A 56667-nucleotide genomic window follows, 5' to 3' on the forward strand; every position below is an offset into this window, starting at 1 on the left:
ACGAACTCGATGTCGCTCACGTGGTAGTCGCCGAACTGGACGTGCATCAGACCGGGGACCTTGGCCGCCGGGTCGGCGTCCTTGTAGTACTCGACGCCCTGCACCAGCGAGGCGGCGCAGTTGCCTACGCCGACGATGGCTACGCGAACCGAACCCATTCCGGTTGCTCCCTGTTTGTTCTCGGACGAGGCCTGCGAGATGCAGACCTCACTTTGCAGTTTCGTCGGACGGACCGGGTCGTCTCTGATCCCGTCCCGCCCGCTCACTCTCGATGAGCTCGTTCAGCCAGCGCACTTCGCGCTCCACGGATTCCATGCCGTGGCGTTGCAGCTCGAGCGTGTAGTCGTCGAGCCGCTCGCGTGTGCGGGCGAGCGATGCGCTCATCTTCTCCAGGCGCTCCTCAAGGCGGCTGCGACGGCCCTCCAGTACCCGCATGCGTACGTCTCGTTCGGTTTGGCCGAAAAAGGCGAAGCGGGCGGCGAAGGACTCGTCCTCCCAGGCATCGGGGCCCGTGTGGGAGAGGAGCTCCTCGAAGTGCTCCTTACCTGCTGCCGTCAACCGGTAGACGATCTTGGCGCGGCGCCCTGCGAGTGAAGCGGCGAGAGCGTCTTCCGGGGCGTTGCCCGGTTCTTCGATCAACCATCCGTTGATGACGAGCGTCTTGAGGCAGGGGTAGAGCGTCCCGTAGCTGAACGCTCTGAACACCCCCAGTGAGGTGTTGAGCCGCTTGCGCAGCTCGTAACCGTGCATCGGGGATTCGCGCAGCAGGCCGAGAACAGCGAACTCGAGGATGCCTGAGCGCCTGCTCATCCGCTTGCCCTTCCCCTGCCTCGGAGTCTTTATACCGAGCTGATGTATCGGCTCGATACATCCAGACGATAGAACGGGCAGCCATCCACTACAAGTGGCAACGCGGTGACCGGCGTCACATCACTGATTTGCAGGAGGCGAGTTGCCTGTTTTGGGGTGAACTTCGACACTGGTTGGGTTTTGGGCCTGCGTAGTCTGTGCGGCATGACACCGGGGGGACCGTCACTCACCTGCCGCTTCCAGGCCACTCGCCTGCCCGAGGAGTAGTCGTTCGATGAGCGAGCACCGCCGCAAACCGCAACAGCCCCAGGGCGGCGGCCGCGCCGCCGCCCGCAAGGCTGCCCAGCAGCGCCCTTCCAGGGCCGCCGGCCCCGGGCGTAACGTCCCCACGTCGTCCCCCAGCGGGCCGTATTCGGAGCAGCCGGTGCACGGCAGCCGGTCGGACGCCCGGAGATCCGCCGGCCGCGCCCCGGCGGGACGGGCCCGCGGCGCCGGCGGAGCCGGCCGGGGTACGGGCCGCCCGAAGAAGCGGTTCATCGACTATCCCCGTGCGGAGAAGGACGGCTGGAAGCGTTTCGTCCCGTCCTGGAGGCTCGTCAGCGGCACGGCCCTGGGCTTCTTCGCGATCCTCACGGCGGGCGCCGGCATCGGTATTGCCTCGGTGAACACGCCCAACGCGAACCTCGCGGCCAAGGCGCAGAACAACGTCTTCTACTGGTCCGACAACTCCCAGATGGTCGCTACCGGCGGTTCCGTGAACCGCCAGATCGTCACTATCGGGCAGATCCCCCGGTCGATGCAGAACGCCGTGATCGCGGCGGAGAACGAGTCCTTCGAGTCGGACAAGGGCGTCGACCCGATGGGCGTCGCCCGTGCGGTGTGGAACATGGCCAAGGGCGGATCCACGCAGGGCGGCTCGACGATCACCCAGCAGTATGTGAAGAACACCTACCTGGACTCCGACCAGACGCTGAAGCGAAAGGTCACCGAGCTCTTCATCTCGATAAAACTGGGTGTGAACGAGGAGAAGAACGAAATCCTCGCCGGCTACCTGAACACCGCTTACTACGGACGGGACGCCTACGGGATCCAGGCAGCCGCACGCGCCTACTTCGGCAAGGACTGCGACAAGCTGAACCCCTCCGAGAGCGCCTTCCTCGCCGCCGTGCTCAAGGGCCCGAACCTGTACAACCCCGACGGCGGCATCGGCTCCGCGGCCACGGCCGACGAGAACAAGATTCGGGCCGAGGCGCGCTGGGCCTGGGTGCTGGACCGCGAGGTCAAGGTCGGGCGCATGGAGCAGTCCGAGCGGGACAAGTTCAAGGACTTCCCGCAATTGATCGAATCCGCTCAGTCCGCCGGTATGTCGGGGCAGATCGGCTACATGGTCGAGACGGCCAAGCTGTACCTGACCAAGACCAAGGGCATCTCGATCGACGATCTGGCCAAGGGCGGCTACCAGATCCACACCACCTTCGACAAGAAGAGGGTGGACTCGCTGGTCAAGGCCGTCGAGGAGACCCGCGACGGGCTGATCGACGAGAAGAAGCGGCCCGACACCGACACCTTCGTCCAGTTCGGCGCGGCCTCGGTCGATGTGAAGACCGGAGCCCTCGTCGCCCTGTACGGCGGCCCCGGCATCGACAAGAAGCACTTCAACAACAACGCGAACACCTCGGGCGTCCAGGTCGGCTCGACCTGGAAGCCGTTCGTCCTGGCGGCGGCCATGGAGTACGGCACCCAGAACTCGGACGGTGAGGGGATCTCGGCCGCGAGCAAGTACCAGGCGAACGACCTCACAGTGATCAACAACCGTGCGGGCGAGCCGCTGCGGGACGGCTCCGGCAAGCCGTTCCGGCAGAAGAACGAGAGCCCCACCGCCTTCGGCTACGTGACCCTGAACGAGGCGATGGAGAAGTCCATCAACGTCCCCTTCGCGCAGCTCATCTTCGACGTCGGCCACGACAAGGTGAAGAAGGTCGCGGAGGCGACCGGCATTCTGCCGGAGTCCTTCGACCCGAACGACAACGCCTCCTTCGCGCTGGGCACCTCGACCCCCAGCGCCATCCGGATGGCCGACTCGTACGCCACCTTCGCCGCCTCCGGCATGCACCACGATCCGTTCTCGGTGACCAGAGTCGAGAAGGACGGCAACCTCGTGCCCGGTTTCGAGAAGCCCAAGGGGGTGCGGGCGATGGACAATTCCATCGCTGACAACATCACCAAGGTCCTGCGCAACGTCGTCGAGAACGGCACCGGCACGAAGGCCAAGAAGCTCGGCCGGCCCGCGGCGGGCAAGACCGGAACCACCGACAAGAACATGTCGGCCTGGTTCGTCGGCTACACGCCCGAGCTTTCCACCTCCGTGGCCCTGTTCCGCTCGGACCCGAACGCGAAGAAGAAGGAACTGATCTCGATGAGGGGCGTGGCGGATATCCCGTCCCTCCACGGTGGTGACATCCCGGCCGAGATCTGGACCAAGTACATGAAGGCCGCGCTGAAGGACGCCCCCGAGACGGACTTCCCGGAGGCCGACAAGATCGGTGTCGTAGCGCACGCTTCCGGCGCTCCCTCGCCCACACCCACTCCTTCCCCCTCCCCCTCGCCGTCTCCGTCGATCAAGCCTTCCCCGACGCCGTCGCCCACTCCGAGCCCTTCACGCAGTGCCAAGCCGTCCTGCCGGCCGTGGGCCATCTGTGACCCGGACGCCAGCCCCAGCCCGACCCGGTCGCCCTCGCCCTCGCCCAGCAAATCGACCGGAAGGCCCGGCGGCGCGAGCGGTGGCGGCAGTGGAGGCTTCCCCATAGGGGGCTCGACGGGGGGCTGACAGGCCGCCCCACGACACGGCAGGAGAGGGCCGTCGCACCGAGTGCGGCGGCCCTCTCCCATGTCCCGTGCCGTACGGCAGGATGTGCCCATGACGAAGGTGCACGAGGAAAGCCCCGTACTGCCCACCCAGCAGGACGAGGTGGCCGCCGCGGGGAGCGAGTTCATCGGCGGCCCGCTGGGCCGCTACGCCCGGCTGGGCGGCCACTGGCTGACCCCGGTGCGGGTGGTCGTGCTCGTCGCCCTGGGGATGTTCGCGCTCGGCATGGTCCAGAAGCTGCCCTGCTACGACTGGGCGTGGTTCCGCGGGGCCGGCTCCCAGTACACCCATGCCTGCTACTCGGACATTCCGCACCTCTACGCCCTGCGCGGCTTCGCCGACGGCCTCACCCCGTACTTCGACCGGATCCCCGGCGACATGCAGTTCCTGGAATACCCGGTGCTCACCGGGGTCTTCATGGAGATCGCCTCGTGGCTGACCCCCGGCAGCGGCTCCATGCAGCACCGGGAGCAGATGTACTGGATGGTCAACGCGGGCATGCTGATGATCTGCGCCGCCGTGATCGCGGTGTGCGTGGCCCGCACCCACCGCCGACGGCCGTGGGACGCACTGCTCTTCGCCCTCGCGCCCGCGTTCGCGCTCACCGCGACCATCAACTGGGACCTGCTGGCCATCGCCCTGACCGCCGCCGCGATGCTCATGTGGTCGCGCGGCCGGGCGCTGTCCTTCGGTGTCCTGATCGGCCTGGCCACCGCGGCCAAGCTCTACCCCGTACTGCTGCTGGGAGCCGTGTTCGTGCTCTGCTGGCGGGCCGGGAAGTGGCGCGCCTTCGGCGCGGCGGTCGGCGGCGCCGCGGCCTCCTGGCTCGTGGTGAACCTGCCCGTCATGCTCTTCGCCTGGGAGGGCTGGCAGAAGTTCTACACCTTCAGCCAGGAGCGGCCCATCGACTTCGGATCCGTGTGGCTGCTGATCTCCCAGCGCTCCGGGAACCCGCTGGAAGGCGCCAACACCTACGCGACGGGCCTGACGCTGCTGCTCTGCGCGGGCATCGGGCTCCTCACGCTCACCGCGCCCCGACGGCCCCGCTTCGCACAGCTGGCCTTCCTGCTGGTGGCCGCCTTCATCCTGGTCAACAAGGTCTACTCGCCCCAGTACGTGCTGTGGCTCATCCCGCTCGCCGCGCTGGCCCGGCCGCGCTGGCGGGACTTCCTGATCTGGCAGGCCGGCGAGGTCGCCTACTTCCTGGGGATCTGGTTCTACCTCGCCTACACGACCAGCGGGGACAAGCACCAGGGCCTGCCACTGGAGGGCTACCAGCTGGCGATCGCGGCCCACCTGCTGTGCACGCTCTACCTGTGCGCCGTGGTCGTACGCGACATCCTGCTGCCCGACCGGGACGTGGTGCGGCGCGACGGTTCGGACGACCCCTCCGGAGGCGTCCTGGACGGCGCCGAGGACGTCTTCACGTTCCCCGGAACGGCGAAGGCGCCGCAGGAAGCGGCGCCTTCGGAGGGTCAGCGGGTGGACTGGGGCGTACGCCCCGGGGAGTGACTCAGGCGTCCAGCACCCGGTCGAACTGCGTGGTGGTGTGGCGCAGGTGCGCGACCAGCTCCTCGCCGACCGTCGGTTCGGGAGAGTCCGACGGCACGAACAGGATGGACACCTGCATGTGCGGCGGCTCGGCGAACCAGCGCTGCTTGCCCGCCCACACGAACGGCGACAGGTTCCGGTTGACGGTGGCGAGTCCGGCCCGGGCGACGCCCTTGGCGCGCGGCATCACCCCGTGCAGGGCCTTGGGGGCCTCGAGGCCGACTCCGTGGGAGGTGCCGCCGGCGACGACGACCAGCCAGCCGTCGGAGGCGGCCTTCTGCTGCCGGTAGCCGAACCGGTCGCCCTTGGCGACGCGGGTGACATCGAGTACCGCGCCGCGGTACTCGGTCGACTCGTGGTCGCCCAGCCACAGCCGGGTGCCGATGCGGGCCCGGAAGCGCGTCTGCGGGAACTGCTGCTGCAGCCGCGCCAGCTCCTGGGCCTTCAGGTGGCTGACGAACATCGTGTGCAGCGGCAGCCGGGCCGCGCGCAGCCGGTCCATCCAGCCGATGACCTCCTCGACGGCGTCAGAGCCGTCCGGGCGGTCCAGCGGCAGGTGCAGGGCGAAGCCCTCCAGCCGGACGTCCTCGATCGCCGAGTGCAGCTGGCCGAGGTCCTGTTCGGAGATCCCGTGCCGGCGCATCGAGCTCATGCACTCGATGACCACACGGGCGCCGACCAGGCCGTGGACCCCGTCCAGCGAGGAAACCGAGCGGATGACCCGGTCCGGCAGCGGCACCGGCTCCTCACCACGCCGGAACGGGGTGAGGACGAGCAGATCACCGCCGAACCAGTCCTTGATGCTGGCGGCCTCGTACGTCGTGCCGACGGCGAGGACGTCGGCGCCCATCCGGGTCGCCTCCTCGCAGAGCCGCTCGTGACCGAATCCGTAGCCGTTGCCCTTGCAGACGGGGACCATTCCGGGGAACTGGTCCTGGATCTGCTTCTGGTGCGCACGCCAGCGCGCGGTGTCGACGTAGAGCGTGAGCGCCATGCCCGTCCGGAGCCTCTCTCGAAAAGCTGCGTGGTGTGCAGCGGTGCGGTGTCTGTGGATGGGGCGGGGTCAGCGACGCGACATGTAGATGTCGAGCGCCTTGTGCAGCAGCTTGTTGAGCGGGAAGTCCCACTCGCCGACGTACTCGACGGCCTCGCCGCCCGTGCCGACCTTGAACTGGATCAGACCGAACAGGTGGTCGTTCTCGTCCAGGGTGTCACTGATGCCGCGCAGGTCGTAGACGCTTGCGCCGAGCGCGTAGGAGTCGCGCAGCATGCGCCACTGCATCGCGTTCGAGGGGCGGACCTCGCGCTTGTGGTTGGCGGACGCGCCGTACGAGTACCAGACGTGCTGGCCGACGGTGAGCATCGTGGCGGCGGCCAGCGGCTCTCCCTCGTGCGTGGCGATGTACAGCCGCATCCGGTTGGGGTCCTCGGAGTTGAGGGCCGTCCACTGGCGCTGGAAGTAGCTGAGCGGGCGCGGACGGAACTTGTCGCGCTCGGCCGTGACCTCGTACAGCTTCTGCCAGGTCGGCAGGTCCTCGTAACCGCCCTGGACGACCTCGACGCCGGCCTTCTCGGCCTTCTTGATGTTGCGGCGCCACAGCTGGTTGAAGCCCTTGAGGACGTCGTCCAGCGAGCGGTTGGCCAGCGGTACCTGGAAGACGTACCGGGGCTGGACGTCGCCGAAGCCGGCGCCGCCGTCCTCGGCCTGCTGCCAGCCCATCCGGCGCAGCTTGTCGGAGACCTCGAAGGCGCGGGGCTCGATGACGGAGGCCTCCACGTCGCGCAGGCGCTTGACCTCCGGGTCCTGGATCCCGGCCTTGATGGCGGTCGAGTTCCAGCGGCGGATGACGACGGGCGGGCCCATCTTCACGGTGAAGGCGCCCTGCTGCTTGAGGTGCGCCAGCATCGGCTGGAGCCACTCGTCGAGGTTGGGGGCGTACCAGTTGATGACCGGGCCCTCGGGAAGGTACGCGAGGTATCGCTTCACCTTGGGCAGCTGTCGGTACAACACGAGTGCGGCGCCGACGAGTTCGCCGGACTGGTCGAACCATCCGAGGTTCTCGGAGCGCCACTCGTTCTTCACGTCGGCCCACGCCGGGACCTGGCAGTGGCTAGCCGAGGGCAGGCTCTGGAGGTAGCCCAGGTGCTGCTCTCGGCTGATGGTCCTCAGGGACAGGCTCATGCGGGGCGTCTCCTCGGCGGCTTCGCTGGCTATGGCGCGAAGCCTACTGCGACAGGGGCGCCACCCATCTGGGGGACAGGCCGTGCCTGGGCCGGTGGGAGGCCGGCGCCCCGTCGCGGAAGCACCCGGTCAGCCCAGCCAGCCGCCGAAGAGACCGCCGTGTGCCATGCCGAGGAAGAAGCCGAAGGCCGAGGCGCCCAGGCCGACGATCAGTGCTGAGCGCTCGCGTGTCGTGACGGAGACGAACTGGCCGTAGAGCCCGGTGACGATCCCGATCAGCCCCGTCCACGAGCTGATCAGGTGCAGATTGTCGAAGAAGGCCGTGACGAACGCCACGGCGCCGAGGATCAGGGTGACCGCCACCAGGGTGTCCTGGAGCGGATGGGACTTGCCGTCGGTCGCGAAGAGCGAGATGGAGGACTGGCGTCGCATTGCCTGTGCCATCGGAAGGCACCTCCTGGCTGCAGCAGAGCGGTGCTGCGGGCTTCCCACGGCAGGAGCCGAAGGCATAGCACCGAGCACACCCGATGCATACAGATTGTGGCCTCCTGGCGCCGGATTTCAACCGGAAGGAGTCGACGAGGTAGTCTGTACAGCTGCGCGGTGTCTGCTCTGCAGATGCCGTGCGCACGCATCACGACCCTCCTGCCACGGAACGACCGTGGCCGCTGAGTCCAAAGGAGGTGGGTTCCACATGCGTCACTACGAAGTGATGGTCATCCTCGACCCCGATCTCGAGGAGCGCGCTGTCTCCCCGCTGATCGAGAACTTCCTTTCTGTCGTCCGTGAGGGCAATGGAAAGGTCGAGAAGGTCGACACCTGGGGCCGTCGTCGTCTCGCTTACGAGATCAAGAAGAAGCCCGAGGGCATCTACTCGGTCATCGACCTTCAGGCCGAGCCTGCGGTCGTCAAGGAGCTTGACCGACAGCTGAACCTGAACGAGTCGGTTCTCCGGACCAAGGTCCTTCGCCCCGAGACCCACTGAACTTCGGTTCAGCGGTAATCGGGACCGAGTAGCACAGCAGCCCAGCAGCAATCCCCGCCGAGAGGTTCATCCATGGCAGGCGAGACCGTCATCACGGTCGTCGGCAATCTCGTCGACGACCCCGAGCTGCGCTTCACCCCCTCGGGTGCGGCGGTCGCGAAGTTCCGTGTCGCGTCCACTCCCCGCATCTTCGACAAGCAGACCAATGAGTGGAAGGACGGCGAAGGCCTGTTCCTCACCTGCTCGGTCTGGCGTCAAGCGGCGGAGAACGTCGCCGAGTCCCTTCAGCGGGGCATGCGCGTCATCGTGCAGGGCCGGCTGAAGCAGCGGTCGTACGAGGACCGCGAGGGTGTCAAGCGCACGGTCTACGAGCTGGACGTCGAGGAAGTCGGCCCCAGCCTGAAGACCGCCACGGCCAAGGTCGCCAAGACCACCGGTCGCGGTGGCCAGGGTGGATACGGCGGCGGTGGCGGCGGTCAGCAGCAGGGCGGCGGCGGTGGCAACTGGGGCGGAGCCCCCAGTGGCGGCGCTGCTCCCCAGGGTGGCGGAGCTCCCTCCGACGACCCCTGGGCGTCCAGTGCGCCGGCCGGCGGCCAGCAGCAGGGCGGCGGCGGTGGCGGTTGGGGCGGAAGCTCCGGCGGCACCGGCGGCTCCGGCGGTGGCTACTCGGACGAGCCCCCTTTCTAGGGAAGCTCGCACCCCCACTTCTTGATTTCACAGGAGAGACACAATGGCGAAGCCGCCTGTGCGCAAGCCTAAGAAGAAGGTCTGCGCGTTCTGCAAGGACAAGACCGTGTACGTGGACTACAAGGACACGAACATGCTGCGGAAGTTCATTTCCGACCGTGGCAAGATCCGTGCCCGCCGCGTCACCGGCAACTGCACGCAGCACCAGCGTGACGTCGCCACGGCTGTCAAGAACAGCCGTGAGATGGCACTGCTGCCCTACACGTCCACCGCGCGATAAGGAAAGGGTGACCGAATAATGAAGATCATCCTGACCCACGAGGTCTCTGGCCTCGGCACCGCCGGCGATGTCGTAGACGTCAAGGACGGCTACGCTCGCAACTACCTGGTCCCGCGCGGTTTCGCGATCCGCTGGACCAAGGGTGGCGAGAAGGACGTGGCGCAGATTCGCCGCGCCCGCAAGATCCACGAGATCGCGACCATCGAGCAGGCCGCTGAGTTCAAGGCCAAGCTCGAGGCTGTCAAGGTCCGTCTGGCCACCCGCGCGGGTGACGCCGGTCGTCTCTTCGGTTCCGTCACGCCGTCCGACATCGCCACGGCGATCGAGGCGTCCGGTGGCCCGAAGGTCGACAAGCGCCGCGTGGAGCTGGGCTCCCCGATCAAGACCCTCGGTTCGTACCAGGTCTCCGTGCGTCTGCACGCTGACGTGGCCGCGACCGTGGGCATCGAGGTCGTCGCCGCCTAAGGGCTGCGCATGAAGGGCCGCACCCCTGTGGGGGTGCGGCCCTTCTTCGTTGTCGGGAGTTCTGGTTCTGGTCCTGGGCTCCGGGCGGTCGATGCGATGTTTCACGTGAAACAGAGGCCCGGCTCGGCGGCCCTGTTTCACGTGAAACATCGCCTGCAGGCGCTTGGCTCTACCGGGTGGCTCCGGCGACCAGCCAGCGGCCCGAGCGGGCGCGCAGCTGGAGGGTGACCATCCGGACCACCATCATCAGCGTCATGGCGCACCACAGGGCCGTCAGCCCGCCGCCCAGGGCCGGTACGAGCAGTGCGGCCGGGGCGAAGACGGCGAGGGTCAGCAGCATGGCCCAGGCCAGGTAGCGGCCGTCGCCCGCGCCCATCAGGACACCATCGAGGATGAAGACGATGCCCGAGACGGGCTGCGAGAAGGCCACCACGAGCAGGGCCGGCAGCAGGGCGTCCTCGACGACCGGGTCGCTCGTGAAGAGCGGGATGAACACGGGGCGGGCCGCGATCACGAGGAGGCCCAGGACGATGCCGGAGACGATCCCCCACTGCACCATGCGGCGGCAGGCGGCCTTGGCCCCCTCGGTGTCGCCCGCGCCGAGGTAGCGGCCGATGATGGCCTGCCCGGCGATGGCGATCGCGTCGAGGGCGAAGGCGAGCAGGCTCCACAGCGAGAGCAGGATCTGGTGGGCCGCGATGTCGGCGTCCCCGAGGCGTGCGGCCACGGCGGTCGCGATCAGCAGGACGGCCCGCAGGGACAGGGTGCGGACCAGCAGGGGTGCACCGGCCTGTGCGCAGGCCCGGATCCCCTCGATGTCGGGGCGCAGGGAGGCGCCGTGCCGGCGCGCGCCCCGGACGACCACGACCAGGTAGGCGGCGGCCATGGCGCACTGGGCGATCACGGTGCCCCAGGCGGAGCCGGCGATGCCGAGGCCGGCCCCGTAGACGAGGGCGACGTTCAGGCCGCCGTTGAGGGCGAAACCGCCGATCGCCACGTAGAGCGGGGTCCGGGTGTCCTGGAGGCCGCGGATGACACCGGTGGCGGCGAGCACCACGAGCATCGCGGGGATGCCGAAGGCGGAGATCCGCAGGTAGGTGATCGCGTACGGGGCGACGGTGTCGGAGGCTCCGAAGAGGGAGATCAGGGAGGGCGCCGTGGGGAGCACGACGGCGACGACGACCGCGCCGAGCAGCAGGGCGAGCCAGATGCCGTCCATGCCCTGCCGGATGGCAGCCTGGAGGTCGCCGGCGCCGACACGGCGGGCCACGGCCGCGGTGGTGGCATAGGCCAGGAAGACGAAGATGCTCACGGCCGTGGTGAGCAGTGCGGCCGCGATGCCGAGACCGGCCAGCTGGGGTGTGCCGAGGTGGCCCACGATGGCACTGTCGGCCATCACGAAGAGGGGTTCGGCGACGAGGGCACCGAAGGCGGGGACGGCGAGTGCGAGGATCTCGCGGTCGTGCCGTCTCGGGGCAGCCTTCGGTGCTGTGGGGGCCTGTCTCATGTGCTCAATCTAATCTTCCACAGGTAATAGACGCAAGGGGGCTGGACTCCTTACGAATCCACCGATTCGAGCGTTCGCCCCACCTCGTTGGAGGCGATCTCGAGACAGTGGCCAAGAATTTTCTCCCCCACAGCCCGTGGAGGGAGAAACCCCAGGTCAGATAAGGTGCATGGGTGGGCCAGGTGATTTTGTCCACAGCGCCGTCCCCCGGTCCGTGCACAGCTTCCGGGGAGTTACCCACAGCATTGGCGCCGTCATCCACACACCCTGTGGATAACAAGATTGGCTGACGTCGCTCCCGGCCCTACCGTTGGTTCGTTGTCCGACTCGCCGAGAGCCGATTCGGGTGCCCCAAATGTCAGAGCTGTGTCGTAGAAAGAGTGACACGGCAAGGTCCGCGTTGCGGACGGGAGGAGGCGGCCCGGTGAGCATGTCCGAGCCCATGGACGACCCCTGGGCCGACAGCGGTCCAGGTGACCGTCTGCCCGCCCGCCCGCGTCGAGGCGGCGAAGGCCGTGGCCGCGGGGACGAACAGAGCGACAGGGGCCGCGAGGGCGGCTCCTGGGACGGTGGTGGCGGCGGCTTCGAGCGGGTCCCGCCCCAGGACCTCGACGCCGAGCAGTCCGTCCTCGGCGGCATGCTGCTGTCGAAGGACGCCATCGCCGACGTGGTCGAGGTGCTCAAGGGCCACGACTTCTACCGTCCGTCGCACGAGACGATCTACCAGGCCATCCTCGACCTGTACGCCAAGGGAGAGCCGGCCGACCCGATCACCGTCAGCGCGGAGCTGACCCGGCGCGGTGAGATCAGCAAGGTCGGCGGGGCCCCCTACCTGCATACCCTGGTCCAGTCGGTACCCACGGCGGCGAACGCCGAGTACTACGCGGAGATCGTCCACGAGCGGGCGGTCCTGCGTCGGCTGGTCGCCGCCGGTACGAAGATCACGCAGATGGGTTATGCCGCTGACGGCGACGTGGACGAGATCGTCAACAGCGCCCAGGCCGAGATCTACGCCGTCACTGAGCAGCGGACCTCCGAGGACTACCTGCCGCTCGGCGACATCATGGAAGGCGCCCTCGACGAGATCGAGGCGATCGGTTCGCGCAGCGGCCAGATGTCGGGTGTCCCGACCGGCTTCACGGACCTGGACTCGCTGACCAACGGTCTGCACCCGGGCCAGATGATCGTGATCGCGGCCCGTCCCGCCATGGGCAAGTCCACCCTCGCGCTGGACTTCGCCCGTGCCTGCTCCATCAAGGCCAACCTGCCCAGCGTCATCTTCTCCCTCGAAATGGGGCGCAATGAGATCGCGATGCGCCTGCTCTCGGCGGAGGCCCGGGTGGCGCTGCACCACATGCGCTCCGGCACGATGACGGACGACGACTGGACCCGGCTGGCCCGCCGGATGCCGGACGTCTCCGCCGCCCCGCTCTACATCGACGACTCCCCGAACCTGTCGATGATGGAGATCCGGGCCAAGTGCCGTCGGCTCAAGCAGCGCAGCGACCTGTCGCTCGTCGTCATCGACTACCTCCAGCTGATGCAGTCCGGTGGCTCGCGCCGGCCCGAGAGCCGCCAGCAGGAGGTCTCGGACATGTCCCGAAACCTCAAGCTGCTGGCGAAGGAGCTGGAGGTCCCGGTGATCGCGCTGTCCCAGCTGAACCGTGGTCCCGAGCAGCGCACCGACAAGAAGCCGATGGTCTCCGACCTGCGTGAATCCGGATCGATCGAGCAGGACGCCGACATGGTGATCCTGCTGCACCGAGAGGACGCGTACGAGAAGGAGTCCCCCCGCGCGGGCGAGGCGGACCTGATCGTGGCGAAGCACCGTAACGGTCCGACGGCCACCATCACGGTGGCCTTCCAGGGCCATTATTCGCGGTTCGTGGACATGGCCAACACGTAGCATCCGCCCCATGGATGCCGTGATCGAAAACCTTGTCCTCCTTCCCGCGACCCGGCGTGCGCTCGCCCACCGGATCGCGGTCGCGCAGCGCGAAGGCCGGGCGCCGTCCCTGGTGGCGGCCGTGGTGCGGGGCGGAGAGGTGATCTGGGAGGGGTCCCGGACCATGGTGGAGGGGCACGGTCCCGACGGGAACGTGCAGTACCGGATCGGGTCGATCACCAAGACCTTCACCGCCGTGCTCGTGATGCGGCTGCGGGACGAGGGCCTGCTGGAACTCGGGGACCCGATCGAGAAGTTCCTTCCGGGTACGGGAGCCGGCGAGGTGACCGTGGGTCAACTGCTGTCCCATACGGCCGGGCTGGCGGCGGAAACGCCCGGCGAGTGGTGGGAGCGGACGGCGGGCACGCTACGTCCGGAGCTCTCGGACGTCCTGGGCGAGCACCCCTTCCGTTTCGCGCCGGGACAGCGCCACCACTACTCCAACCCGGGCTACACGCTGCTCGGTTCGCTCGTGGAGGCCGTCCGCGCGATGCCGTGGGAGGAGGCACTCCGCACCGAGGTGCTGGAACCGCTGGGGCTGGAGCGTACGACGGCGCAGCCGGTGGCTCCGCACGCCGGAGGCTGGGCGGTGCACCCGTGGGCGGACGTGATGATGCCGGAACCCCTGGAGGACCTCGGGCTCATGGCCCCGGCCGGCCAGCTGTGGTCCACCACCGGCGATCTGGCGAAGTTCGCGGCCTTCCTCGTACGGGGTGACGCGCGGGTACTGAGCGCCGAGACGGTACGGGAGATGCGGACGCCGGCCACTCCCCCGGAGCCGGGCATCGCCGAGCTCGGATACGGGCTCGGGACGCAACTGACGCTGAGCGGCGGGCGCCGTCTCGCGGGCCACAGCGGCTCGCTGCCGGGCTTCCTCGCCGGGCTGTGGCTGAGCGAGGCGGACGACGTGGCCGCCGTGGTGCTGGCCAACTGCACCTCGGGACTTCCGGCTTCGACGCTTGCGGCCGAACTGGTGGGGATCGTCGCGGACGCCGAGCCGCGGATCCCCGAGCCGTGGCGGCCGCTGCGGGAGGCCGATCCCGTCGCACTGGAGCTGTGCGGCCCCTGGCACTGGGGCACGTCGGCCCAGGCCGTACGGCTGACCTACGACGGATTCCTGGAGCTGGGCCCGGTGGGCGGAGGCGGTCGGGCCGCCCGTTTCCGGCCGGAGCCGGACGGCAGTTGGACGGGACTGGGCGGCTACTACGCGGGCGAGACCCTGCGGGCCGTACGGCGGGCGGACGGGTCGGTGAGCCACCTCGACCTCGGCTCGTTCGTGTTCACCCGCGAGGCGTACGACCCGGCATCCCCGGTGCCCGGCGGGGTCGACCCGCAGGGCTGGCGGGGCATCGGCTAGCCGATGCGCCCCAAGGCTCCGCCGCCCCGCGATGCTCCCGCTGGAGTGCGCGCGGACGGGCGACGTGTGCCTCAGCCGGGGCGATGGCGTCCAGGGCCGGCCGGACCGTCGACAGAGGTCCGGCCCACACCTGGCGGATCAGAGCTGGAGCTTGAACCCGACGTGGGAAGCGGTGAAGCCGAGCCGCTCGTAGAAGCGGTGGGCGTCGACGCGGGTCACGTCCGAGGTGAGCTGGACGAGCCGGCAGCTCTCGGCGCGGGATCGCTCGATCGCCCATTCGATGAAGCGGGTGCCCAGTCCGCTGCCGCGTTCGTCGGCGTGGACACGCACGCCCTCGATGATCGAACGGGTACTCCCCATGCGGGAGAGCCCGGGGACGATCGTCAGCTGGAGGGTGCCGACGACGCGCCCCCCGCGGACGGCGACGACCACGTGCTGGTGGGGATCGTCCGTGAGCCGCTTGAGCGCCGCCACGTACGGGGTGAGGTCGTCCGTGGACTCCCGTGCCGCGCCGAGCGGATCATCGGCGAGGAGTGCGACGATCGCGGTCAGATCCCCCTCGTTGGCAGGGCGGATGAGCAGGTCGGAGCTGGTTTCGGTCATGGTCGGATCCTCCTCGCTCAGCCGGCCGCCACGGTGAGCGGGGCCCACCGGCGGGTCCAGTCCCCGGGCAGACCGGGGATGTTCCGGGTCATGACGGTGTTGAAGGCCACGGAGTCGAGACCGCGGGCCTTGAGCCAGCCGAGCAGCTCTTCGTGGCGTACGTCGACATCGGTGCGCAAGGGCCGGTCCGTGGCCGCCGCGAGGGCGGTGACGAGCGCCCGGGCCGCGCCGGTGTCCAGGGCCACCAGGGGCCCGATGACATGGGTCTCCATGTTCGGCCAGATGGCTCCGTAGCCGATCAGGTCACCGGACGGGTCCTCGGCGACGAGCAGCCGGTCGGTGAAGGCGGGCAGCCGGGTGATCAGGTGGGTCCGGTCGGTGCCGAAGACCTCGGCGTCCAGCCCGAGGATCCTCACGATGTCCTCGGCGCCGGCGGGCCGGACGCGGACGGTGTCCTGCGCGGGCGCGGTGGCATCCGGGCTGAAGGTGCCCCGGAGCATCTCGGCGCGGCCGGTGGTGTCGAAGCCGAGCTCTTCGTAGAGCGGGCGCCCGTACGGGGTGGAGTGCAGGGTGAGCGGAACGCCCTTGAGGAGGTCGTCGCAGATGTACGTCATCAGGCGCCGGCCCAGCCCCTGGCGAGCGTAGCGCTCGGCGACGAGGACCATTCCGATGGCGGCGAGTTCGGGATCGTCCTGCACGGCCCCGTACCGGGTGACCACGCAGGCCGCGGCGAGTCCTCGGCCGTCGGGGGCGTCGATGCCGTAGCCGTGTCCGGCTGCGAGCAGCAGCCCCCACTTGTGGTCCTCGCGGGGCCAGCCGCGGTCTTCGGAGAGATCGGCGCAGTGGCGGAGGTCGTCCACGGTCAGTGCGCGGATCGTCAGGGCGGTGAGATGGGGTGGTGTCACGGCCCCAGACTCGTTCATCGACCAGGACCCGGTCCAGGGGATTTGGGGCGGGATCTGCGGCGGATGTTTCACGTGAAACATCCGCCTGCCGGCCGGCTGCGGTCCGTGCGTCCTCTTTGAGCGTCGCCACTGTTTCACGTGAAACGGAGGTACTAGCCTCGGTGGTTATGACTCTCCTCCACCTGTTCGACCTCGATGGCACGCTGATGTACGGCTCGGGTTCGCCGATCGAGATCTCCCGGCAGCTCGGGCTCTCCGACGAGATCGACGCACTGGAGCGGGCCTTTGGCGCGCGGGAGATGCAGCCGCACCAGTTCGCGCTGGCGGCGCAGAAGCTCTGGACGGATCTGACTCCGGCACACGTCCGGGCGGCGTTCGACGGAGCTCCGTGGCTGTTGGGTATCCAGGAGGTCTGGCAGGAGATCCGTGGGCGCGGGGACTACTGCGCGGTGATCTCGCTGTCGCCGTCGTTCTTCGTGGAACTCCTGCTGGAGTGGGGCGCGCACGCCGCACACGGCTCGGTCTTCCCTCAAGTGCCCTTCACCCAGCTGGTGGACGTGGCAGGGATCCTGACGCCGGCAGGCAAGGTGACGGTCGCCGACCGGCTGTGCGAGCAGTTCGGTGTGACCCGGGCCGACTGCATCGCGTACGGGGACTCGAGCACCGACGTGGAGCTCTTCGCGGCGGTGCCGGTCTCGGTCGCGGTGAACGCCCGTCCCTACCTGGTGGAGCGGGCGACGTACGTCTACGAGGGCCGGGACCTGCGCGAGGCATACCAGCTCACAGGGGTGGTACGCACGGGAGTTGAGGCATCCTAAGGGGGAAGTGGGTTCGAAACGCGGAATTCCCGCATTTCCCCGCAAGCCCATGGGCGGACTGGCACGCTGTGAAACCCGGAACCACGGATTCGAAGGCCGTGGCGTGTGCAGACCTACCGAGATGCTCGAAGCGAGGCACCGCATGGACGCTCCGCCCACCAGATCGGCAAGACGGGGGCCGTCCCGGATACCGTCCGGGGACGGTGCGCCTGAGCCCTCCCCCGATGCCGCACTCATCCGCCGGACCCTCGCGGAGATCGAACCCGTCGCCGACAAGGTGACCTCCTACTTCTACGCCCTCGTGTTCACGGGACACCCGGAGCTCCGGGGGATGTTCCCCGCCGCGATGGACGTGCAGCGCGACCGGCTGCTGAAGGCACTGCTGACGGCCGCCGAGCACATCGACAACCCTGAGGTGCTCACCGCCTACCTGCGCCGGCTGGGCAGGGGCCACCGCAAGTACGGCACCCAGCCCGCGCACTATCCGCTGGTGGGAGAGGCCCTCATCGGGGCATTGGCCAGGTACGCGTCGACCTGGGGGCCGGAGGCCGAGGCCGCCTGGGTGCGGGCGTACACCGCGATCTCCCAGATCATGATCGACGCGGCGGCCGAGGACGAGCCCAAGGCGCCGCCGTGGTGGCATGCGGAAGTGGTCTCCCACGATCTGCGCACCTCCGACATCGCGGTGCTCACCGTCCGCCCGGACCAGCCCTACCCCTTCCTCGCGGGCCAGTACACGAGCTTGGAGACCCCGTGGTGGCCGCGAGTGTGGCGGCACTATTCCTTCGCCTCGGCACCGCGCGCGGACGGACTGCTGTCCTTCCACGTCAAGGCCGTTCCGGCGGGATGGGTCTCCAATGCGCTGGTCCGGCACGCCCGGCCCGGTGATGTGCTGCGGCTCGGGCCCCCGGCGGGGTCGATGGTGGTCGACCACAGCACCGACAACGGAATGCTGTGCCTGGGCGGCGGCACGGGCATCGCGCCGATCAGGGCGCTGATCGAGGACGTGGCCGAGCACGGAGAGCGCCGTCCGGTGGAAGTGTTCTTCGGGGCTCGCAGTGACGACGACCTGTACGACAAGGACACGCTGCTGGGGCTGCAGCGCTCGCACCCCTGGCTGTCGGTCCGCCCGGTGGTCTGCGACGAGGGGCTGGCCGGGCAACTGCCGCAGGCCGTCGGCACCCACGGGCCCTGGAGCTCGTACGACGCGTTCGTCTCGGGGCCGGCCGCGATGATCCGCAGCGGGGTGGACGCGCTGAAGAGGATCGGGATCCCCGCTGAGCGGATCCGCCACGACGAGGTGGAGGAACTGGCGGGCGTCGCCGGCTGATCCCGGAGCGGCGCCCGCGTCCGGTGGGTCAGCCCAGGTCCGGGGCGTGCATCGCGCGCACGCCTTCGATGTTGCCGTCAAGGTAGTGGCGCAGGGACAGCGGGACGAGATGTACCGCGGCGATGCCGACGCGGCTGAAGGGCACGCGGACGATCTCGTACTCGCCCGCGGGCTCGTCGATTTCGGGGCCGTGCCGCTGGCTGGGGTCCATGGATTCGAGATGGCAGACGAAGAAGTGCTGCACCTTGACGCCGGTCACTCCCTTGTCGGCGATGTGCTCGATGGTATCGACGAAGCAGGGCACGACATCGGTGATCTTCGCGCCGAGTTCCTCGTGGAGCTCTCGGTGGAGGGCGTCGACGACGGTGAGGTCCGAGGTCTCCACCCCGCCGCCGGGGGTGAGCCAGTACGGGTCGACGCCGGGTTTGGTCCGCTTGATGAGGATCAGGTCGCCACCGTCGAGCAGGATCGCGCGGGCGGTGCGTTTGACCACTGGACGTTCGGTCATGGTGGAAGAGTGGCCCAGACTTCCGCTTCTGAAACGCGTCCCCGGGAAACCCGCCGGGCGGGGGTCCCGGCGGTCCGAGCCGCGGTACGGCGTGCTCGGACCGCCTTCGGACGGCCGGTCAGCTCTCGGCGGCCGCCAGGTCCAGTGCCCGCAGGACGTCCGTGACCAGGTCCTCGGTGTCCTCGGCCCCCGCCGAGAAGCGGATGAACCCCTCCGACACGGCGTCGCCGCCCCACCGTCGGCGACGCTCAGCGGTGGACCGCACCCCGCCGAAACTGGTGGCGTCCTCGACGAGCCGCAGGGCGGCCATGAACCGTTCCGCGTGAGCGCGGTCGGCCAGGGTGAAGGAGACCACGGAGCCGAAGCCCCGCATCTGCCGCACGGCAGTCTTGTGGGACGGGTCCGCAGGCAGGCCCGGGTAGCGCAGCCCGGTGACGTCGGCGCGGCCGGCGAGGGCCTCGGCGACGGCGAGCGCGTTGGCCCACTGGCGCTGGGCGCGCAGTTGGATGGTGGACAGGGACCGGTGGGCGAGCCAGGCCTCCATGGGGCCGGGGATCGCGCCGACCACCTTGCGCCAGCGGCGGATGCCCGCGGCGAGCTCGGCGTTGCGGCAGACGACGTAGCCGAGCAGCAGGTCGCCGTGGCCGGTCAGGCCCTTGGTGCCGCTGGCCACCGAGAAGTCGGCACCCAGTTCGAGGGGGCGTTGGCCGAGCGGGGTCGCGAGGGTGTTGTCGACGGCGACCAGGGTTTCGCCGGCGCGAGCCGCGTCCACGAGGCGTCGTACGTCGCAGACGTCGAGACCCGGGTTGGACGGGGTCTCCAGCCACAGCAGCCGGGCCCCGTCGAGGACCTCGAGCTGGGCGTCCTCGCCGGTGGGGGCGGTGCGCACGTGGATCCCGTACGCCTCCAGCTGCTCCCGTACGAGGGGCAGTACCTGGTAGCCGTCGTCGGGCAGGACGACGGTGTCGCCGGCGCGCGCCTGGGAGAGCAGGACGGCGGACACCGCGGCCATGCCTGAGGCGAAGACGACCGTGTCCACCCCGTCCAGGCCGGGGGCCTCCAGCTCTCCGATGGCCTGCTCCAGCAGGGTCCAGGTGGGGTTGGTGTCGCGGCCGTAGGTGTAGGGACCGTCGACGTCGCCGGGCAGGTGGAAGTGGGCGGCGAAGACGGGGCCGGGCAGCGGTGGCTCGTTCTTGACGGGCTCCGGCAGGCCGGCGCGGACGGCGACGGTGCCGTCGCCGAGCCGGTCCGTCTTCGCAGGCACGGGGTCGGGGGCGCTCATGGGGTGTGCTCCTTCACGGCTTCGCTGACGGCGGCCAGCAGGCCGGGGCTCGCCGCCTCGACCAGGTGCAGGCACTCCTCGAATCCGTCGAGGGGGCCGTAGTAGGGGTCCGGGACGTCGGTCTGCGCGGCGGTGGCCGAAGGGTCGTAGGACCGCAGCACCCGGACCTTGGCGGCGTCCTCCGGGGTGGGCGCGAGCGCCCTCAGGTCACGCAGGTGGCCGGCATCGAGCGCGATGACGAGGTCGAGGCCGGCGAACCAGGAGGCCCGGAAGCGCCGGGCCCGGTGGCCCGGCTCGTACCCGGCGGCCTCCAGGACGGCGATGGTGCGCGGGTCGGCCCCGTCCCCTTCGTGCCAGCCACCCGTGCCGGCGCTGTCGACCTCGACCAGGTCCGCGAGCCCGGCGTCGGCCACGTGGGAGCGGAAGACCGACTCGGCCATGGGCGAGCGGCAGATGTTGCCGGTGCAGACGAAGCACACGCGGTACATGGGCAGCCGGCTTCAGTTCTTGTCGGGCAGGACCATGTTCACGGCCCAGGAGACGATGGAGATGATCAGGGCGCCGACGACCGCGGTCCAGAAACCGTCGACGTGGAAGCTGAGGTCGAACTGGGTCGCCAGCCACGAGGTCAGCAGCAGCATCGCCGCGTTCACGACGAGGGTGAACAGACCGAGGGTGAGGACGAAGAGGGGCAGCGAGAGCAGCTTCACCACGGGCTTGACGATGAAGTTGACCAGGCCGAAGATCAGCGCGACCAGGATCAGGGAGAGCACCCGGCGGCCCATGCTGCTGCCGTCGTCCAGCGTGATGCCCGCGAGGAGCCAGATGGCGACGGCGAGGGCGGCCGCGTTGGCGAGGGTCTTGACTACGAAATTCGTCATGTGTCTGATCGTTGCAGAGATGATCCCGGTGGAACATCAGCTGATCTGCGGATGCTTGCCGTACGTGAGAGGACGAGAGGTGCGAAGAAGATGAAGGCCTTCCGGCTGGACGAGCTAGAGGCCGAGCGGGCCGCGAACAAGGGCGCCTACCTGCAGTTCCTGCGCGAGCGGAACATGTCGGTCGGCCTGTACGCGCTGGACGCCGGGCAGAGCGATCCCCAACAGCCGCACGGCCAGGACGAGGTGTACTACGTAGTGAGCGGCCGGGCCTCGATCACCGTCGGGGAGGAGACGACGATGGTCGCGAACGGGAGCGTGGTCTACGTGCCGGCCGGGGTGCCGCACAAGTTCCACCACATCACCGAGAACCTGAAAGTAATGGTCGTCTTCTCGCCGCCGGAAGGGTGAACGGACCACGGGACCGACGCGGGGACTGAGGGTCCGGGGCGCCGGCCCCCTAGGGGGCGGATCAGGGGACTCCGGGGGCTCGCGGGCCCCCACCGGGGGCCGTGGCCTCCTAGCATCGAGAGCAGGAAGTCACGGACTAGGAAGAAGAGGTCGAGGACATGGAAGGCATCCGAGGGATATTCGAGGGCATGCCCTGGTGGGTCAAGTGGGTCGCGGTTCCGCTGCTGGTCCTGTTCGTCTTCGGCGGCGTGATCACCAGCATCCTCGGCGCGCTGATCGGCTTCGTCTTCAAGGCGCTGCTCCTCGTGGCCCTCGTCGGTGGCCTGATCTTCGTGGTCAAGAAGTTCAAGGGCACGGAGTCGAAGTCCTCCGCTGGAGAGTGGTAGAACTGGCACAACCCGGGCGACAGCGGGATTAACCCAGCTGAGGGAACGTGAACCGCTAAACCGCTCACAGCTCGTGAATCGGCGGATAGAGTGGCAATCTGTGCCGTTTCCTGGGCACCATAAGCCGGTACTGCCCGCTCTGACCTGCGGTTCTTTCATACAGCCACCGAGCACGACCCCCAGGAGTCACGGCATACGCGGGGGCGGCCCCCGCAGGGCGGGCCCCCCAAGGCTCGCCGCCACGCCTGGGGGTGAGCTTTGTCTTCGGTTCACAATGCCGGTGTGCCGACCCTGATCGGTTCGGTGCAGCGGGCACTGAGGCTGCTCGAAGCGGTGGGTTCCCATAGCGAGGGAGCCCCGGCGAAACAACTGGCGCGCGAGGCCGGGCTCCCGCTTCCCACCGCGTACCACCTGCTGCGCACCCTGACGCACGAGGGCTATCTGCGACGGGAGAGCGGGGTCTTCGTCCTGGGGGACGCCGCGGGCCGCCTGGCTGGTGGCGGGCTTCAGCAGAAACGTCGCAGCATGATCCTCGACTCCCTCGCGCACTTCCGCGACGCGGTCGGGGCCCCCGTCTACTTCGCGGTCTACCGCGAGGGTGAAATCGAGGTCGTGGGTGTCTCGGACACCCCGGCGGCCCCGGCCTGCGAAGAGTGGGCCGATTTCCGCGCGACCGGCCATGCGCACGCCATCGGGCAGTGCCTGCTCGGCCAGCTCGACGAGAAGACGCGCAAGGACCATTACGACCGTCACCCGGTCGAACCCATCACCCCCTACACCGTGCGGGATCTGCGGGCTCTGGAGCAGCGGATCGGCTCCATGGAGCGGATGCAGCCGGTCACTGAGCGTCAGGAATACGCCCTGGGCACTGTGTGTGCGGCCATCCCCATCACCGCCGGCGACACCGCCGCGACGATGGCGATTTCCCTCCCCCTGCACCAGGAGCAACGATTGCTCTATGTGGTCGATCGGCTACGGAGTGAAGTAGGCGCGCTGTTGAGCACCCTCTCGTTCTCTATCAGTATCTGAAAACTCACTCCTTGTGATCTGCTAGCGCTTCCACCACTCTTGTCAAGAGGGCCCTGGGGGATCATTCCTGGCCACTTCCACTACAGCGGGGTAGGCAATGCGCGAGTCGGTACAGGCAGAGGTCATGATGAGCTTCCTCGTTTCCGAGGAGCTCTCGTTCCGGATTCCGGTGGAACTCCGGTACGACGCTCGTGACCCCTACGCAGTCCGCCTGACATTCCATCTTCCCGGAGATGCGCCCGTGACCTGGGCGTTCGGCCGGGAACTCCTTCTGGACGGCATCAACAAGCCATGCGGAGACGGCGATGTCCACATCGCCCCGACCGATCCGGAGGACCTGTCCGATGTCCACATCCGGCTGCAGGTAGGCGCAGACCGGGCTCTCTTCCGCGCGAGTGCGGCGCCACTCGTCGCGTTCCTCGACCGGACCGACCGGATCGTTCCGCTCGGACAGGAGCGCAACCTCGGCGACTTCGAGGAGAACCTCGACGAGGCGCTCGACAAGATCCTCGCGGAATCGCAGCAGAACGAGCAGAACGCGGGCTGACCGAAGCCCGGTAGAACGCCCGCCGGCCACGTCGCGCCGGCAAACGCCACCACATCACCGGCATCACCTGCGTCACGACACCACCGCACCACCGCACGTACTACTACGCACCACGGCTCAGCGTGCCGACGCGCTGAGTGCTCCACCCCGCCGTTCCTCACGACCGGCCGTGCGCGCGAACTGACCTGTCGCGCCCGCCGGTCCGCCATTCAGTGCTTGCGCCGCCGGCCCCGGCCGCCGCCGAGCGGCCCCGAGGCCGCTGTGGCCGCCGGGGATCCCGCGCGGTCGGCGGACACGACCAGAGCGGCCAGCGCCGTCGTCACGGGTACCGAGGCGACCAGTCCGATCGAGCCCACGAGGGTCCGTACGATCTCCTCCGCGACCAGCTCGCTATTGGCCACCGAACCCATACTGCTGTTCGCGATCGAGAACAGCAGGAGGAGTGGCAACGCCGCGCCCGCGTAGGCCAGTACCAGGGTGTTCACCACCGACGCGATGTGGTCCCGCCCGATGCGGATGCCCGCCCGGTACAGCCCGCGCGGGCCCATCGACGGGTCTGCCTGGTGGAGTTCCCAGACCGCCGAGGTCTGAGTGACGGTCACGTCGTCGAGTACGCCGAGCGATCCGATGATGACACCCGCAAGCAGCAAACCGCTCATGTCGATCTCCGGGTAGAGCCCGTGGATCAGCCCGGTGTTGTCGTCCGTATTGCCGCTGAGGAATGCCCAGTCGATGAACAGCGAGCCCAACAGGCCGATCAGCAGCAGGGAGACGATCGTGCCGAGGACCGCGACCGAGGTGCGGGCCGTCAGCCCGTGGCACATGTAGAGCGCGATCAGCATGATCGCGCTCGCTCCGACCACGGCCACGACCAGCGGATTCGACCCCTGCAGGATCGCGGGGAGGATGAAGAGGGTCAGGATCGCGAAGCTGACGGCGAGGGCGATGAGCGCGAACAGCCCGCGCATCCGCCCGACGAGCACGACCGCGAGGGCGAAGATGCCCGCGAGCAGGGTCATCGGCAGCTTGCGGTTCACGTCGATCACGGAGTATTGGAGGTCCTGGGGCGCATCCGGGGCGTAGGCGACCACCACTTCCTGACCGCCCGCCAGTTGTCGTGGTGCGCCCGGCTGGACGATCTCGAAGAACTTCCTGCCCTTGTCGGGGCCGGTGCCGACTTCGATGGTGACCTTCTTGCACTCACCGGTCTGCGAGGCGAGGGCCTCGCGGCCCTCGGGGGTGGAGGTGTCGCCGGTGGCGGGTACCTGCGCGGCGTTCACTGATTTGCAGTCGACGTACTGGAGCGCGATGACCTTGCCCTGCTGGGTCTGGCGGTCGAAGCCCACCCCGGTGCGCTCGTGGCCCGGTGCGCCGCCGGGCCAGAGCACCGCCATGCCGATCACGACGGCGGTGGCGAAGGGGATCAGGACGGCCGCGATCACCTTCCGCAGGTGCTTCGAGACGGGGGCCGCCGGGCCATGGCTGTGCGAATGTCCATGGGAGTGGCCGGGAGACCGGTCGGGCGGGGGGCCGGGGTCCGCGTGCGCGTGGCCGGCGTGACCAGCGGGATCAGTGGGCTCGGTGGGGGGCTGCGGCGAGGACGTCACTGGCAGATCATCGCAACAGATGAGGGGGCCCACTGTTCAGCACGCCACAGATGACGCTAGCGTGGGGGCTACTTTGCACAACGCGGGAGCTCGGAGCACCGGGCTGAGAGGGCGCTGATCACCGTTCGCATTCGAATATGCGTACGGGAAGAGGCTGCGTCGACCGCCGAACCTGTTACCGGGTAATGCCGGCGTAGGGAGATTAGGTCTCATGACCATTCAGGACGCAAACACGCCTGCCGTCAGCCAGGACGCCGACGGCCAGACCGAGCGCCAGCCCGGCTGGCACAAGGGATACGTGGCGGGCTCCCGCCCCGACATCCGGGTGCCGGTTCGACAGGTGCACCTCACCAACGGCAAGGACGTGACGCTCTACGACACGTCCGGGCCGTACACCGACCCGCAGATCGAGACCGACGTCCGTCGCGGTCTGCCGCCGCTGCGCGAGAACTGGATCATCGGCCGCGGCGACACCGAGGAGTACGCGGGCCGTCCCGTGCGTCCCGAGGACGACGGCATCAAGCACACCTCGCCGCGCGGTGGCCTCAAGAACCTCGACGCGGTCTTCCCGGGCCGTCCGCGCCAGCCCCGCCGTGGCCGTGGCGGCGCCGCGGTCACGCAGCTCGCGTACGCCCGCCGGGGCGAGATCACCCCGGAGATGGAGTACGTCGCGATCCGCGAGAACGTCTCCCCCGAGGTCGTCCGCGAGGAGATCGCCGCAGGTCGCGCGGTCATGCCGGTCAACGTGAACCACCCCGAGATCGAGCCGATGATCATCGGCAAGCGATTCCTGGTGAAGGTCAACGCCAACATCGGCAACTCCGCGGTCACCTCCTCGATCGAGGAGGAGGTGGACAAGATGACCTGGGCGACCAAGTGGGGCGCCGACACGGTCATGGACCTCTCGACCGGCCGCAACATCCACACCACCCGCGAGTGGGTGCTGCGCAACTCCCCCGTACCGATCGGCACCGTGCCGCTCTACCAGGCGCTGGAGAAGGTCGACGGCCGCGCGGAGGACCTGACTTGGGAGATCTACAAGGACACGGTCATCGAGCAGGCCGAGCAGGGCGTCGACTACATGACGGTTCACGCCGGCGTGCTGCTGTCGTACGTGCCACTGACCGCGCGCCGCAAGACCGGCATCGTCTCGCGCGGCGGCTCGATCATGGCCGCCTGGTGCCTGGCGCACCACAAGGAGAACTTCCTCTACACGAACTTCGAGGAGCTCTGCGAGGTCCTCGCGGCGTACGACGTCACCTACTCGCTGGGTGACGGCCTGCGCCCCGGTTCCATCGCGGACGCCAACGACGCGGCGCAGTTCGCGGAGCTGAAGACCCTCGGCGAGCTGAACACGATCGCCAAGCGGTACAACGTGCAGACGATGATCGAGGGCCCCGGGCACGTCCCGATGCACAAGATCAAGGAGAACATCGACCTTCAGCAGGAGATCTGCGAAGAGGCGCCGTTCTACACGCTCGGCCCGCTGACCACCGACGTCGCGCCCGCGTACGACCACATCACCTCGGGCATCGGCGCCGCGATGATCGCCTGGTGGGGCACCGCGATGCTCTGCTACGTCACGCCCAAGGAGCACCTGGGTCTGCCGAACCGCGACGACGTGAAGACCGGTGTCATCACGTACAAGATCGCGGCCCACGCGGCGGACCTGGCCAAGGGCCACCCGGGCGCCCAGGAGTGGGACGACGCCCTGTCGGACGCGCGGTTCGAGTTCCGCTGGGAGGACCAGTTCAACCTGGCCCTCGACCCGGACACCGCCCGCGAGTTCCACGACGAGACCCTCCCGGCCGAGCCGGCCAAGACCGCGCACTTCTGCTCCATGTGCGGTCCGAAGTTCTGCTCGATGAAGATCTCCCAGGACATCCGCCGCCAGCACGGCGGCGACCTGGGTGCGGCGGAGATCGAGGCGGGCATGGCGGAGAAGTCCGCCGAGTTCGCGGCCGCGGGCAACCGCGTGTACCTGCCGCTGGCCGACTGACCGGTCGTAGAGGGCAGCCCGCCAGTAGGGCGGAGACCATGGCAGGGCGGACCCGTGACCCGGGGGGAGTCACGGGCCCGCCCTGTTGTGCGGACGTGCGCTGCGTGTCGACGAACAGGATGTCCTCCGGGTAGGGCATCCGTTCTGCCTGCCGGAGGAACCCGTCCGGGGCGGTATGCGGCATCGCCGGCGACGAGCACGCCAACGGAGCCAACATCGAGGTGTCGACCTGGAGCGGCCGGGCGTTTCGGCCTTGTGCTGGAGTGCGCTCCAGCTCCTACAGTGCGCGCTCATGAGCATGCGATACCGAATTCTGGGTGGGACCGGCATCGAGGTCAGTGCGCACTGCCTCGGCACGATGATGTTCGGGGCGGTGGGCAATCCGGATCACGAGGAGTGCGCGCGGATCATTCACGCCGCGCTCGATCACGGGATCAACTTCGTGGACACCGCGGACATGTACTCCGCCGGGGAGTCCGAGACGATCGTGGGCAAGGCCCTCAAGGGCCGGCGTGACGAAGTCGTGCTCGCGACCAAGGTGCACTTCCAGATGGGCGAGGGCCGCAACCGCAGCGGGAACTCCCGGCGGTGGATCGTGCGCGCGGTCGAGGACAGCCTGCGGCGGCTGGACACCGAGTGGATCGACCTCTACCAGGTGCACCGGCCGGACCACGGGACGGACGTCGAGGAGACCCTGGCGGTTCTCGGCGATCTGGTCCGAGCCGGCAAGATACGGGCCTTCGGCTGCTCCACTTTCCCGGCCGAGGAGATCGTCGAGGCGCACCACGTCGCCGAACGGCGGGCTCTGCCGAGGTTCCGGACCGAGCAGCCGCCGTACTCGATCCTCGCGCGCGGGATCGAAGCCGGTGTGCTGCCGGTGGCCAGGCGGTACGGGATGGGCGTTCTGACCTGGAGCCCGCTCGCATCCGGCTTCCTGAGCGGGAAATACCGGCTCGGGGGCGCCGTCGACCTGACCTCGGGGCGTGCGGCGCTGACTCCCGCCCGCTTCGATCCCGCGATTCCGGGCAATGTCGCGAAGCTGGAGGCCGTGGAGAAGCTGGTGGAGCTCGCCGACTCCATCGGCTGCACCCTGCCCGAGCTGGCCGTGGCCTTCCCGCTGGCGCATCCCGCCGTCACGTCGGTGATCATCGGGCCGCGGACCATGGAACAGCTGGAATCACTGGTGAAGGGTGCCGGGCTGGTCCTCGACGACGCCGCCCTCGACCGGATCGACGAGATCGTGGAGCCGGGACGGAACCTGTACCACCCGGATGGGGTCTGGCGCCCGCCGGCGCTGGCGGATGTCGCGCAGCGGAGGCGGGCGCCGGGAGACCGGTCCGCCGGTTAGACGGACGAGCGCTCCGATGTTTCACGTGAAACAGGAACCGATGTTTCACGTGAAACATGGCTCGCGGCGAAGCCGCGGTTGGTCTCGGTCTGGCGACGGTAGGCCTCGGGCAGGTCGGGCAGGGACAGCAGGCGGTCGCAGGCCTGCAGCGAGGCGTCCATGTCCCCCACCCAGTACGCGGTGATGGAGTGCTCGAAGAGCAGCCCCCACCGGTACACCCACGGCTGGACGAAGAGCAGGTCGTCGGGGACCGGCCGGTCCAGGACCGCCCCGGTGATGGCGTGCGCCGTGTGGTGGCGGCCCAGGAGGCGCAGCCTGGAGGCGAGTTCGTAGCTCGCCTCCAGACGGCCCGGCCGGGATTCCCAGGCGCGAGTGAGGGCGTCGAGGGCAGCGGGTTGGTCTCCGCTCTCGCCGTTCAGGACGCCTGCTTGGAGCAGCGCGTAGTAGACCTCCTCGTTCCAGCCGCCCATGGCCGCACGGCGCTCGTAGAGCCGGATGGCGGCGGCCGTGTCGCCCATGTCGCGCATCGTCTGGGCGAGGTAGAAGACGGTGCGGGGGTTCGACGGGTCCCGCTGGAGCTCGGCACCGAGCAGGCGTGCGTCCCGCTCGAACTTGTCGTGCCGGGAGCCGCCGTCCGCGTAGTCCTCGATCACCAGTGCGTCCAGGTTCTCCTGGAGTCCGGGGCGCTGGTCGTTCTCGTCGCGCCGGTCGCAGGTGAGGTACTCGTGGGTGACGCCTTCGTACCGCCAGGGGAGATCGGCGCGGACCAGGCGTTTGATCCGGTACTCGGTCGTGCCCTCGTGGCGCAGCATGTACGAGTCCGCGGTGAGCGGGGGCAGCTGGCCCGTGGGGCGTAGGACGAGGTCGGCGTCGAGGAGCAGCAGGTAGTCGGCCTTGCCCTGGGCGTGGCCGATGTTGAGGCTCCGGTTGTGCCCGAAGTTCTCCCAGGGCTCTTCGTGGAGCTCTCCCGGAATCCCGCGCAGGGCTTCGCGGATGAGGTCCTGGGTGCCGTCTGTGGAACCCGTGTCGGAGATGACCCAGGTGTCGATGAGGTCCCGTACGGAGTCGAGACAGCGCTCGATGACGGAGGATTCGTTCTTCACGATCATGCAGAGGCAAATGGTCGGCTTCACGGCGGCTGACCCTAGGGACGGCTCTTGGGCCGGCGGGTGCGGCACGCCGGTGCGCGTACCCGAGTGGCTGTGTCGGAGGCCGCCAGGTGGCCGTTCCCACTGGGCCGTTCCGATGAACGATGGGCGTGCCGGTCTGACTCGCGGGGGCCAGGTCTTCAAGATGACCCGCGGAGTCCGGTCGTACTTCCGGACTTCGGAGTTCCATTCGATCCGGTGTGTGCGAGGAGCGGTACATGAGTTCTGAGAACAAGGCCCGTACCTACCTGGGGCCGTTGCCCCGACGGGCCGGTTGGCTGACGGGCGGCACGCTCGCCTCGGTGGCGCTGGTGCTGGCAGGCATGGCGTCCCCGGCAGTGGCCCTGACCGCGGTGCCGACGAATTCGGGCGACTGCAAGACCGAACAGCGCAGCCAGGACACCGGGACCCAGGAGACGGCAGACCTGATCGGGCAGCAGGCCCACGGCGACGACGACTGCAACGTGGGCCCGACGGGCCCGCGGGGACCGCGCGGACCGAAGGGCCAGACCGGCCCCCGGGGCGCGACGGGTCCGACGGGTCCGCGGGGCTACACCGGCCCGACGGGTCCGAAGGGCGCCACCGGCCCCTGCAATGACATCGACAGCTACTCGCCCTCGAACACCGAGGACTTCCACGCCGCACTCGTGGGTGGGGTCGCCTACGCGGGCCGGGCAACCGTACCCGGCGGTGCCCCGGTCTGGCAGAACATCAGCAACGCCGACAACCCGGGCTTCCCGGGGCGCCTCGCCTGCGGCATCTCCATCGCGGCCCAGGGCGGCGACGCCTTCATCAAGGTGCTGACCACGACCGGCCAGGTGTACCAGACGCACGGTGACGTGGCCGGCATGACCTTCGTCTGGGACGAGGCCTGGACCCAGCTCCTGCCGGCTCCGAACCCGATGCTCGGCCTCCGTAGCAAGGGCGTCGAGTGGAAGGGAGACATGTCCTACTCCGGTGCGCCGAACGGCCTCTAGCACTCACTCCAGGTCGGTCTCCGGGCCGCCGAAGTCCGGGCTGGTGAAGTCCGGAGACGTGTAGCCGTGACGGGGCCGCTCAGCGGGGGCCCCAGGACTGGTGAAATCGGGCCGGGTGTATCCCAGATTGGGGATGCGCCCGGCTCCCGGCTTTCGGGGGGCCGGAAACCCGGTGCCCGAGCTGGGATCGGCCAGTGCGTCCCGGAGGAACGGCATGATGCCGCGCTCGAGGAGGGCGTGGCGCCAGGCTTCCCGGGCTCGTGACACCTCGTCGGGTGCCGCCTCGGTCTCGTTCGCCGCCACCTCGGTGGAACTGTTGCGGACAGCCGTCACGAGCAGCCCGATCACGGCGAAGAGCAGGGCGGCGGCTGTGAGCCCGCCGAAGAGCCAGCCTGCCGTCAGCATCGTGTCGGCGAAGGCCGGTTCGGGTTCGATCATCTTCAGGATGTAGCCCACCAGCAGGAAGATCAGCATGGCGGTGCCGGCCAGGACCGGTGCGAGGACCGCGACCACGGCGCTGACGCCCGCGCCACCGCCCGTGCCCTGCCCGTCGCCCTCCGCCCCCGTCGTTCCGGGGGTGGACAGGATCTCGTCCTGCCGTTCCTTGCGGACCTGCACGTAATGGTCGTACTCGGCTGCGGCCGCAGCCGTCAGCAGTGCGGTGGCCCCCATGGCCATGGTGCGCAACTGTTCGGCGTTCAGCCGTTCGCCGATGGTGGCGAGCTCGGGCCGGTCGTTCGCCGTGCGCAGCGCCTCGTCGAGGAGCCGATCGAACTCCGGTCGGTCTTCGGTGAGCAGGTGCGGAGCGCTGGTCATGTGCATCCCCCGATGCTCCGTAGGGTCCGGTTTGCCCGTGTAGAACGGGGCGCCGGCACAAACGGAGGAGAGCCTGCTACGGATAGAGCGATGGTAGAGCGCCCAAGCCGTACGTTGACAGGGGCTTTCCGGAAATACCCAGCTCCGGGAAGCCTCAGTCGTTCAGCGGGAGTTGTACGACGAGCAACTTGCCCGCCATCGTCACGCCGCCGTCCATTGCGATGGCCAGGCCCTCCGCGTAGACGTGCGGGCCGACCACGGCGTCCGGACCGTGCGAATTGTCGCCGTCCTCGGTGCCCACCTCGCCCAGCAAATACGGGATGGGGCTGTGGCCGTGCACGACGCGACTGCCACCGTAGGTGCCGATGAGCTCGCGGACGGCCTGGGGGCCGGTTCCTTCGTCGCGGAAGGCGAAGCGCTTGGTGAACTTGCGGAACAGGTCCCAGGTGATGTCTGCGTCGTTGCGGTTGAGCAGCTCGTGGATGGTGTCGTTGACGTCCTCGACCGAGTCGCCGTAGTCGAGGTAGGCGGTGGTGTCGGAGTGCAGGAGCAGGTGGTCATCCACCAGGACCGCCGCGTCCAGCCGGGACATCCACTGGAGGTGGACGTCCTGCAGCCTGTCCATGTCGGTGCGCTGGCCGCCGTTGAGGAGCCAGGCGGCCTGGAAGGTGGCGGTGCCGGCGCCGGAGACGACGGGGGTGTCCCCGAACCGCTTGGCGCCGATGAGCAGCAGCTCGTGGTTGCCCATGAGGGCCTTGCAGTAGCCGCCCGCGGCGGCGGCTTCGGCGGAGAGCCGCATGACGAGGTCGATGACCCCGATGCCGTCGGGTCCTCGGTCGGTGAAGTCGCCGAGGAACCAGAGCCGGGCGTTGCCGGCGGACCAGTTGCGGTCCTCGTCGATGAGTCCCTGGAACTGCAGTTCGGAGACGAGTTCGTCGATGTAGCCGTGGACGTCGCCTACGACGTAGAGCGGGCCGGGGCCCTCTCCAGGGGTCTCCTGGGGGACGTACTGGATCTGGACGGTGTCGCCGGGGCCGCCGAGGGCCCCGCGCCCGATGACGGGGAGGTCGCGCTGCGTCGGGGTGTACCCCTCGGGGTCGCTCTCCTCGGGGGCGTGGCCCATCGGCCGGCCGGGCTCGTCGGCGCCGCCGTACGGGGCTGCGTGGCCGTACCCGTGCTGCGCGGGGACGGGAGCCCGGCTCGCGTCGTAGTACGCGGGGTACTCGCCGTAGACGGGAGCGTCCGCCACAAGCCCCGCGGAGTTTCCGGATACGGCTGCTGCGGCCCCCGCGGAAACGGTATGCGAGGCGGGTTCGACGACCGGCAACCGGAAGTCCCGCTCGGTGTCCGTCCGCACCGCGGGTCCCTGACCGGCCCCCTGAGTCATCGACCCCTCCACCACCATCGCGCTGCCGTACACCTGAGGACCCTCCTGCCTTCGGGCCGGGGGGTCCGTGATGTCGTGCGCCCATCATAGGAATGCAGCTCGCGCTCTGTGACGCACCAGGGGTGGTGAATCCTGGTTGGAGTGGGAGCTTCCTACCGCTTTCTACCGATATCGGTGTTGCGGAAATCTTTGGCGGGGCCGGTGGCCCCGCCGGTGGGCCTGAGTGGTGGTCAGTCCTGCGCCGGGGATCGGGGCGGACTGACGGTCGTACGGGGCTGCCTGCGCTGGGACGAGGTACGGATGATCAGCTCGGTCGGGATGACCTGTTCGACGGGTCCGCCCGTGTCGACGCCCTCGATGGCGTCGATGAGCAGCTGGACGACGGCGGTGCCGATGCGGCGCGGTTTGAGGGACAGGGTGGTGATGGGCGGTTCGGTGGCGGCGTACACGGTGGATTCACTGCAGCACACGAGCAGGAGGTCCTCGGGAACGCGCAGGCCGTAGCGCCGGGCGGCGGCGAGCAGGTCGGTGCCGTTGGGGTCGAACAGACCGTAGACGGCGTCGGGCCGGTCGGGCCGGGCGAGCAGCCGGTCGGCGGCGACGGCGCCGGCGCACGGATCATGGGCGGGGTAGGACTCATAGACGGGGTCCTGGCCCACGCGCTCGCACCAGCTGAGGTAGGCCGTGGTGGAGAGCCGGGTGTAGGTGTCGGTGGTGGTGCCGGTCAGGAGCCCGATACGGCGGGCTCCGGCGGCGGCGAGGTGGTCGAGGAGGCCCAGTACGGCGGCCTCGTGGTCGTTGTCGACCCAGGCGGTGACGGGGAGTGAGCCGGCCGGGCGTCCGTCGGATACGACGGGCAGACCCTGGCGGACCAGCTCGGTGACGACGGGATCGTGGTCGGAGGGGTCGATGACGACGGTGCCGTCGAGGGCCACGTTGGACCAGACGTCGTGTCGGGAGGTGGCGGGGAGGATGACGAGGGCGTAGCCGCGAGCGAGCGCGGCTGAGGTGGCGGCTCTTGCCATCTCGGCGAAGTAGGCGAATTCGGTGAAGGTGAAAGGTTCATCCCCGTACGTGGTCACGGTCAGGCCGATGAGGCCCGACTTGCCGGTACGGAGGGTGCGGGCGGCCGCGGAAGGGCGATAGCCCAGCCGGTCTGCGACCTCGCGAACGTGGCGGCGGGTGGCGTCCGGCAGCCGTCCCTTGCCATTGAGGGCGTCGGAGACGGTCGTGATCGAGACGCCCGCCGCGGCGGCCACGTCCCTGATGCCGGCCCGGCCTTGTCGGCCGGCGGCCCGCCGGGTGGTCTCGGTCCGGCTCACCTGATGCTTCCCTGCTGCTGTCATGGCGAGCCGATAGTAGGGCTCGGCGGGCAGGGTGGTCCGGATGCATATGCACGCGTTGACAGGCACGTTTCTGCACGGTTCGCCACCCCAAATGACCTTGGAAATGAAGGAATTTGGTCGCGAAGGGTGCCTGGTGTCCGTGCCGACGGGACCGTGCATGCCAAAACGGGGCGCTCTGGGGCTCTTCTCAACTCACCTGTACGAGGGACGCGCGCCACGGCGCAGGCCACCGGCGCACGCATATATGCGTGCGCTCTCCCGCATTCCTGGCGCATGCCGTTCTCGGATGGACGGAATCCTCATAAGGTGAGGAGTATTGAGTCGGCGGCGACGTCGTACGGGATGGTCGAGGAGGACCCTGCGGTGAGCGAGAAGAGCCCGAGGCTGCGCGCCGAGCTGGACGGCATCCCCACTTACAAGCCCGGGAAGCCCGCGGCAGCGGGCGGTCCCGTCGCGTTCAAGCTGTCCTCGAACGAGAACCCGTACCCGCCCCTGCCAGGGGTGCTGGAGAGCGTGGTCGCGGCGGCCGGCCACTTCAACCGGTACCCGGACATGGCGTGCACGGGCCTGGTGAACGAGCTCGCCGAGCGGTTCGGGGTCCCGGTCGAGCACATTGCCACCGGTACCGGTTCGGTCGGGGTCGCCCAGTCGCTGATCCAGTCGACGGCGGGTCCGGGCGACGAGGTCATCTACGCCTGGCGGTCTTTCGAGGCTTATCCGATCATCGTTCAGATCTCGGGTGCGACGCCGGTCCAGGTCCCGCTGACCGACGGCGACGTGCACGACCTGGACGCGATGTTCGAGGCGATCACCGAGCGGACCCGGCTGATCTTCGTCTGCAACCCCAACAACCCCACCGGCACGGCGGTGCGCCGCGCCGAGCTGGAGCGTTTCCTGGACCGGGTGCCCTCCGACGTCCTCGTCGTTCTCGACGAGGCGTACAAGGAGTTCGTCCGCGACCTCGAGATCCCGGACGGTATCGAGCTCTACCGCAACCGCCCGAACGTCGCGGTGCTGCGTACGTTCTCCAAGGCGTACGGGCTCGCGGGCCTGCGGGTCGGCTTCGCCGTGGCGCACGAGCCGGTGGCGGCGGCGCTGCGCAAGACCGCGGTGCCCTTCGGCGTCAGCCAGCTCGCCCAGGACGCGGCGGTCGCCTCGCTGCGGGCCGAGGACGAGCTGATGGGCCGGGTCGGCTCGCTGGTGGGCGAGCGCGCCCGGGTCTACGGGACGCTGCTGGCCCAGGGCTGGACGGTGGTGCCCGAGACGCAGGCCAACTTCGTGTGGATGCGGCTCGGAGAGCGGACCGCCGACTTCGCGGCGGCCTGCGAGAAGGCCGGCGTGGTGGTCCGGCCCTTCGCGGGCGAGGGCCTGCGGGTCACGATCGGCGAACCCGAGGCGAACGACCTCTTCCTGCACACGGCGGAGGCGTTCTTCAAGGAGCTCTAGAGCTCCCTGATTCGAAGAGACCTGGAGCTCTTGTTCTAGGGAGCTCCAGGAGCTCCAGGACCTCCATGGCTCCGGTGAACTGGTCAGGCCAGTTCCACGCGGATGGGGTCGCCGTCGCGAACGGTGGCCAGCAGGCGGGGGTCGCCGTCGAACGAACCGAGGACGTTGCACGGGCTCGCCAGGCGGCTCTCGCCCCCGCGGGAGATCGGGGTGGGGCCGTAGGGCAGCGCGAGCGCGTCGCCCTCGGTCCAGAACGCGACCGTGCCGGGCTCGACGACCTGCTGGGCGTCGTGCTCCAGCGTCACGGAGACGCCGGTGTCGAAGTAGACCTCCTCGCCCCAGGTGTTGGCGGAGGCGGAAATGGGGAGGGCGTCGGCGAGGGCCTTGGTGGTCGGGGTCTCGTCGAGCGTCGCGGTGAGCTGGCCGGCGGGCCAGAGGAATCGAATCTTCATGGATCGCATTCAACAATCTGTTGAATTTATTCGCTAGGGGTACCCCCCTGAAAGATGCCGACGGCAGTACGACATAATGCTTGTGAATGTGAACGCGTTCACAAGCGTGCCTGCTTCCTCCCGGATTGAGTGGGATACAAGAGGCAAACTGCGGCTGTGACCACGGCGAAACGAAGGAGACGACGACGTGGACCTAGCTTTGGCACCAGAGACCCTGGCGCGATGGCAGTTCGGCATTACGACCGTCTATCACTTCCTCTTCGTTCCCTTGACGATCTCCCTGGCCGCGCTCGTCGCGATCTTGCAGACCGCCTGGGTGCGTTCGGAAAAGGAGAAGTACCTCAAGGCCACCAAGTTCTGGGGCAAGCTCTTCCTGATCAACATCGCGATGGGCGTCGTCACCGGCATCGTCCAGGAGTTCCAGTTCGGGATGAACTGGTCCGACTACTCGCGGTTCGTCGGTGACATCTTCGGAGCCCCGCTGGCCTTCGAGGCGCTCATCGCCTTCTTCTTCGAATCCACCTTCATCGGCCTGTGGATCTTCGGCTGGGACAAGCTGCCGAAGAAGATCCACCTGGCCTGCATCTGGATGGTTTCGATCGGCACCATCCTGTCCGCGTACTTCATCCTCGCGGCGAACTCCTGGATGCAGCATCCGGTCGGCTACCGGATGAACCCCGAGCGCGGCCGGGCCGAGCTCACCGACTTCTGGCTGGTGCTCACGCAGAACACCGCGCTGACCCAGTTCTTCCACACCATGACAGCGGCCTTCCTGGTCGGCGGCGCGTTCATGGTCGGCATCGCGGCCTTCCACCTCGCCCGCAAGAAGCACATCCCCGTCATGCGGACCTCACTGCGACTCGGCCTGGTCGTCATGATCATCGCCGGTCTGGGCACCGCCATCAGCGGTGACCTGCTCGGCAAGGTGATGTTCAAGCAGCAGCCGATGAAGATGGCCGCAGCAGAGGCGCTCTGGGACGGCGAGGCGCCGGCACCCTTCTCCGTCTTCGCCTACGGCGACGTCGAAAAGGGCCACAACATGGTCGCCATAGAGATTCCGGGCCTGCTGTCCTTCCTGGCCAACGACGACTTCACCTCGTTCGTCCCGGGCATCAACGACGTCAACAAGGCCGAGCAGGAGAAGTTCGGGCCCGGTGACTACCGGCCCAACATCCCGGTCGCCTACTGGGGCTTCCGCTGGATGATCGGCTTCGGCATGGCCTCGCTCGGCGTCGGCATGCTGGGGCTCTGGCTGACCCGCAGGAAGTTCATGCTGCCGCCGGGCCTGCGCACCAACGACGAGGAGGTCCCGCACCTGGTCCTCTTCAAGAAGGCGCTGAGCCCCAAGCACACCAACTGGTACTGGATCATCGCGCTCTGGACCATGGGCTTCCCGCTGATCGCCAACTCCTGGGGCTGGATCTTCACCGAGATGGGCCGCCAGCCCTGGGTGGTCTACGGGGTCCTGCGCACCAGGGACGCGGTCTCGCCGAACGTCTCCCAGGGCGAGGTGCTCACCTCGATGATCGGCTTCACGCTGCTCTACGCCGTGCTCGCCGTGATCGAGGTCAAGCTCCTCGTCAAGTACGTCAAGGCCGGCCCGCCCGAGCTCACCGAGGCCGACCTCAACCCGCCCACCAAGATCGGCGGGGACGACAAGAACCCCGACCGGCCCATGGCCTTCTCGTACTGAGGCTGAGGAGACGACACCATGCAACTCCACGACGTCTGGTTCGTGCTCATCGCCGTTCTGTGGATCGGCTACTTCTTCCTGGAGGGCTTCGACTTCGGAGTCGGCGTCCTGACCAAGCTGCTGGCCCGCAATCGCACGGAGAAGCGGGTCCTGATCAACACGATCGGCCCCGTGTGGGACGGCAACGAGGTCTGGCTCCTCACGGCCGGCGGTGCGACCTTCGCGGCCTTCCCGGAGTGGTACGCCACCCTCTTCTCCGGTTTCTACCTCCCGCTGCTCCTCATCCTGGTCTGCCTCATCATCCGCGGGGTGGCCTTCGAGTACCGGCACAAGCGGCCCGAGGACAAGTGGCAGACCAACTGGGAACACGCGATCTTCTGGACCTCGCTGATTCCCGCGTTCATGTGGGGCGTGGCCTTCGCCAACATCGTGCGCGGCGTGAAGATCGACCAGGACATGGAGTACGTCGGCAACTTCTTCGACCTGCTCAACGTCTACTCGATCCTCGGTGGCCTGGTCACCCTGACCCTGTTCACCTTCCACGGCGCGGTGTTCACCTCGCTCAAGACGGTCGGCGACATCCGGGACCGCTCGCGCAAGCTGGCCACTCAGCTCGGGGTGGTGACCGCCGTCCTGGCGCTCGCCTTCCTGATCTGGACCCAGGTCTCGCGCGGTGACGGCTGGAGCCTGATCGCCATGATCGTGGCGGTACTGGCCCTGGTCGGGGCCCTCGGCTTCAACCTCATGGGCCGGGAGGGCTGGTCCTTCGGCCTGTCGGGAGTCACCATCGCGGCGGCCGTCGCGATGCTCTTCCTGACGCTGTTCCCGAACGTCATGCCGTCCTCGCTGAACGACGCCTGGAACCTCACGGTCACCAACGCCTCGTCCAGCCCGTACACCCTGAAGATCATGACCTGGTGCGCGGCGGTGGCGACCCCGCTCGTCCTGCTCTACCAGGCATGGACGTACTGGGTGTTCCGCAAGCGCATCGGCACGCAGCACATCGTCGACGTGCACTGAACCCGCTCCGCTCCGCCCGATCCTGCCTGGGGGATGTTTCACGTGAAACCGATCGACCCGCGCCTGCTTCGGTACGCCCGGTCCACCCGCATCTTCCTGGGGGCGGTGGCGGCTCTCGGGCTCGTCGGGGCGGGGCTGGTCGTCGGCCAGGCCATGCTGATCGCCGAGATCGTGGTCGGGGCCTTCGAGGACGGACTGGACGGCGGAGCCCTGCGGACGCCCCTGCTGCTACTCGCGGCGGTGGCGCTCGGCCGGGGTCTGGTCGCCTGGCTGACCGAGCTGGCCGCGCACCGGGCGAGCGCGGCGGTCAAGTCGGAACTGCGCGGCCGACTGCTGGAGCGTGCGGCGGACCTGGGACCGGGCTGGCTGAGCGGACAGCGGACCGGCTCCCTGGTGGCCCTGGCCACGCGGGGAGTGGACGCGCTCGACGACTACTTCTCCCGGTACCTGCCCCAGTTGGGGCTCGCGATCGTCGTCCCCGTGGCGGTGCTCGCGCGGATCGTCACCGAAGACTGGGTGTCAGCGGCCATCATCGTGGTCACGCTGCCGCTGATCCCCCTCTTCATGATCCTGATCGGCATGGCCACCCAGTCCCGCATGGACCGCCAGTGGCGGCTGCTGTCCCGGCTGTCGGGGCACTTCCTGGACGTGGTGGCCGGCCTGCCGACCCTCAAGGTCTTCGGCCGCGCGAAGGCGCAGGCGGAGTCCATCCGCAAGATCACCGACGACTACCGGCAGGCGACGATGCGCACGCTGCGCATCGCGTTCCTGTCCTCCTTCGCGCTCGAACTGCTGGCGACCCTGTCGGTGGCGCTGGTCGCCGTGACCATCGGCATGCGACTCGTCCACGGGGAGCTGGACCTTTACACCGGGCTGGTCATCCTGGTCCTGGCACCCGAGGCGTACCTGCCGCTGCGCCAGGTCGGGGCGCAGTACCACGCGGCGGCGGAGGGACTGGCCGCGGCGGAAGAGATCTTCGAGGTGCTGGAAACCCCCGTCACCGCGTCGGCGGGAAGGGCCGCGGTCCCGGTCTCCGGGCTGCGGATCGAGCTCGACGGGGTGACGGTCCGCTACGAGGGCCGGGGCGAGGACTCCCCCGGGCCCGTCTCGTTGACCGTGAGGCCGGGCGAATGCGTGGCCCTCACCGGGCCGAGCGGCGCCGGCAAGTCCACGCTGCTGCAGGTGCTGCTGGGCTTCGTGACGCCGAGCGCGGGCCGGGTCCGGGTCGGGGGCGTGGACCTGGCAGAGCTGGCGCCCGAGCAGTGGCGTGAGCGGATCGCGTGGGTGCCGCAGCGGCCGCACCTGTTCGCGGGGACGATCGCGGAGAACGTACGCCTGGCGCGGCCCGGCGCCACCGCGGATGAGGTGACCGCCGCGCTGGTGGACGCCGGGGCGTGGGAGTTCGTACGGGCCCTGCCGAGCGGGGCCGACACCGTCCTCGGTGAGGGCGGTGTCGGTCTGTCCGCCGGACAGCGCCAGCGGCTCGCGCTGGCGCGGGCGTTCCTGGCGGACCGGCCGGTGCTGCTGCTCGACGAGCCGACGGCGGCGCTCGACGGCGACACCGAGGCGGCCGTCGTGGAGGCGGTACGCCGGCTCGCGGTCGGGCGGACCGTCCTGCTGGTGGTGCACCGCCCGGCGCTCCTGGCCCTGGCCGACCGGATCGTGCGGATCGGGGCGGGCCCGGCCGTTGCCTCCACCGCGGAGCCCCTTCCCGCTGTGCGGGCGGGGCGTGCGACGCCGGGACCGACGCCGCGCGATCCCGGCGAATGGATCCTCGGGGACGCTGCGGAGCGGGCGGATGCTGCGGCCGGAGCCGATGCCGGCGGGGGCGATCCGCTCAGGCGGGTACGGGGGGTGGCCAAGGCCTGGCAGGGACGGTTCAGGCTCGGGCTGTTCCTCGGGGCGCTCGCCGTCGGGTGCAGCGTCGGGCTGATGGCTGTCTCCGGCTGGCTGATCTCGCGCGCCTCCGAACAGCCGCCCGTGCTGTACCTGATGGTGGCCGTCACCGCGACGCGGGCCTTCGGCATGGGACGGGCCGTCTTTCGCTACGCGGAGCGGCTCGTGTCCCACGACGCGGTCCTGCGGATGCTCGCCGATCTGCGCGTTTCGGTGTTCCGGCGGCTGGAGCGCATCGCGCCCGCCGGGCTGCGCACCCAGCGGCGCGGGGATCTGCTGACCCGGCTGGTGGCCGACGCCGACGCACTGCAGGACTACTGGCTGCGCTGGCTGCTGCCCGTAGGCACCGCGCTGCTCGTGGCCACCGGCTCGGTGGCGTTCACCGCCTGGCTGCTGCCCGGAGCCGGGGCGGTACTCGCCGTCGGGCTGCTGACCGCCGGCATCGGCGTACCGCTCATCAGCGCGGTCTGCGCCCGCCGGACGGAACGCCGGCTCGCGCCCGCCCGGGGAGAGCTCGCCACCCGTGTGGCCGATCTGCTCACCGGAACCGCCGAGCTCACGGTCGCCGGAGCGCTCGGCGGCCGCAAGGCCGCTGCGAAGGAAAGCGACCGCACGCTGACCGGGATCGCGGCCCGCGCGGCCGCCGTCACCGGACTCGGGAGCGGGCTGTCGGCCTTCGTGAGCGGACTGACCGTGGTGTGCGCGGCCGCCGTCGGGGCGAACGCCGTCGCCGGAGGCCGGCTGTCCGGGGTCGCCATGGCCGTGGTCGTACTGACGCCGCTGGCCGCCTTCGAGGCCGTCAGCGGGCTTCCGCAGGCCGTCCAGTACCGCCAGCGGGTCCGGCGCAGCGCCGAGCGGGTCTACGAAGTCATCGACGCCCCCGTCCCGGTCACCGAGCCGGAGCGGCCCGAGGCCCTGCCCGCCTCGCCCTTCCCGCTGCGGCTGGCGGGGCTCGCCGTACGCCACCCCGGGCAGGAGAAGGACGCGCTGAGCGGGCTCGACCTGACCCTGGAGGCGGGCCGCCGGATCGCGGTCGTCGGGCCCTCGGGGGCCGGCAAGACCACGCTGGCACAGGTCCTGCTGCGCTTCCTGGACCAGCACGAAGGCTCGTACACCCTGGGCGGGACCGACGCGCGCGCCCTCGACGGGGACGACGTGCGTCGGCTCGTGGGCCTGTGTGCCCAGGACGCGCACATCTTCGACAGCTCCGTACGGGAGAACCTGCGCCTGGCCCGCCCGGGTGCGAGCGAGGCTCGGCTGCGGGAGGCGCTCGCCGCGGCCCGGCTGCTGGAGTGGGCCGAGGGACTCCCGGACGGGCTGGACACCCTGGTCGGCGAGCACGGGGAGCGGATCTCCGGTGGTCAGCGCCAGCGTCTCGCCCTGGCGCGGGCGTTGCTCGCGGATTTCCCGGTCCTCGTCCTGGACGAGCCGGCCGAGCACCTGGACCTGGCCACCGCCGACGCACTGACCGCGGACCTGCTGGCCGCGACCGAGGGCCGCACCACCGTGCTGATCACGCACCGGCTGGCCGGTCTGGAAGAGGTCGACGAGGTGCTCGTACTGGACTCCGGTGCGGTGGTCCAGCGCGGTGCGTACGCGGAGCTGGCGGCGGTCCCGGGTCCACTGCGCCGACTGCTGGAGCGGGAGAGGGAAGCGGACGGTACTGCGGGAGGCCTTGCACAGGCTCGACTTTCCTCGCTAAAGGGGACTAACTAGGCTCAAGGGCATGTCAGCGCAGGAGTCCCAGGAATCGCCCGAATCCCCCCCGGAGCCCTCACCGGGACCGCCCGACCCGATGGAGGCCGCGACCGCTGCCACCCGGAGTCTCCAGGGGCTGTCCACCGAGCTCACGGCCCGGGTGCCGCAGCTGCTGGAGGCCATGCGGTCGGTCGGTACCGGCCTCGAACTGCACTCCACGCTGGACCGGATCTGCGAGACTGCCGCCGAGCTCGCGGACGCCCGCTACGCGGCGATCGGTGTGGTCGACACCGAGGGCCGGGGCCTCTCGGACTTCGTCACCTTCGGGATCAGCAGCGAGCTGGCCAAGAAGATCGGGCACCGCCCGGACGGGAAGCGGGGCCTGCTCGGCGCGCTGATCTCACACCCCGACACGGTGTGCCTGCCCGACCTGACCAAGGACCCGCGCTCGGCGGGTTTCCCCACCCATCACCCGCCCATGAAGACCTTCCTCGGCGTTCCGATCCGGGTCCAGGGTGAGATCTTCGGGAACCTCTACCTCGCGGAGAAGAACAGCGGCGGCGAGTTCAACGACTACGACGTCCACATGGTCCGGGTGCTGGCGACCGAGGCGGGCATCGCCATCGGCAACGCCCGGCTCTACGAGGCCGCCACCCAGCGCGAACGCTGGATCGACGGCTCGGTGGCCGTCACCACGGCCCTGCTGTCGGGCGGAGACGCGGACGACGCGCTCGCGGTGGTCGCCGAGCAGGCCCGCCGGCTCGCCGATTCGGCCGCCGGGATCGTGATGCTGCCGGCCGAGGACGGCGGGATGGAGATCGTCGCGGTCTCCGCCGAGAACCCCGCGACCTCGCTCGGCGTCGTCATTCCGCCCGAGAGCCCGGTGGTGGCCAGACTGCTGGAGGGCGAAGCGGTCTTCGTGGACGACGTTTCCTCGGACCCGCGCATGATCAGCCGTCTGACCAGCCAGTACGGGGCCTGCATGATGCTGCCGCTGCAGAGTGGGGGCCGGGTGCTGGGCGCGCTCGTCACCCCGCGGGCGCGCGGCAAGCGGCCGTTCACCGAGGCGGAGCGGACTCTGGCCACGCAGTTCGCCTCGCAGGCGGCACTGGCGCTGATGATGGCGGAGGCGCAGCGGGACCGGGAACGCCTCGCCGTCTTCGAGGACCGCGACCGGATCGCCCGCGACCTGCACGACCTGGTCATCCAGCGGCTCTTCGCCACCGGGATGATGCTGGAGGGTGCCCAGCGCCGCTCCATCGTCCCGGAGGTCCGCGACGGCGTAGGCAAGGCCGTGGACGAGCTCGACGTGACGATCCAGGAGATCCGGACCGCGATCTTCGCGCTCCAGCAGGGACCGGCCGAGGCCCCCTCGGGGCTGCGCACCCGAGTGCTGCGGGAGATCAACATGGCTGCCGTACCGCTGGGCTTCAAGCCCGCGCACCGGTTCCTCGGCCCGATCGACGCGGTGGTCGGCGAGCTCGTCGGCAAGAACCTGATCGCCGCCCTGCGCGAGGCGTTGTCGAACGCGTTCCGGCACGCGGAGGCGTCCCGGATCGAGGTGGTGCTCGACTCCACCGTCAGCCTGGCCGACGGGCGGCCCGGGGTCCGGCTGGAGGTGGCCGACGACGGGGTGGGCATCCCGGAGGGCGGGCGGCGCAGCGGGCTGCGGAACCTGCGCCGGCGGGCAGAGTCGCTCGGCGGCTCCAGCTCGTACGGCCCCGGCCTCGGTGAGGACGGCGGCGGGACCACCCTGCTGTGGGAGGCCCCGCTGTAGCTGCCGGCTGTGGGCGGCCCGTTGTGGCTACGCCTCGGTGCGGGTGGCCCGCTGTCGTTACGCCTCGGTGCGTGCGGCCCGTTCGGCCAGGATGCGCTCGATGACCAGGGCGACGCCGTCCTCGTTGTTGGCGACCGTACGGCCCGACGCGGCCGCGATCACATCCGGATGGGCGTTGCCCATCGCGTACGAGGTGCCGGCCCAGCCGAGCATCTCCACGTCGTTCGGCATATCGCCGAAGGCGACCACCTCGGACGGGGAGATGCCGCGCTCCTCGCAGCACAGTGCCAGGGTGCTGGCCTTGGAGACCCCCGGGCCGCTGATCTCCAGCAGGGAGGTCGGGCTGGAGCGGGTGATCGAGGCGTACTCGCCGGCGGCTGCGCGGGCCAGGGCCAGGAACTCGTCCGGGGCCAGCTCGGAGTGGTGGGCGAGCACCTTGAGGACGGGCGCCGAATCGCCGTCCGAGGTCTCGTGGAGCAGCTCCTCGGCGATGGCCACGTTGGCGCCCGGGTCCTGGAAGAACGGCGGGTACTGCGGCTCGTAGTTGATGCCGGTGGTCAGCTCGACGGCGAAGGAGGTGCCGGGGGCGGCGGCCCGCAGGACCTCCACCACCTTGAGCGCGGTGATCCGCGGCAGCGGCCTGACGTGCACGAACTCCCGGCCCGTGGTCTGCCGGCCGGTGTTGTGCCGCTCGATGGCGTGCAGATCGACGACGGCGGCGCCGTTGGCGCAGATGGCCAGGCCGTGGCCTTGGACGTGGTCGCTGACCACACCCATCCAGCGGGCCGGGCGTCCGGTCACGAAGAACACCGCGATGCCGGCCTCTTCGGCGGCGGCGAGTGCGGCGACGGTGCGCTGCGAGACGGATTTGTCGTCGCGCAGCAGGGTGCCGTCGAGGTCGGTGGCGATGAGCCGGGTCGCGGGGATGGGCCCGTCCGGGCGCTGAGGAGCCGAGGTCACGGCTCCATCTTCGCCCATGCCGCCGGTCCGCGATGTTTCACGTGAAACATCGCGCTCGTCCCCTGCGTTTCCCGAGCCCAGCCGGATAGCGCAAGGTCCCGGTTCCTGGGGCTCAGCCCAGCTGTGCGAGCGCCTCGGTGGCGATCCGCTCGAAGACCTGCTGGTCGGTGGCGAAGTCCGAGTCGGGGATCGGCCAGTGGACCACGATTTCCGTGATGCCCAATTCCTGGTGCTTGCCCGCGAAGTCGACGAAAGCGTCGAGGGATTCCAGGGGGCGGCCCGGCTCGGGGGTGAAGCCGGTGAGGAGGATCTTGTCCAGCTCGGCCACGTCCCGGCCGATGTCCGCGCAGGCCTTGCCGAGCTTCCCGATCTGGCCGCGGATGGCCTCCACCGACTGCTCCTGGGTGCCCTCCTCGAACAGCTTCGGGTCGCCGGTGGTCACCCACGCCTGGCCGTGCCGGGCGGCGAGCTTCATGCCGCGCGGTCCCGTGGCGGCCACGGCGAAGGGCAGGCGGGGGCGCTGGACGCAGCCGGGGATGTTGCGGGCTTCGTCGGCGGAGTAATGGGCTCCCCGGTGGCTGACCGATTCCTCGGTGAGCAGCCGGTCGAGCAGCGGGAGGAACTCGCCGAAGTGGTCGGCGCGCTCCTTCGGGGTCCAGGCCTCCTGGCCGAGGGCAGTGGCGTCGAAGCCATTGCCGCCGGCGCCGATGCCCAGGGTGATCCGGCCGCCCGAGATGTCGTCCAGCGACATCAGATCCTTCGCGAGCGTCACCGGGTGCCGGAAGTTCGGCGAGGTGACGAGTGTGCCCAGGCGCAGGCGCTCCGTGGCCGTCGCGGCGGCCGTGAGGGTGGGCAGGGCGCCGAACCACGGACCGTCCCGGAAGGTCCGCCAGGACAGGTGGTCGTAGGTGTACGCGGTGTGGAAGCCCAACTCCTCGGCCCGCTGCCAGCGCTCACGACCCCCCTCGTGCCAGCGGTTGACGGGCAGGATCACGGTGCTCAGGCGCAGGGTCATGGCTACGAGCCTACGGCCGTCCCTCGAGGGTGAGTGAGACGAGCCCCGGCAGACCGCGGCCCCACCTTCCGCCTGCTGGAGCTGGAACCGGCCCGCTGCCGCCGTCCCGGACTCCGGAGCGGCGGCAGCGCCGGGCTCAGGCCGAGGCGCGCAGCAGGTGTTCCGCGGTGCGCTCGGCGCTCTCCAGCAGCCACGCCGGGGCCGCGCCCTCGGGCAGCGCGCGGACCTCGGCCGCCAGTGCCTCGACCCGGGCGGCGCCGGCTGCGGGCCGACCCAGCTCGCGTTCGGTCCAGGCGGCGTTGTTCACGCACTGGAAGCGGGCCTCCAGGTGGTCCGGGCCGAGCTCCGCGTGCAGGGCGGCGGCCCGCTCCCAGAGCAGGATCTCCTCCAGCCGCAGGGCTTCCAGCTCTGCCGAACCCAGCGGTTCGGCGGACGATTTCAGGTCCTGGCTCTGCGGCTGTCCCTCCCCTTCCTCTTCCCCTTCTTCGTCCAGCTCCTCGTCGGCGCGGACCCGGCGGTCGAGGATCTGGGCGAGCTGGTTCCAGGTCTCGGCGAGTTCGGCCCGCGCCTCGGCGTCGTCGGGAGCGTCCGCGAGCGCGGCGGTCAGCACCTCGGCCGCCTCGTCCATCCGGAGCCGGGCCCCCGCCACCGCCGCGTCGCTGACCTCTTCGCGCAGCCCCAGCCAGGCCAGCGAGCGCAGGATCCGCACCTCGGCGACCGGTGCGTCCTTCGATCGCCGGCGCAGTTCGAGGGCCCGCTCGTAAGCGGCGACCGCCTCCGGCACGAGCCGGGCCTCGGAGAGCTGATCGGCGGCGGCCTGGGCGAAGTTCGCCTGCGGACGCGGGTCCTCCCAGTCCTCGGCGACCTCCGCCGCCAGCAGGTACTGCTCGGCCGCGCCCCGGGGGTCGTGCAGCTCGCGCAGCAGGTCGCCCAAAAACTCGCGTACGGAAACGGCCTGGCCCTCGCCGTGCTCCAGCAGGTCCGGCAGTGTCGACTGCAGCACCTCGGCCGCCTCGGCGGTGTGCCCCTCGCGGGCGCGGCACCGGGCGAGCAGCAGCCGGGCCTGGGCTCCGCCATCGGCGGTGAGTCCGGCCTGGTCGAACCAGTGCGCCGCCTCCAGGGCGTGCAGTGCGGCCTCGGCGTCGGCCTCGCCCCGTCCCAGCAGGATGTCGGCGAGGGTGAGCCGTACGACGCCCTGCGCCTCGGCGTCGGTCACTTCGGCGGCGTGCGCCAGCCCCGCACGGGCCGACTCCTCGGCCTCCGCCACGCGCTCCAGTGACATCAGCACCCCGGCCCGCAGCACGAGCGGGTCCACGGCGAGCCATGGCCGGCCCGCGGTGGCCGAGCGGGCGGCCGAGTCGGCGAGCAGGCTCACGGCATGTTCGGGGTCACCCTGCGAGAGGGCGAGCCGGCCCAGCATCTCCTCGGCCTCCGCCACCACGTCGGGCAGGGCTTGGACGTAGGCGTCGGCGAAGGCGGCGAGCTCGGTGGCCAGCTCGCCGTGCCCGTGCTCCGGGCCGCGCCCATGGCCGTGCCCGTGCCCATGCCCGTGTTCGGGGTCCTCGGCGGCCTCGACCGAGCGCAGGTACGACTCCACCCGGATCCCGGTCAGTTCCGCGAACGCGATCCGGCGGGTCCGCAGCGGGTCGTTCGCGTCCAGCGCCTCGGCGGCGCGCAGGGCCACGGCCAGCAGCTCACGCAGCTCCCCCGCCTCGGTGCCCGACTGCGCGGCCACGGTCGCCAGCCGCAGCTCGGCCAGTGCGGCGCGCTCCGCGAGTCCCAGCTCCCGGTACCGCTCGCGTACGCCGGCCAGCAGCTGCGCGGCGTCCGCGGAGCCGGCCCGCGCCGCCGCCAGGGCCCGGTGATCCGCCACATCGGCGGCGACCAGCGGGTCGGCCCCGGCGCCGGGACGCAGGGCCACCTCGTCCCAGAGCGTGTCCGCGCCGGGGTGCCCGAGGTCCCGTGCCTCCCGGGCCCGTTCCACGAGCTCCGCGAAGCCCTCGGCCGGGGCCGCCGCGGGCACCTGGGTCCGGTCCGGGACGGGGGCCGCCTCGGGGAGCGCCGCGAGCGCCGAGCTTCGTACGCCCAGCGGCAGGATCGTGGTCAGCGGGGCCCGGTCGATCCGGGCGAGGAACCGCTCCGAGACCCGGGGGGCGCCATTGCGCGCGTCGAACCGCCGGGCGATGTCGAGCGAGCTCGCGCGCAGCACCTCGTGCAGCTCGGACACGGTGCGCGGGCTGCCCTCGTAGCGGATGGCGGGGCTCTGTCCGTGTCCCAGTTCCGTCAGCCGGCGCAGCAGGACGAGGATCCCGCCGTGGAAGGCCAGCTGGTCGGAGAGGTTGGCGAGCGGGGTCACGTGCGCCGCGTGCTCGGCCAGGATCTCCAGGCCCCGGGACTCGTTGCCGGTGAGCGCGCAGAACTCGATGTGCCGTCCCACCGAGGGCAGCAGGCTCTCCTTGCCCCGGGCCAGGCGGTACCCGCGCAGATGGGCCGAGCGGGCCTCGTCGGCCCGGCCGAGCCGTACCAGCGGCAACAGCGAGGTGGCCAGGACGCGGTGGGGCTCTTCGGCGCAGGTCCGCTCGCCGGACAGCACCGGCTGCCAGAGCTCCAGGGCCTCGGCGTCGTTGCCGCGCAGCATGGCGTACTGGCCCTGGCTGTTGAGTTCGCAGGCGTGGCAGTCGCTCATGTCGTCGCGGTCGGCGGCCTGCCAGCGCGCGTACGCCCGCCCGGCCCGCTCGTCGTCGCCGGTCGCGTCGGCGAGCCACAGCTCGGCCTCGCGCACGGGGCGCTCGCTGTAGCCGGCGATCCGGTAGCGGCGCTCCATCTCGTCCAGCCAGCCGGCGGCCGATTCGAGGGGGATCTCGGGGGAGTTGCCGATGGCGCTGGCGATCCACTTGAACTGCCAGAACAGCGAGTGGGAGTCCCACTCGTCGAAGGCCCCGGGGTCCTTGTCGTACTCCTGGAGCAGCCGGGCGAAGGGGACGAGCATCTTCGGCGACTCGGAGCTGTAGAGGTAGGCGTTGATCAGGTTGTCCAGTGCCTGGCGGAACAGCGCTCGGTCCCCGGTCGCTTCGGCGGCGGCTGACAGCACCTCGGCGTGGGCATTGCGTGCCGTTCCGCCCGGAGCCTGGCGGTTCTCGGCCAGTTCGCGCTCGACTTCCTCGCGTGTCATCGGGCTCACTTCTGCTCCTCCTGGGCGTCGGCGGGGTGGGTTGCCCATTCCAGAAGCCCGAGGAAGGCCCGGTTGAGCAGGGTGGTGTCGGCTGCGCGCAGCGGCCGCTGCGATCTCAGGAGGGCCTGGCCGTAGAGGGATTCGACGGCGGTGGCGGTGAGGGCCTCGTCGGGGAGGGCGGCGATCCGGCGGATCAGCGGGTTGTTGTGGTTGAGCACGAGGCGGGCGCGCGGAGCGGAGCCGCGCAGCGAACCGAGGATGCCGCTCCACAGCGAGTCCGCGGTGTCGAGGGCGGCGGTGCGCTCGCGTTCCTGACGGGCCTGGCGGTCGTCGAGGTAGAGCGCGGGGACGGCGGCGGGCTGGAAGGCGCGCAGGACGACGTCGCAGCTCTGGGGTTCCAGCCTGGTGCGGGCATTGGCCAGGAACGGGGCCAGGGCCAGTTCGGCGGAGGTCGGTACGGGATCTAGGCGTTCGGTGACGGCTCCCGCGTCGAGCTCGGTGACCTTGAGCTCCGGCCGTACGGCGGGCAGCAGGGCCAGCAGGTCGGCGTCGTAGGTGTAGCCGGCGTTGATGACTCCGAGGCCGTGGGCCGCTGCGATCGGGGCGATCTGGCGGAACTCCTCGACGGTCCGGGTGAAGTGGATCTCGGTGTGCGCGGCGGCGAACTGCTCCAGGTTCATCGAACCGTCGCTGGTCTCGAACGGCAGCCAGGGCAGCATCAGGCCGAGCAGCTCGGCATCGTGCCGGGCCAGTGACTTCACGCCCAGGTGGTGGACGCTCAGGAAGGCCGCCAGCCGCTCGGGTTCGCTCGCGGCGAGCTCGGAGAGCCAGGCGCGGACGCGGGCGCCGAGGGCCTCGCGCACGGCGGCCAGGGTCTCGTCGTCGTACAGGTTCTCGCGGGAGGCGGTGGGCCGCAGCGTGTCGGTGTCGAGGACGGCGCGGACGAAGAACGCCCAGTCGGGCAGCAGGTTGTCGGCGTTGTCGGTCAGCAGCATGCCCTTGAGGTGGACTCGGTGTCCGGACCGGTGGGCGGGGCTGGTCGGCTCGGGCAGGACGTACGCGACTCCGCGCACTCCGGCCACGGGCAGGTCGAGGTCGATGCTGTCGAGCGGGGTGAAACCGAAGAGCTGCGCGCAGTGCCCGGCGAGGGCGACGCGGCGGGCCGCGGGGGTGGGGAAGGGCCGGTCCCAGACGGGGGGCCGGTCGGTGACCGGGCGGGGCCCGGTGTCGGAGCCGTCGTCGAAGGTGATGTCGTAGGGCAGCAGGGAGCCGTAGTCGCGGGCCAGCTGCTCGACCTTGGCCGGGACGGTCCACTCCTCGGCGCCGGGGCGGACCTCCAGGACGACGGTGGTGCCGGGCTCCGGGCGGGCGTCGTGGGGCAGTTCGCGGACGGTGTACGAGCCGTCGTCCGTGGCCAGCCATTCGACGGGGGCGGCCAGGGGGTCGCGTGCGGAGCGGGTGATCACGCGGATCCGGCGGGCGACGACGAAGCAGGCGAGCAGGCCGATGCCGAACTGGCCGAGGAACTCCTGCCGGGTGGTCTCCAGGCCGTGCGGGCCTCCGCGCTTGGAGCTGCGGCCGATGGTGGCGAGGAGGGAGTGGGCCTCGTCGGCGGTCAGGCCGATGCCGCTGTCCTCGATGGTCACGCGGTTCCCGGTTGCCGACAGGCGGATGCTGATCTCGGCTTCGCGATCCAGGGCGTGGCGGGCGGTGACCGCGTCGACGGCGTTCTGGAGGAGCTCGCGGACGTAGACGCGCGGGCTGGAGTAGAGGTGGTGGGAGAGCAGGTCGACCAGGCCGCGCAGATCGACCTGGAAGGTGTTCGCATGGGGCTCTTCGGACATCATGGGGCGTCACCTCGGGTGCTGGTACAGGCTGTTCGGCAACCGCGAGGTACCCCCCTCACAGATCCCGGAGTGAGCAACAGAGTAGGGGGATGATCTGACAATCCCTCCGTGAATTCCGGGCCCGCGGGACTTCTCCGGGTTATTGGAACCGCAGGAATTGCGGCGGCACGGAGTCCACCAGCCACACCCCGTTGGCGCTGATCCGAAAGACGTGTCCGGCGGCCCGCATCGCCCCCGCGTCCACGGCGAGGACGATCGGCCGGCCGCGCCGTGCGCCGACGCGGGTCGCGGTCTCGCGGTCCGGGGACAGGTGGACGTGGTGGCGGGCCATCGGGCGCAGCCCTTCGGCACGGATCGGGTCCAGGGCGGCCGCGACGGTGCCGTGGTAGAGGTACGCGGGCGGTTCGGCCTCCGGCAGGTCCAGGTCCACGGGGACGGTGTGTCCCTGGCTGGCGCGGATCCGGCTGCCGTCGACGGCGAAGCGCTGCTTGTCGTTGGCGGCGACCACGTGGTCGAGCTCGGCCCGGCTGATGGGGAAGTTGTGGGCGGCCGCCGCGTTCAGGAGGTCCTCGATCTCCACCCAGCCTTGTGGGTCGAGCACCAGTCCGATGCGTTCCGGCTGATGGCGGAGGTGTTTCGAGACGTATTTGGACACCTTCACGGTGCGGTTGTCGTTCATTTGCCCAGGGTGACGGCTCGGCCGGTCCGGCGCAGCGAATTTCTGACGCTCTGCCCTACCGGGACGCCCTCTATCGCGTTTCCGGGATACGGAATACATTTTCCGATGAACCGCCAGTCAAGAGGAAGAAAACCATGACAAACAGTGCGTCTCTGGTGCGGCGTGCGACCGCCGAGTTCGTCGGCACCGCCGCCCTCCTCGTGGTCGTCATCGGATCCGGAATCCAGGCCGCCGCGCTCAGCGCGGATACCGGCGTGGCCCTCGTCGCCAACTCCCTTGCCTCGGCCATCGGGCTCGGGCTGATCATCACGCTGTTCGGGCCGCTCTCGGGCGCCCACCTCAACCCGGTGGTCACCCTCACGTCCTGGTGGGGCCGGCGCACCGGTGGCGAAGGACTCGAAGGCCGGGAGGCCCTGGTCTACGCGGTGGTCCAGACGGCCGGCGCCATAACCGGCGCCGTCCTCGCGGAGACGATGTTCGGCCGTGTCCCCGGCACCTTCTCCACCCAGGTCCGTGACGGCGGACACCTGCTCGTCGGGGAGGTCGTGGCCACCGCCGGACTGATCCTGGTGATCCAGGGGCTCGGCCGTATCGGCCGCTCGAAGCTGATCCCGGGCGCGGTCGCCGCGTACATCGCCGCCGCGATCTGGTTCACCTCCTCCGGGTCCTTCGCGAACCCGGCCGGCACCATCGGGCGCAGCTTCAGCGACTCCTTCACCGGCATCGCCCCGCAGTCGCTGCCGGGGTTCGTCGCCGCCCAGCTCGTCGGCGGGATCCTCGGCCTGGTCCTCGCGGCCGTGCTCTACGGGAGCACCCGCGGGGCAGCCGTCGACACTGTCGATGCCGTCGGCCCGGTGGCCGTCGAAACCGTCGGGCCGGTGGCCGAAACCAGCACGGCCCAAACGGCGTACCAGACCGTCGGATGACCCCACGGGGACGGTTCCCCACAGGCCGGTCGGAGTTGTCCACAGCCCTTTGTGCCGGTTTCGGCGGCAAAAGCGTGATCCGGCCTGTGGACTACTGAGCGAGCACTACCGGCCGCCCCGACTGGCCAGATCGTTCATCGTCCGGGCCTGCAACTCCCGCTCCGTGGCAGCCCGCACGAACTCCGCCACATGGTCGGCCCCCACCAGCTCCTGCACCGCTCGCACGGTCTCCGCGGGCAGTGCCACCAGGGCGGGCCCGGCCGGCTGCGGGGTCCCGACGGCCCCGAGGTGCCGCTGCAGGTGCCGGGTCGCGAAGAGGCGCATCGCCCGCGCCAGTTCCGCGTCCACCGTCTGCTGCGCCAGTGGCCGCAGCCTTCGTACCATCGTGGCCGCCTCGGCCGCGTCGGAGTCCGTCGGGGGGACGGCCCCCAGGTACCGGGCGAAGACGTGCTCCGTGGTGAACTCCAGGAAGCGCGAGGCGATGAGCTCCACCTGACCGCGCAGCTCCCGCAGATGACCGGTGATCGCGGGCAGCGGGACCCCGGCGGCATACAGCTCGGCCGCCACGGCCAGCTCCTGCGGCGACGGTACGAGGAACTGGTCCGGGCGCCCCGGTATCCGCTCCAGCACGCCCAGTTCGCACGCCTCGCCGACCGCGTCGTCGTCGGGTGTGCCTCCGAACCGGTCGTTCAGCTCGTCCCGGCTTATCCGGGCCGCTTCCTCGTCCGTCCACGGCCCGTGCACCTCTGCCACCAGCCCGAGGACTCCGCCGAGCCCGCGGCCCGCGTCCCAGGCCTCCAGCAGTTCCTTGATGGAGGCCAGGGTGTACCCGCGGTCCAGCAGGTCGGCGATCTGGCGCAGCCGCGCCAGATGCGTGTCCCGGTAGACATTGGAACGGCCCCGCCGCTCCGGCTTCGGCAGCAGACCGCGGTCCTGGTACGCCCGGATCGTGCGGACGGTCGCACCGCTGTGGTGCGCCAGATCCTCGATCCGGTACTCGGCTACTGCCTGATCGGACAATCCCGGCTCCCTACGACATGGCGGCTCGGCCGACCGCGCCCACGGCTGACCGGGCGGCAGGTGAAGCCGCGAGGTACTCGACCGCCCTGCGCAGCGAGCCCTCCTGCGAGGGATGGTACGACCGCCGCAGGTAGCGTGGTATGGCCATGCCGAGCTCTCTCCAAGTGGGCAGCAGCCCCTTGGCCACGGCGCGGTTGTGCTCGCGCAGCGAGTAGCGCGTCCGTCCGCGCAGTTCCGGGTCGCTGCGCAGGAGGTAGGAGGCCCCCAGGATCCACAGCCAGCCCAGGACCGGCGCGACCACCGCCATCCCCTCGATGCGGCGCACGTAGCGGGGCAGGCCCGCGCCGCCGCAGTGCTGGTACATGTCGAAGGCGACGGAGCGGTGCTCCACCTCCTCCGCGCCGTGCCAGCGCAGCAGATCGAGCATGCTCTCGTCCGCTCCGGCCGCGTCCAGTCCCTCGGCGCTCAGCACCCAGTCCCCGAGGACCGCCGTGAACTGCTCGATCGCGGCGACCAGCGAGAGCCGGAAGCGCAGCCACTCCTGGGCCGTGATCGGGGCACCGAACGGCGGGGTCTCCCCCAGCAGCTTCTCGAAGAGGAAGTCCACGTGCTTCGTGTAGGCCTCGGTGGGCAGCCGCTGTTCGGCCAGGTGGTCCAGGACGTAGGAGTGCTGCACGCTGTGTGTGGCCTCCTGCCCCATGAACCCCTTCACGTCGCTGCGCAGCTTAGGGTCCGTGACCAGGGGCAGGCCCTCTTTGAAGACCTTCACGAACCACCGCTCACCGGCCGGCAGCAGCAGGTGCAGCACATTGATGACGTGGGTGGCCGTGGGCTCGTCCGGTATCCAGTGCAGCGGGGTGGTCTTCCAGTCGAAGGCCACCCTCCGCGGTGCGATCACATGCGCCGCCCCGCTCACAACTTGGGTTCCAGTTTCGCGAATCGCCGCAGCGTCCCCGGCGCGAACCGGGACATCCACAGGGCGCCCTTGGACTCGGGGGTCACCGGCACCACGGCCTGGTTCTTCACGACCGCGAGCAGGATCGCGTCCGCGACCTTCTCCGGCGGGAAGTTGCGCAGACCGTAGAGCCGGGAGGACTTCTGCTGGCGCCGCTTCTCCTCGGCCTCGTCCACTCCGGCGAAGCGGGAGGTGGCGGTGATGTTGGTGTTGACGATGCCGGGGCAGATCGCCGAGACCCCGATCGACTTCGATGCCAGCTCGGCCCGGAGGCACTCGCTGAGCATCAGCACCGCCGCCTTGGAGGTGCTGTAGGCCGGCAGGGTCCTGGACGGCAGGTAGGCAGCCGCGGAGGCGGTGTTGACGATGTGTCCGCCCTGTCCACGCTCGGCCATCTGCTTGCCGAAGAGCCGGCAGCCGTGGATGACGCCCCACAGGTTGACGTCGAGGACCTTCTTCCAGTCCTCGGCGCTCGTCTCCAGGAAGGGACCCGACAGACCTATCCCGGCGTTGTTGACCAGGACGTCCACGATCCCGTACTCGGCGGCGACCTTCGCGGCGAGCTTCTCCATGGCCTGCTCGTCGCTGACGTCTACGCACTCGCCCCAGGCCTGCGGCGACCCGACCAGGCGCGCCATGTCGGCAGTCCGGGCCGCGCCTTCGCCGTCCCGGTCCACGCACACCACGCGGGCGCCGGCCTCGGCGAACGCGAAGGCGGTGGCCCGGCCGATGCCGCTGGCGGCTCCGGTCACCAGGACCAGCTGGCCGCCGAAGCGGTCCGCGTACCTGCCCGGAGCCTTCTGCTCCGGCACCCTCGTGGCGGGCTCCTCCCGGGAGGTGACGAACTCGGTGATCCATGCGGCCAGCTGGTCGGGCCGGGTCCGCGGCACCCAGTGCTTGGCCGGCAGGGTGCGCCGCACCAGGTCCGGGGCCCACAGCTCCAGCTCGTCGTAGAGCCGCTCGGAGAGGAAGGAGTCCCCGGTGGGGGTGATGAGCTGGACGGGTACGTGGGCGTACGCGTCGGCGCGCGGCCGGCGCAGCCGCGCCCGGACGTTGTCCCGGTAGAGCCAGGCGCCGTGCGCGGCGTCGGAAGGCAGCGAGGCCGTCGGGTAGTCCCCGGCCGGGACCTTCTCCATCCGCTGGAGGATCTTCGGCCACTGCTTGCCGAGCGGCCCGCGCCAGGCGAGCTCCGGCAGTACAGGGGTGTGCAGCATGTAGACGTACCAGGACTTCGCGCCCTGGCTCAGCAGTTGGGCGGCCCGGCGCGGGGTGGGCCGGGCCATGCGCTTCTTGATCCAGTGCCCGAAGTGGTCGAGGGAAGGCCCCGACATCGAGGTGAAGGAGGCGATCCGGCCCTCGGTACGGGCGACCGTCGCGAACTCCCAGCCCTGCACGGAGCCCCAGTCGTGGCCGACCAGGTGGACCGGGCGGTCGGGGCTGACCGCGTCCACGACCGCGAGGAAGTCGTCGGTCAGCTTCTCCAGGGTGAAGCCGCCGCGCAGCGGCTGCGGGGCGGTGGAGCGCCCGTGGCCCCGTACGTCGTAGAGCACGACGTGGAAGTGGGAGGCCAGCCGCTCGGCGACCTGCGACCAGACCTCCTTGCTGTCCGGGTACCCGTGCACCAGGACCACGGTCGGCCGGTCGGTGTCGCCGAGTTCGACGACGCACAGCTCGACTCCGCCGGTGCTCACCCAGCGCTCGCGCGCGCCCGCCTGGCCCGCGTCCGTCATTGCGCTCATGCCGCCTTCTCCTCAGCCCAGCGCCGCACGTGCGGCAGATCGTCGTCCAGCCAGTACGCGCTCTCCTCGGGGTCCCGGGAGTCGGTCACGACCAGGATCTCCTCGAACTTCGCGCCGGTGCCCCGGAAGCCCAGGTGCGGCTCCACCGCCCACAGACCGGGCTGCGGCGCGTGGTCGGAGAAGTGGTAGGGGCTCCACAGCGGGGACCAGCCCTCGCGGTGGCCGCGCAGGGCGTCGGAGGCCAGCCCCTTCAGGGCTTGGGTGCCGAACCCGAACGCCGTCGGTGACCAGCTCCGCTCCTTGACCCGGTCTATTTTGTGCGCGATGACGCCGAAGGGGTAGGCCCGGTGCCGGTTCGTGTACCCCTGCCGGATCATCAGCCGCTCCACCTCCTCGTAGATGTCGCGCAGGG

At 69.9% G+C, this 56667-nt stretch carries 50 protein-coding genes and 1 riboswitch (2 of these 51 cut by a window edge); of the genes, 23 read left to right on the plus strand and 27 right to left on the minus strand.

Going from position 1 to position 56667, the window contains the following annotated elements; translation table 11 throughout:
• Both OTB20_RS00525 and OTB20_RS00530 read right to left on the minus strand, forming a co-directional pair.
• Positions 1 to 158: the beginning of an inositol-3-phosphate synthase gene (locus OTB20_RS00525; RefSeq protein ID WP_267814423.1), read on the minus strand. 925 nt of this gene lie to the left of the window's left edge; the window shows 158 of its 1083 coding nt (coding positions 1–158); it begins with the start codon at positions 156 to 158; the stop codon falls past the left edge of the window.
• A gap of 49 nt (positions 159 to 207) precedes the next feature.
• Positions 208 to 810 carry a PadR family transcriptional regulator gene (locus OTB20_RS00530; protein WP_267754528.1) on the minus strand — a complete coding sequence of 201 codons (603 nt, stop codon included), beginning with the start codon at positions 808 to 810 and terminating at the stop codon, positions 208 to 210.
• Positions 811 to 1084: 274 nt separating this feature from the next.
• On the opposite strand from OTB20_RS00530, the gene OTB20_RS00535 reads away from it, so the two are divergent.
• Entirely contained in the window at positions 1085 to 3637 is a 2553-nt protein-coding gene (locus OTB20_RS00535; protein WP_267814424.1) for a transglycosylase domain-containing protein, read from the plus strand.
• Between the two features lie 90 nt (positions 3638 to 3727).
• Complete coding sequence (locus OTB20_RS00540) at positions 3728 to 5188, plus strand: glycosyltransferase family 87 protein (protein WP_267814426.1); 1461 nt, start codon at positions 3728 to 3730, stop codon at positions 5186 to 5188.
• A gap of 1 nt (position 5189) precedes the next feature.
• Here the strand turns inward: OTB20_RS00540 and OTB20_RS00545 are convergent, their stop codons facing one another.
• From OTB20_RS00545 to OTB20_RS00555, 3 genes are all read right to left on the minus strand, one after another.
• The gene (locus OTB20_RS00545; RefSeq protein WP_267814428.1) at positions 5190 to 6221 is read right to left on the minus strand and encodes an alanine racemase; all 1032 of its coding nucleotides are present in this window, start codon (positions 6219 to 6221) and stop codon (positions 5190 to 5192) included.
• A 69-nt stretch (positions 6222 to 6290) separates the two neighbouring features.
• A complete protein-coding gene (locus tag OTB20_RS00550) occupies positions 6291 to 7409 on the minus strand; it encodes a lipid II:glycine glycyltransferase FemX (protein WP_267754523.1) in 1119 nt (372 codons plus the stop codon).
• A 129-nt stretch (positions 7410 to 7538) separates the two neighbouring features.
• Positions 7539 to 7853 carry a hypothetical protein gene (locus OTB20_RS00555; protein WP_267814429.1) on the minus strand — a complete coding sequence of 105 codons (315 nt, stop codon included), beginning with the start codon at positions 7851 to 7853 and terminating at the stop codon, positions 7539 to 7541.
• A gap of 250 nt (positions 7854 to 8103) precedes the next feature.
• Here OTB20_RS00555 and rpsF point away from each other — a divergent pair, with 250 nt between their 5' ends.
• The 4 genes from rpsF to rplI all read left to right on the plus strand — a co-directional run bounded on the left by rpsF (position 8104) and on the right by rplI (position 9826).
• A complete protein-coding gene (gene rpsF, locus OTB20_RS00560) occupies positions 8104 to 8394 on the plus strand; it encodes a 30S ribosomal protein S6 (RefSeq protein WP_015034882.1) in 291 nt (96 codons plus the stop codon).
• A 72-nt stretch (positions 8395 to 8466) separates the two neighbouring features.
• Positions 8467 to 9081 (plus strand): single-stranded DNA-binding protein, encoded by a 615-nt coding sequence (locus tag OTB20_RS00565; protein WP_267814430.1) that lies wholly within the window; start codon positions 8467 to 8469, stop codon positions 9079 to 9081.
• Between the two features lie 43 nt (positions 9082 to 9124).
• Positions 9125 to 9361 carry a 30S ribosomal protein S18 gene (rpsR, locus tag OTB20_RS00570; protein ID WP_003956534.1) on the plus strand — a complete coding sequence of 79 codons (237 nt, stop codon included), beginning with the start codon at positions 9125 to 9127 and terminating at the stop codon, positions 9359 to 9361.
• Positions 9362 to 9379: 18 nt separating this feature from the next.
• Positions 9380 to 9826 (plus strand): 50S ribosomal protein L9, encoded by a 447-nt coding sequence (gene rplI, locus OTB20_RS00575; protein WP_267814432.1) that lies wholly within the window; start codon positions 9380 to 9382, stop codon positions 9824 to 9826.
• A gap of 169 nt (positions 9827 to 9995) precedes the next feature.
• Here the strand turns inward: rplI and OTB20_RS00580 are convergent, their stop codons facing one another.
• Positions 9996 to 11333 carry an MATE family efflux transporter gene (locus tag OTB20_RS00580; RefSeq protein ID WP_267814433.1) on the minus strand — a complete coding sequence of 446 codons (1338 nt, stop codon included), beginning with the start codon at positions 11331 to 11333 and terminating at the stop codon, positions 9996 to 9998.
• A 442-nt stretch (positions 11334 to 11775) separates the two neighbouring features.
• Here OTB20_RS00580 and dnaB point away from each other — a divergent pair, with 442 nt between their 5' ends.
• Together dnaB and OTB20_RS00590 are read left to right on the plus strand one after the other, a co-directional pair.
• Entirely contained in the window at positions 11776 to 13239 is a 1464-nt protein-coding gene (gene dnaB / locus OTB20_RS00585) for a replicative DNA helicase (RefSeq protein WP_254382415.1), read from the plus strand.
• A gap of 10 nt (positions 13240 to 13249) precedes the next feature.
• On the plus strand, positions 13250 to 14635 hold the full coding sequence (locus tag OTB20_RS00590) for a serine hydrolase domain-containing protein (protein ID WP_267814434.1): 1386 nt from the start codon (positions 13250 to 13252) through the stop codon (positions 14633 to 14635).
• A gap of 138 nt (positions 14636 to 14773) precedes the next feature.
• On the opposite strand, the gene OTB20_RS00595 is transcribed toward OTB20_RS00590, so the two are convergent.
• Positions 14774 to 15238 carry a GNAT family N-acetyltransferase gene (locus tag OTB20_RS00595; protein ID WP_267814435.1) on the minus strand — a complete coding sequence of 155 codons (465 nt, stop codon included), beginning with the start codon at positions 15236 to 15238 and terminating at the stop codon, positions 14774 to 14776.
• Positions 15239 to 15255: 17 nt separating this feature from the next.
• The gene (locus OTB20_RS00600) at positions 15256 to 16143 is read right to left on the minus strand and encodes a GNAT family N-acetyltransferase (protein WP_267814436.1); all 888 of its coding nucleotides are present in this window, start codon (positions 16141 to 16143) and stop codon (positions 15256 to 15258) included.
• A 167-nt stretch (positions 16144 to 16310) separates the two neighbouring features.
• Here OTB20_RS00600 and OTB20_RS00605 point away from each other — a divergent pair, with 167 nt between their 5' ends.
• Entirely contained in the window at positions 16311 to 16961 is a 651-nt protein-coding gene (locus OTB20_RS00605) for an HAD family hydrolase (RefSeq protein ID WP_267814438.1), read from the plus strand.
• A gap of 121 nt (positions 16962 to 17082) precedes the next feature.
• Complete coding sequence (locus tag OTB20_RS00610) at positions 17083 to 18291, plus strand: globin domain-containing protein (protein WP_267814439.1); 1209 nt, start codon at positions 17083 to 17085, stop codon at positions 18289 to 18291.
• Between the two features lie 28 nt (positions 18292 to 18319).
• On the opposite strand, the gene OTB20_RS00615 is transcribed toward OTB20_RS00610, so the two are convergent.
• From OTB20_RS00615 to OTB20_RS00630, 4 genes are all read right to left on the minus strand, one after another.
• Complete coding sequence (locus OTB20_RS00615; RefSeq protein ID WP_267814440.1) at positions 18320 to 18799, minus strand: NUDIX domain-containing protein; 480 nt, start codon at positions 18797 to 18799, stop codon at positions 18320 to 18322.
• A 118-nt stretch (positions 18800 to 18917) separates the two neighbouring features.
• Entirely contained in the window at positions 18918 to 20081 is a 1164-nt protein-coding gene (locus OTB20_RS00620; protein ID WP_267814442.1) for a cystathionine gamma-lyase, read from the minus strand.
• Positions 20078 to 20569 carry a low molecular weight protein-tyrosine-phosphatase gene (locus OTB20_RS00625; protein ID WP_267814444.1) on the minus strand — a complete coding sequence of 164 codons (492 nt, stop codon included), beginning with the start codon at positions 20567 to 20569 and terminating at the stop codon, positions 20078 to 20080. Before OTB20_RS00625 ends, OTB20_RS00620 begins: the two co-directional genes overlap by 4 nt.
• Before the next feature lie 12 nt (positions 20570 to 20581).
• Positions 20582 to 20962, minus strand: a complete 381-nt coding sequence (locus OTB20_RS00630) for a phage holin family protein (protein ID WP_267754479.1) — start codon at positions 20960 to 20962, stop codon at positions 20582 to 20584.
• 90 nt (positions 20963 to 21052) lie between these two features.
• Here OTB20_RS00630 and OTB20_RS00635 point away from each other — a divergent pair, with 90 nt between their 5' ends.
• The 4 genes from OTB20_RS00635 (at position 21053) to OTB20_RS00650 (ending at position 23332) form a co-directional block, all read left to right on the plus strand.
• Positions 21053 to 21370, plus strand: coding sequence for a cupin domain-containing protein (locus OTB20_RS00635; RefSeq protein WP_267814445.1), 318 nt, complete (start codon positions 21053 to 21055; stop codon positions 21368 to 21370).
• Positions 21371 to 21528: 158 nt separating this feature from the next.
• Positions 21529 to 21756, plus strand: a complete 228-nt coding sequence (locus OTB20_RS00640; RefSeq protein WP_267814447.1) for a DUF5326 family protein — start codon at positions 21529 to 21531, stop codon at positions 21754 to 21756.
• A 291-nt stretch (positions 21757 to 22047) separates the two neighbouring features.
• Complete coding sequence (locus OTB20_RS00645) at positions 22048 to 22785, plus strand: IclR family transcriptional regulator (protein ID WP_267814690.1); 738 nt, start codon at positions 22048 to 22050, stop codon at positions 22783 to 22785.
• 97 nt (positions 22786 to 22882) lie between these two features.
• Positions 22883 to 23332: an SsgA family sporulation/cell division regulator gene (locus OTB20_RS00650; RefSeq protein WP_267754475.1), complete on the plus strand. Its 450-nt coding sequence runs from the start codon at positions 22883 to 22885 to the stop codon at positions 23330 to 23332.
• A gap of 209 nt (positions 23333 to 23541) precedes the next feature.
• On the opposite strand, the gene OTB20_RS00655 is transcribed toward OTB20_RS00650, so the two are convergent.
• Complete coding sequence (locus OTB20_RS00655) at positions 23542 to 24939, minus strand: YibE/F family protein (RefSeq protein WP_267814449.1); 1398 nt, start codon at positions 24937 to 24939, stop codon at positions 23542 to 23544.
• A 72-nt stretch (positions 24940 to 25011) separates the two neighbouring features.
• Positions 25012 to 25156, plus strand: a riboswitch (TPP riboswitch).
• Between OTB20_RS00655 and thiC the strand changes: the two genes are divergently transcribed.
• Positions 25151 to 26938 carry a phosphomethylpyrimidine synthase ThiC gene (thiC, locus tag OTB20_RS00660; RefSeq protein ID WP_267814450.1) on the plus strand — a complete coding sequence of 596 codons (1788 nt, stop codon included), beginning with the start codon at positions 25151 to 25153 and terminating at the stop codon, positions 26936 to 26938. Its footprint overlaps the riboswitch before it by 6 nt.
• A 298-nt stretch (positions 26939 to 27236) precedes the next feature.
• A complete protein-coding gene (locus OTB20_RS00665; protein WP_267814451.1) occupies positions 27237 to 28286 on the plus strand; it encodes an aldo/keto reductase in 1050 nt (349 codons plus the stop codon).
• On the opposite strand, the gene OTB20_RS00670 is transcribed toward OTB20_RS00665, so the two are convergent.
• Entirely contained in the window at positions 28283 to 29419 is a 1137-nt protein-coding gene (locus OTB20_RS00670) for a glycosyltransferase (protein WP_267814452.1), read from the minus strand. The genes OTB20_RS00665 and OTB20_RS00670 overlap by 4 nt on opposite strands.
• A gap of 233 nt (positions 29420 to 29652) precedes the next feature.
• Here OTB20_RS00670 and OTB20_RS00675 point away from each other — a divergent pair, with 233 nt between their 5' ends.
• On the plus strand, positions 29653 to 30411 hold the full coding sequence (locus tag OTB20_RS00675) for a hypothetical protein (RefSeq protein ID WP_267814453.1): 759 nt from the start codon (positions 29653 to 29655) through the stop codon (positions 30409 to 30411).
• 3 nt (positions 30412 to 30414) lie between these two features.
• On the opposite strand, the gene OTB20_RS00680 is transcribed toward OTB20_RS00675, so the two are convergent.
• The 3 genes from OTB20_RS00680 to OTB20_RS00690 all read right to left on the minus strand — a co-directional run bounded on the left by OTB20_RS00680 (position 30415) and on the right by OTB20_RS00690 (position 33960).
• On the minus strand, positions 30415 to 31233 hold the full coding sequence (locus tag OTB20_RS00680) for a hypothetical protein (protein ID WP_267814454.1): 819 nt from the start codon (positions 31231 to 31233) through the stop codon (positions 30415 to 30417).
• Positions 31234 to 31381: 148 nt separating this feature from the next.
• Positions 31382 to 32629 (minus strand): metallophosphoesterase, encoded by a 1248-nt coding sequence (locus OTB20_RS00685; RefSeq protein ID WP_267814691.1) that lies wholly within the window; start codon positions 32627 to 32629, stop codon positions 31382 to 31384.
• 215 nt (positions 32630 to 32844) lie between these two features.
• Positions 32845 to 33960 carry a LacI family DNA-binding transcriptional regulator gene (locus OTB20_RS00690; protein ID WP_267814456.1) on the minus strand — a complete coding sequence of 372 codons (1116 nt, stop codon included), beginning with the start codon at positions 33958 to 33960 and terminating at the stop codon, positions 32845 to 32847.
• 363 nt (positions 33961 to 34323) lie between these two features.
• On the opposite strand from OTB20_RS00690, the gene hisC reads away from it, so the two are divergent.
• Entirely contained in the window at positions 34324 to 35406 is a 1083-nt protein-coding gene (gene hisC / locus OTB20_RS00695) for a histidinol-phosphate transaminase (protein ID WP_267814692.1), read from the plus strand.
• Between the two features lie 83 nt (positions 35407 to 35489).
• Here hisC and OTB20_RS00700 read toward each other — a convergent pair whose 3' ends face one another.
• Complete coding sequence (locus tag OTB20_RS00700; RefSeq protein ID WP_420716289.1) at positions 35490 to 35858, minus strand: cyclophilin-like fold protein; 369 nt, start codon at positions 35856 to 35858, stop codon at positions 35490 to 35492.
• Between the two features lie 187 nt (positions 35859 to 36045).
• Here OTB20_RS00700 and OTB20_RS00705 point away from each other — a divergent pair, with 187 nt between their 5' ends.
• The 4 genes from OTB20_RS00705 (at position 36046) to OTB20_RS00720 (ending at position 43942) form a co-directional block, all read left to right on the plus strand.
• On the plus strand, positions 36046 to 37551 hold the full coding sequence (locus OTB20_RS00705; RefSeq protein ID WP_267814459.1) for a cytochrome ubiquinol oxidase subunit I: 1506 nt from the start codon (positions 36046 to 36048) through the stop codon (positions 37549 to 37551).
• Positions 37552 to 37569: 18 nt separating this feature from the next.
• Positions 37570 to 38571, plus strand: coding sequence for a cytochrome d ubiquinol oxidase subunit II (gene cydB / locus OTB20_RS00710; RefSeq protein ID WP_267814461.1), 1002 nt, complete (start codon positions 37570 to 37572; stop codon positions 38569 to 38571).
• Between the two features lie 42 nt (positions 38572 to 38613).
• Positions 38614 to 42183: a thiol reductant ABC exporter subunit CydD gene (gene cydD, locus OTB20_RS00715; RefSeq protein ID WP_267814462.1), complete on the plus strand. Its 3570-nt coding sequence runs from the start codon at positions 38614 to 38616 to the stop codon at positions 42181 to 42183.
• Positions 42184 to 42262: 79 nt separating this feature from the next.
• Positions 42263 to 43942, plus strand: a complete 1680-nt coding sequence (locus OTB20_RS00720; RefSeq protein ID WP_267814693.1) for a GAF domain-containing sensor histidine kinase — start codon at positions 42263 to 42265, stop codon at positions 43940 to 43942.
• Between the two features lie 57 nt (positions 43943 to 43999).
• Here the strand turns inward: OTB20_RS00720 and OTB20_RS00725 are convergent, their stop codons facing one another.
• From OTB20_RS00725 to OTB20_RS00745, 5 genes are all read right to left on the minus strand, one after another.
• Positions 44000 to 44920, minus strand: coding sequence for a Cof-type HAD-IIB family hydrolase (locus OTB20_RS00725; RefSeq protein WP_267814464.1), 921 nt, complete (start codon positions 44918 to 44920; stop codon positions 44000 to 44002).
• Positions 44921 to 45014: 94 nt separating this feature from the next.
• Complete coding sequence (locus tag OTB20_RS00730) at positions 45015 to 45917, minus strand: LLM class flavin-dependent oxidoreductase (RefSeq protein ID WP_267814466.1); 903 nt, start codon at positions 45915 to 45917, stop codon at positions 45015 to 45017.
• A 136-nt stretch (positions 45918 to 46053) separates the two neighbouring features.
• On the minus strand, positions 46054 to 49098 hold the full coding sequence (locus OTB20_RS00735; RefSeq protein WP_267814467.1) for a tetratricopeptide repeat protein: 3045 nt from the start codon (positions 49096 to 49098) through the stop codon (positions 46054 to 46056).
• A complete protein-coding gene (locus tag OTB20_RS00740; protein WP_420716296.1) occupies positions 49095 to 50933 on the minus strand; it encodes an HSP90 family protein in 1839 nt (612 codons plus the stop codon). The genes OTB20_RS00735 and OTB20_RS00740 overlap by 4 nt, the downstream gene beginning before the upstream one ends.
• Before the next feature lie 142 nt (positions 50934 to 51075).
• Entirely contained in the window at positions 51076 to 51615 is a 540-nt protein-coding gene (locus tag OTB20_RS00745; RefSeq protein WP_267814471.1) for an RNA 2'-phosphotransferase, read from the minus strand.
• A 134-nt stretch (positions 51616 to 51749) separates the two neighbouring features.
• Here OTB20_RS00745 and OTB20_RS00750 point away from each other — a divergent pair, with 134 nt between their 5' ends.
• Positions 51750 to 52541 (plus strand): aquaporin, encoded by a 792-nt coding sequence (locus OTB20_RS00750; protein ID WP_267814472.1) that lies wholly within the window; start codon positions 51750 to 51752, stop codon positions 52539 to 52541.
• Positions 52542 to 52646: 105 nt separating this feature from the next.
• Here OTB20_RS00750 and OTB20_RS00755 read toward each other — a convergent pair whose 3' ends face one another.
• The 4 genes in view from OTB20_RS00755 to OTB20_RS00770 are tightly spaced (at most 14 nt apart) and all read right to left on the minus strand, a layout consistent with a single transcriptional unit that may run on beyond the window.
• Positions 52647 to 53561 (minus strand): MerR family transcriptional regulator, encoded by a 915-nt coding sequence (locus OTB20_RS00755; RefSeq protein ID WP_267814473.1) that lies wholly within the window; start codon positions 53559 to 53561, stop codon positions 52647 to 52649.
• Positions 53562 to 53571: 10 nt separating this feature from the next.
• Positions 53572 to 54459, minus strand: a complete 888-nt coding sequence (locus tag OTB20_RS00760) for a metal-dependent hydrolase (protein WP_267814474.1) — start codon at positions 54457 to 54459, stop codon at positions 53572 to 53574.
• Between the two features lie 14 nt (positions 54460 to 54473).
• Complete coding sequence (locus tag OTB20_RS00765) at positions 54474 to 56246, minus strand: SDR family oxidoreductase (protein WP_420716297.1); 1773 nt, start codon at positions 56244 to 56246, stop codon at positions 54474 to 54476.
• Between the two features lie 5 nt (positions 56247 to 56251).
• On the minus strand, positions 56252 to 56667 hold the 3' end of the coding sequence (locus OTB20_RS00770) for a M24 family metallopeptidase (RefSeq protein WP_267754439.1). It continues 454 nt past the right edge of the window; the window shows 416 of its 870 coding nt (coding positions 455–870); its start codon lies off the right edge, out of view; its stop codon occupies positions 56252 to 56254.

It is taken from the genome of Streptomyces sp. H27-H1, from assembly GCF_026627445.1.
Lineage (GTDB): Bacteria > Actinomycetota > Actinomycetes > Streptomycetales > Streptomycetaceae > Streptomyces.

Excerpts from the sequence above, each read along its gene's own strand:
- thiC (WP_267814450.1), top strand. The coding sequence starts at position 25,151 with ATGACCATTCAGGACGCAAACACGCCTGCCGTCAGCCAGGACGCCGAC.
- OTB20_RS00555 (WP_267814429.1), bottom strand. The coding sequence starts at position 7,853 with ATGGCACAGGCAATGCGACGCCAGTCCTCCATCTCGCTCTTCGCGACC.
- rplI (WP_267814432.1), top strand. The coding sequence starts at position 9,380 with ATGAAGATCATCCTGACCCACGAGGTCTCTGGCCTCGGCACCGCCGGC.
- OTB20_RS00565 (WP_267814430.1), top strand. The coding sequence starts at position 8,467 with ATGGCAGGCGAGACCGTCATCACGGTCGTCGGCAATCTCGTCGACGAC.
- OTB20_RS00745 (WP_267814471.1), bottom strand. The coding sequence starts at position 51,615 with ATGAACGACAACCGCACCGTGAAGGTGTCCAAATACGTCTCGAAACAC.
- OTB20_RS00535 (WP_267814424.1), top strand. The coding sequence starts at position 1,085 with ATGAGCGAGCACCGCCGCAAACCGCAACAGCCCCAGGGCGGCGGCCGC.
- OTB20_RS00765 (WP_420716297.1), bottom strand. The coding sequence starts at position 56,246 with ATGACGGACGCGGGCCAGGCGGGCGCGCGCGAGCGCTGGGTGAGCACC.
- OTB20_RS00665 (WP_267814451.1), top strand. The coding sequence starts at position 27,237 with ATGCGATACCGAATTCTGGGTGGGACCGGCATCGAGGTCAGTGCGCAC.
- OTB20_RS00725 (WP_267814464.1), bottom strand. The coding sequence starts at position 44,920 with ATGGGCGAAGATGGAGCCGTGACCTCGGCTCCTCAGCGCCCGGACGGG.
- OTB20_RS00620 (WP_267814442.1), bottom strand. The coding sequence starts at position 20,081 with ATGAGCGCCCCCGACCCCGTGCCTGCGAAGACGGACCGGCTCGGCGAC.
- OTB20_RS00540 (WP_267814426.1), top strand. The coding sequence starts at position 3,728 with ATGACGAAGGTGCACGAGGAAAGCCCCGTACTGCCCACCCAGCAGGAC.
- OTB20_RS00630 (WP_267754479.1), bottom strand. The coding sequence starts at position 20,962 with ATGACGAATTTCGTAGTCAAGACCCTCGCCAACGCGGCCGCCCTCGCC.
- OTB20_RS00595 (WP_267814435.1), bottom strand. The coding sequence starts at position 15,238 with ATGACCGAAACCAGCTCCGACCTGCTCATCCGCCCTGCCAACGAGGGG.
- OTB20_RS00690 (WP_267814456.1), bottom strand. The coding sequence starts at position 33,960 with ATGACAGCAGCAGGGAAGCATCAGGTGAGCCGGACCGAGACCACCCGG.
- OTB20_RS00730 (WP_267814466.1), bottom strand. The coding sequence starts at position 45,917 with ATGACCCTGCGCCTGAGCACCGTGATCCTGCCCGTCAACCGCTGGCAC.
- rpsF (WP_015034882.1), top strand. The coding sequence starts at position 8,104 with ATGCGTCACTACGAAGTGATGGTCATCCTCGACCCCGATCTCGAGGAG.
- OTB20_RS00750 (WP_267814472.1), top strand. The coding sequence starts at position 51,750 with ATGACAAACAGTGCGTCTCTGGTGCGGCGTGCGACCGCCGAGTTCGTC.
- OTB20_RS00650 (WP_267754475.1), top strand. The coding sequence starts at position 22,883 with ATGCGCGAGTCGGTACAGGCAGAGGTCATGATGAGCTTCCTCGTTTCC.
- OTB20_RS00580 (WP_267814433.1), bottom strand. The coding sequence starts at position 11,333 with ATGAGACAGGCCCCCACAGCACCGAAGGCTGCCCCGAGACGGCACGAC.
- OTB20_RS00680 (WP_267814454.1), bottom strand. The coding sequence starts at position 31,233 with ATGCACATGACCAGCGCTCCGCACCTGCTCACCGAAGACCGACCGGAG.
- OTB20_RS00700 (WP_420716289.1), bottom strand. The coding sequence starts at position 35,858 with ATGAAGATTCGATTCCTCTGGCCCGCCGGCCAGCTCACCGCGACGCTC.
- OTB20_RS00615 (WP_267814440.1), bottom strand. The coding sequence starts at position 18,799 with ATGACCGAACGTCCAGTGGTCAAACGCACCGCCCGCGCGATCCTGCTC.
- OTB20_RS00635 (WP_267814445.1), top strand. The coding sequence starts at position 21,053 with ATGAAGGCCTTCCGGCTGGACGAGCTAGAGGCCGAGCGGGCCGCGAAC.
- OTB20_RS00545 (WP_267814428.1), bottom strand. The coding sequence starts at position 6,221 with ATGGCGCTCACGCTCTACGTCGACACCGCGCGCTGGCGTGCGCACCAG.
- OTB20_RS00530 (WP_267754528.1), bottom strand. The coding sequence starts at position 810 with ATGAGCAGGCGCTCAGGCATCCTCGAGTTCGCTGTTCTCGGCCTGCTG.
- cydB (WP_267814461.1), top strand. The coding sequence starts at position 37,570 with ATGCAACTCCACGACGTCTGGTTCGTGCTCATCGCCGTTCTGTGGATC.
- rpsR (WP_003956534.1), top strand. The coding sequence starts at position 9,125 with ATGGCGAAGCCGCCTGTGCGCAAGCCTAAGAAGAAGGTCTGCGCGTTC.
- OTB20_RS00640 (WP_267814447.1), top strand. The coding sequence starts at position 21,529 with ATGGAAGGCATCCGAGGGATATTCGAGGGCATGCCCTGGTGGGTCAAG.
- OTB20_RS00605 (WP_267814438.1), top strand. The coding sequence starts at position 16,311 with ATGACTCTCCTCCACCTGTTCGACCTCGATGGCACGCTGATGTACGGC.
- OTB20_RS00720 (WP_267814693.1), top strand. The coding sequence starts at position 42,263 with ATGGAGGCCGCGACCGCTGCCACCCGGAGTCTCCAGGGGCTGTCCACC.
- dnaB (WP_254382415.1), top strand. The coding sequence starts at position 11,776 with ATGGACGACCCCTGGGCCGACAGCGGTCCAGGTGACCGTCTGCCCGCC.
- OTB20_RS00590 (WP_267814434.1), top strand. The coding sequence starts at position 13,250 with ATGGATGCCGTGATCGAAAACCTTGTCCTCCTTCCCGCGACCCGGCGT.
- OTB20_RS00550 (WP_267754523.1), bottom strand. The coding sequence starts at position 7,409 with ATGAGCCTGTCCCTGAGGACCATCAGCCGAGAGCAGCACCTGGGCTAC.
- OTB20_RS00740 (WP_420716296.1), bottom strand. The coding sequence starts at position 50,933 with ATGTCCGAAGAGCCCCATGCGAACACCTTCCAGGTCGATCTGCGCGGC.
- OTB20_RS00610 (WP_267814439.1), top strand. The coding sequence starts at position 17,083 with ATGCTCGAAGCGAGGCACCGCATGGACGCTCCGCCCACCAGATCGGCA.
- OTB20_RS00675 (WP_267814453.1), top strand. The coding sequence starts at position 29,653 with ATGAGTTCTGAGAACAAGGCCCGTACCTACCTGGGGCCGTTGCCCCGA.
- OTB20_RS00625 (WP_267814444.1), bottom strand. The coding sequence starts at position 20,569 with ATGTACCGCGTGTGCTTCGTCTGCACCGGCAACATCTGCCGCTCGCCC.